Annotated in this window: 53 protein-coding genes, 1 tRNA gene and 1 pseudogene (1 of these 55 cut by a window edge); 45 read left to right on the top strand and 10 right to left on the bottom strand. The window is 73.6% G+C overall.

Going from position 1 to position 56,506, the window contains the following annotated elements; translation table 11 throughout:
• Positions 1-1,069, bottom strand: the 5' portion of a protein-coding gene (hrpA, locus tag ACFYE1_RS00275) for an ATP-dependent RNA helicase HrpA (RefSeq protein WP_387738722.1). The gene continues 2,990 nt to the left of window position 1, outside the view; the window shows 1,069 of its 4,059 coding nt (coding positions 1-1,069); it begins with the start codon at positions 1,067-1,069; the stop codon falls past the left edge of the window.
• 174 nt (positions 1,070-1,243) lie between these two features.
• Between hrpA and ACFYE1_RS00270 the strand changes: the two genes are divergently transcribed.
• The 5 genes from ACFYE1_RS00270 to ACFYE1_RS00250 all read left to right on the top strand — a co-directional run bounded on the left by ACFYE1_RS00270 (position 1,244) and on the right by ACFYE1_RS00250 (position 7,687).
• Entirely contained in the window at positions 1,244-2,248 is a 1,005-nt protein-coding gene (locus tag ACFYE1_RS00270; RefSeq protein WP_387738720.1) for an ABC transporter substrate-binding protein, read from the top strand.
• 154 nt (positions 2,249-2,402) lie between these two features.
• Positions 2,403-3,341 carry an ABC transporter permease gene (locus ACFYE1_RS00265; protein WP_387738718.1) on the top strand — a complete coding sequence of 313 codons (939 nt, stop codon included), beginning with the start codon at positions 2,403-2,405 and terminating at the stop codon, positions 3,339-3,341.
• 3 nt (positions 3,342-3,344) lie between these two features.
• Entirely contained in the window at positions 3,345-4,172 is an 828-nt protein-coding gene (locus tag ACFYE1_RS00260) for an ABC transporter ATP-binding protein (RefSeq protein WP_387738716.1), read from the top strand.
• A gap of 125 nt (positions 4,173-4,297) precedes the next feature.
• Positions 4,298-4,669 carry a hypothetical protein gene (locus tag ACFYE1_RS00255; RefSeq protein ID WP_387738714.1) on the top strand — a complete coding sequence of 124 codons (372 nt, stop codon included), beginning with the start codon at positions 4,298-4,300 and terminating at the stop codon, positions 4,667-4,669.
• A gap of 324 nt (positions 4,670-4,993) precedes the next feature.
• Entirely contained in the window at positions 4,994-7,687 is a 2,694-nt protein-coding gene (locus tag ACFYE1_RS00250) for a PEP/pyruvate-binding domain-containing protein (RefSeq protein ID WP_387738712.1), read from the top strand.
• A gap of 121 nt (positions 7,688-7,808) precedes the next feature.
• Here the strand turns inward: ACFYE1_RS00250 and ACFYE1_RS00245 are convergent.
• Positions 7,809-7,884 (bottom strand) — tRNA-Arg (locus ACFYE1_RS00245).
• A 106-nt stretch (positions 7,885-7,990) separates the two neighbouring features.
• On the opposite strand from ACFYE1_RS00245, the gene argS reads away from it, so the two are divergent.
• The 9 genes from argS to ACFYE1_RS00200 all read left to right on the top strand — a co-directional run bounded on the left by argS (position 7,991) and on the right by ACFYE1_RS00200 (position 20,385).
• Positions 7,991-9,661, top strand: coding sequence for an arginine--tRNA ligase (argS, locus tag ACFYE1_RS00240; protein WP_387738709.1), 1,671 nt, complete (start codon positions 7,991-7,993; stop codon positions 9,659-9,661).
• Positions 9,662-9,665: 4 nt separating this feature from the next.
• Positions 9,666-11,114 (top strand): diaminopimelate decarboxylase, encoded by a 1,449-nt coding sequence (gene lysA / locus ACFYE1_RS00235; protein WP_387738707.1) that lies wholly within the window; start codon positions 9,666-9,668, stop codon positions 11,112-11,114.
• Complete coding sequence (locus ACFYE1_RS00230; RefSeq protein WP_387738704.1) at positions 11,115-12,434, top strand: homoserine dehydrogenase; 1,320 nt, start codon at positions 11,115-11,117, stop codon at positions 12,432-12,434.
• Between the two features lie 119 nt (positions 12,435-12,553).
• Entirely contained in the window at positions 12,554-13,663 is a 1,110-nt protein-coding gene (thrC, locus tag ACFYE1_RS00225; RefSeq protein ID WP_387738702.1) for a threonine synthase, read from the top strand.
• A gap of 6 nt (positions 13,664-13,669) precedes the next feature.
• A complete protein-coding gene (gene thrB, locus ACFYE1_RS00220; RefSeq protein ID WP_387738700.1) occupies positions 13,670-14,620 on the top strand; it encodes a homoserine kinase in 951 nt (316 codons plus the stop codon).
• A 325-nt stretch (positions 14,621-14,945) separates the two neighbouring features.
• Positions 14,946-17,219 carry a transcription termination factor Rho gene (rho, locus tag ACFYE1_RS00215; protein WP_387738698.1) on the top strand — a complete coding sequence of 758 codons (2,274 nt, stop codon included), beginning with the start codon at positions 14,946-14,948 and terminating at the stop codon, positions 17,217-17,219.
• 127 nt (positions 17,220-17,346) lie between these two features.
• The gene (gene prfA, locus ACFYE1_RS00210; protein ID WP_387738696.1) at positions 17,347-18,429 is read left to right on the top strand and encodes a peptide chain release factor 1; all 1,083 of its coding nucleotides are present in this window, start codon (positions 17,347-17,349) and stop codon (positions 18,427-18,429) included.
• 13 nt (positions 18,430-18,442) lie between these two features.
• Positions 18,443-19,342: a peptide chain release factor N(5)-glutamine methyltransferase gene (prmC, locus tag ACFYE1_RS00205; RefSeq protein ID WP_387738694.1), complete on the top strand. Its 900-nt coding sequence runs from the start codon at positions 18,443-18,445 to the stop codon at positions 19,340-19,342.
• Complete coding sequence (locus ACFYE1_RS00200; RefSeq protein WP_387738692.1) at positions 19,339-20,385, top strand: L-threonylcarbamoyladenylate synthase; 1,047 nt, start codon at positions 19,339-19,341, stop codon at positions 20,383-20,385. The genes prmC and ACFYE1_RS00200 overlap by 4 nt, the downstream gene beginning before the upstream one ends.
• A gap of 31 nt (positions 20,386-20,416) precedes the next feature.
• On the opposite strand, the gene ACFYE1_RS00195 is transcribed toward ACFYE1_RS00200, so the two are convergent.
• The gene (locus ACFYE1_RS00195; RefSeq protein ID WP_387738690.1) at positions 20,417-21,388 is read right to left on the bottom strand and encodes an NAD-dependent epimerase/dehydratase family protein; all 972 of its coding nucleotides are present in this window, start codon (positions 21,386-21,388) and stop codon (positions 20,417-20,419) included.
• 233 nt (positions 21,389-21,621) lie between these two features.
• On the opposite strand from ACFYE1_RS00195, the gene ACFYE1_RS00190 reads away from it, so the two are divergent.
• The 15 genes from ACFYE1_RS00190 to murA all read left to right on the top strand — a co-directional run bounded on the left by ACFYE1_RS00190 (position 21,622) and on the right by murA (position 35,811).
• Complete coding sequence (locus tag ACFYE1_RS00190) at positions 21,622-22,539, top strand: glycosyl transferase (RefSeq protein WP_387738688.1); 918 nt, start codon at positions 21,622-21,624, stop codon at positions 22,537-22,539.
• A 4-nt stretch (positions 22,540-22,543) separates the two neighbouring features.
• Positions 22,544-23,383, top strand: a complete 840-nt coding sequence (locus ACFYE1_RS00185; RefSeq protein ID WP_387738686.1) for a glycosyltransferase — start codon at positions 22,544-22,546, stop codon at positions 23,381-23,383.
• Positions 23,384-23,451: 68 nt separating this feature from the next.
• Positions 23,452-25,380: a polysaccharide biosynthesis protein gene (locus ACFYE1_RS00180; RefSeq protein WP_387738684.1), complete on the top strand. Its 1,929-nt coding sequence runs from the start codon at positions 23,452-23,454 to the stop codon at positions 25,378-25,380.
• Complete coding sequence (locus ACFYE1_RS00175; protein ID WP_387738681.1) at positions 25,377-26,489, top strand: MraY family glycosyltransferase; 1,113 nt, start codon at positions 25,377-25,379, stop codon at positions 26,487-26,489. Before ACFYE1_RS00180 ends, ACFYE1_RS00175 begins: the two co-directional genes overlap by 4 nt.
• Positions 26,486-26,914: a hypothetical protein gene (locus ACFYE1_RS00170; RefSeq protein ID WP_387738678.1), complete on the top strand. Its 429-nt coding sequence runs from the start codon at positions 26,486-26,488 to the stop codon at positions 26,912-26,914. Before ACFYE1_RS00175 ends, ACFYE1_RS00170 begins: the two co-directional genes overlap by 4 nt.
• Positions 26,901-27,299: an AtpZ/AtpI family protein gene (locus ACFYE1_RS00165; protein ID WP_387738676.1), complete on the top strand. Its 399-nt coding sequence runs from the start codon at positions 26,901-26,903 to the stop codon at positions 27,297-27,299. The genes ACFYE1_RS00170 and ACFYE1_RS00165 overlap by 14 nt, the downstream gene beginning before the upstream one ends.
• A gap of 33 nt (positions 27,300-27,332) precedes the next feature.
• Entirely contained in the window at positions 27,333-28,127 is a 795-nt protein-coding gene (gene atpB / locus ACFYE1_RS00160; protein WP_309057384.1) for a F0F1 ATP synthase subunit A, read from the top strand.
• Between the two features lie 117 nt (positions 28,128-28,244).
• Positions 28,245-28,448: an ATP synthase F0 subunit C gene (atpE, locus tag ACFYE1_RS00155; protein ID WP_017833261.1), complete on the top strand. Its 204-nt coding sequence runs from the start codon at positions 28,245-28,247 to the stop codon at positions 28,446-28,448.
• Positions 28,449-28,495: 47 nt separating this feature from the next.
• A complete protein-coding gene (locus ACFYE1_RS00150) occupies positions 28,496-29,047 on the top strand; it encodes a F0F1 ATP synthase subunit B (protein ID WP_133410898.1) in 552 nt (183 codons plus the stop codon).
• Positions 29,047-29,859: a F0F1 ATP synthase subunit delta gene (locus ACFYE1_RS00145; protein WP_387738673.1), complete on the top strand. Its 813-nt coding sequence runs from the start codon at positions 29,047-29,049 to the stop codon at positions 29,857-29,859. The genes ACFYE1_RS00150 and ACFYE1_RS00145 overlap by 1 nt, the downstream gene beginning before the upstream one ends.
• A gap of 149 nt (positions 29,860-30,008) precedes the next feature.
• Positions 30,009-31,634, top strand: coding sequence for a F0F1 ATP synthase subunit alpha (gene atpA / locus ACFYE1_RS00140; RefSeq protein WP_387738671.1), 1,626 nt, complete (start codon positions 30,009-30,011; stop codon positions 31,632-31,634).
• A gap of 60 nt (positions 31,635-31,694) precedes the next feature.
• On the top strand, positions 31,695-32,606 hold the full coding sequence (locus tag ACFYE1_RS00135) for a F0F1 ATP synthase subunit gamma (protein WP_387738669.1): 912 nt from the start codon (positions 31,695-31,697) through the stop codon (positions 32,604-32,606).
• 55 nt (positions 32,607-32,661) lie between these two features.
• Positions 32,662-34,128: a F0F1 ATP synthase subunit beta gene (atpD, locus tag ACFYE1_RS00130; protein WP_387738667.1), complete on the top strand. Its 1,467-nt coding sequence runs from the start codon at positions 32,662-32,664 to the stop codon at positions 34,126-34,128.
• 2 nt (positions 34,129-34,130) lie between these two features.
• Positions 34,131-34,406 carry a F0F1 ATP synthase subunit epsilon gene (locus tag ACFYE1_RS00125; RefSeq protein WP_387738665.1) on the top strand — a complete coding sequence of 92 codons (276 nt, stop codon included), beginning with the start codon at positions 34,131-34,133 and terminating at the stop codon, positions 34,404-34,406.
• Positions 34,407-34,533: 127 nt separating this feature from the next.
• Entirely contained in the window at positions 34,534-35,811 is a 1,278-nt protein-coding gene (murA, locus tag ACFYE1_RS00120) for a UDP-N-acetylglucosamine 1-carboxyvinyltransferase (protein ID WP_387738662.1), read from the top strand.
• A gap of 75 nt (positions 35,812-35,886) precedes the next feature.
• Here the strand turns inward: murA and ACFYE1_RS00115 are convergent, their stop codons facing one another.
• Both ACFYE1_RS00115 and nucS read right to left on the bottom strand, forming a co-directional pair.
• A complete protein-coding gene (locus ACFYE1_RS00115; protein WP_017833253.1) occupies positions 35,887-36,090 on the bottom strand; it encodes a cold-shock protein in 204 nt (67 codons plus the stop codon).
• Positions 36,091-36,395: 305 nt separating this feature from the next.
• A complete protein-coding gene (gene nucS, locus ACFYE1_RS00110; protein ID WP_387738660.1) occupies positions 36,396-37,091 on the bottom strand; it encodes an endonuclease NucS in 696 nt (231 codons plus the stop codon).
• A gap of 74 nt (positions 37,092-37,165) precedes the next feature.
• Between nucS and ACFYE1_RS00105 the strand changes: the two genes are divergently transcribed.
• From ACFYE1_RS00105 to ACFYE1_RS00080, 6 genes are all read left to right on the top strand, one after another.
• The gene (locus ACFYE1_RS00105; protein ID WP_017833251.1) at positions 37,166-37,507 is read left to right on the top strand and encodes a hypothetical protein; all 342 of its coding nucleotides are present in this window, start codon (positions 37,166-37,168) and stop codon (positions 37,505-37,507) included.
• A gap of 302 nt (positions 37,508-37,809) precedes the next feature.
• Positions 37,810-38,769 carry a co-chaperone YbbN gene (locus ACFYE1_RS00100; RefSeq protein ID WP_387738658.1) on the top strand — a complete coding sequence of 320 codons (960 nt, stop codon included), beginning with the start codon at positions 37,810-37,812 and terminating at the stop codon, positions 38,767-38,769.
• Positions 38,770-38,942: 173 nt separating this feature from the next.
• Positions 38,943-39,803: an ABC transporter ATP-binding protein gene (locus ACFYE1_RS00095; protein ID WP_387738656.1), complete on the top strand. Its 861-nt coding sequence runs from the start codon at positions 38,943-38,945 to the stop codon at positions 39,801-39,803.
• Positions 39,785-41,440 carry a hypothetical protein gene (locus ACFYE1_RS00090; RefSeq protein WP_387738655.1) on the top strand — a complete coding sequence of 552 codons (1,656 nt, stop codon included), beginning with the start codon at positions 39,785-39,787 and terminating at the stop codon, positions 41,438-41,440. Before ACFYE1_RS00095 ends, ACFYE1_RS00090 begins: the two co-directional genes overlap by 19 nt.
• A gap of 64 nt (positions 41,441-41,504) precedes the next feature.
• The gene (locus ACFYE1_RS00085) at positions 41,505-41,840 is read left to right on the top strand and encodes a DUF3039 domain-containing protein (RefSeq protein WP_387738653.1); all 336 of its coding nucleotides are present in this window, start codon (positions 41,505-41,507) and stop codon (positions 41,838-41,840) included.
• Between the two features lie 121 nt (positions 41,841-41,961).
• Complete coding sequence (locus ACFYE1_RS00080) at positions 41,962-43,764, top strand: DEAD/DEAH box helicase (protein WP_387738651.1); 1,803 nt, start codon at positions 41,962-41,964, stop codon at positions 43,762-43,764.
• Between the two features lie 66 nt (positions 43,765-43,830).
• Here the strand turns inward: ACFYE1_RS00080 and ACFYE1_RS00075 are convergent, their stop codons facing one another.
• Complete coding sequence (locus ACFYE1_RS00075; protein ID WP_387738649.1) at positions 43,831-44,442, bottom strand: isochorismatase family protein; 612 nt, start codon at positions 44,440-44,442, stop codon at positions 43,831-43,833.
• A 70-nt stretch (positions 44,443-44,512) separates the two neighbouring features.
• A complete protein-coding gene (locus ACFYE1_RS00070; protein ID WP_387738647.1) occupies positions 44,513-45,862 on the bottom strand; it encodes a nicotinate phosphoribosyltransferase in 1,350 nt (449 codons plus the stop codon).
• 55 nt (positions 45,863-45,917) lie between these two features.
• Between ACFYE1_RS00070 and clpS the strand changes: the two genes are divergently transcribed.
• The 8 genes from clpS (at position 45,918) to ACFYE1_RS00030 (ending at position 51,789) form a co-directional block, all read left to right on the top strand.
• Positions 45,918-46,253 carry an ATP-dependent Clp protease adapter ClpS gene (gene clpS / locus ACFYE1_RS00065; protein ID WP_387738645.1) on the top strand — a complete coding sequence of 112 codons (336 nt, stop codon included), beginning with the start codon at positions 45,918-45,920 and terminating at the stop codon, positions 46,251-46,253.
• Positions 46,253-46,813: a DUF2017 domain-containing protein gene (locus ACFYE1_RS00060; RefSeq protein WP_387738642.1), complete on the top strand. Its 561-nt coding sequence runs from the start codon at positions 46,253-46,255 to the stop codon at positions 46,811-46,813. Before clpS ends, ACFYE1_RS00060 begins: the two co-directional genes overlap by 1 nt.
• A 115-nt stretch (positions 46,814-46,928) precedes the next feature.
• A complete protein-coding gene (gene murI / locus ACFYE1_RS00055; protein ID WP_387738640.1) occupies positions 46,929-47,864 on the top strand; it encodes a glutamate racemase in 936 nt (311 codons plus the stop codon).
• Between the two features lie 60 nt (positions 47,865-47,924).
• Positions 47,925-48,752 (top strand): MBL fold metallo-hydrolase, encoded by an 828-nt coding sequence (locus ACFYE1_RS00050; protein ID WP_387738638.1) that lies wholly within the window; start codon positions 47,925-47,927, stop codon positions 48,750-48,752.
• Between the two features lie 44 nt (positions 48,753-48,796).
• Positions 48,797-49,582 carry a ribonuclease PH gene (rph, locus tag ACFYE1_RS00045; protein ID WP_387738636.1) on the top strand — a complete coding sequence of 262 codons (786 nt, stop codon included), beginning with the start codon at positions 48,797-48,799 and terminating at the stop codon, positions 49,580-49,582.
• Positions 49,575-50,219, top strand: a complete 645-nt coding sequence (gene rdgB, locus ACFYE1_RS00040; protein ID WP_387738634.1) for an RdgB/HAM1 family non-canonical purine NTP pyrophosphatase — start codon at positions 49,575-49,577, stop codon at positions 50,217-50,219. The genes rph and rdgB overlap by 8 nt, the downstream gene beginning before the upstream one ends.
• Positions 50,220-50,246: 27 nt before the next feature.
• Entirely contained in the window at positions 50,247-51,119 is an 873-nt protein-coding gene (locus ACFYE1_RS00035) for a phosphotransferase family protein (RefSeq protein WP_387738632.1), read from the top strand.
• Between the two features lie 22 nt (positions 51,120-51,141).
• Positions 51,142-51,789 (top strand): 3'-5' exonuclease, encoded by a 648-nt coding sequence (locus ACFYE1_RS00030; protein WP_387738630.1) that lies wholly within the window; start codon positions 51,142-51,144, stop codon positions 51,787-51,789.
• On the opposite strand, the gene ACFYE1_RS00025 is transcribed toward ACFYE1_RS00030, so the two are convergent.
• Positions 51,758-52,894, bottom strand: coding sequence for an ADP-ribosylglycohydrolase family protein (locus tag ACFYE1_RS00025; protein WP_387738628.1), 1,137 nt, complete (start codon positions 52,892-52,894; stop codon positions 51,758-51,760). The two genes, ACFYE1_RS00030 and ACFYE1_RS00025, sit on opposite strands and share 32 nt — an antisense overlap.
• A 143-nt stretch (positions 52,895-53,037) precedes the next feature.
• Between ACFYE1_RS00025 and ACFYE1_RS00020 the strand changes: the two genes are divergently transcribed.
• Both ACFYE1_RS00020 and ACFYE1_RS00015 read left to right on the top strand, forming a co-directional pair.
• Positions 53,038-53,967 carry an aquaporin gene (locus ACFYE1_RS00020; protein ID WP_387738626.1) on the top strand — a complete coding sequence of 310 codons (930 nt, stop codon included), beginning with the start codon at positions 53,038-53,040 and terminating at the stop codon, positions 53,965-53,967.
• A gap of 293 nt (positions 53,968-54,260) precedes the next feature.
• Positions 54,261-55,568, top strand: a complete 1,308-nt coding sequence (locus ACFYE1_RS00015; protein WP_387738624.1) for a hypothetical protein — start codon at positions 54,261-54,263, stop codon at positions 55,566-55,568.
• Between the two features lie 51 nt (positions 55,569-55,619).
• On the opposite strand, the gene ACFYE1_RS00010 is transcribed toward ACFYE1_RS00015, so the two are convergent.
• Both ACFYE1_RS00010 and ACFYE1_RS00005 read right to left on the bottom strand, forming a co-directional pair.
• Complete coding sequence (locus ACFYE1_RS00010) at positions 55,620-56,360, bottom strand: MBL fold metallo-hydrolase (RefSeq protein WP_387738623.1); 741 nt, start codon at positions 56,358-56,360, stop codon at positions 55,620-55,622.
• Positions 56,357-56,506 (bottom strand): annotated as a pseudogene (locus tag ACFYE1_RS00005) (S-(hydroxymethyl)mycothiol dehydrogenase); the annotation flags it as partial. The pseudogene ACFYE1_RS00005 and the gene ACFYE1_RS00010, both read right to left, overlap by 4 nt.

The following is a 56,506-nucleotide window of genomic DNA, read 5'->3' as shown; positions in this document are numbered from 1 at the left end:
GCACCTTGGTGCGCGACGAGTACCGGGAGATGCGGGCCGTGCCGGGGTCGATCACGTACTTGATGCCCGGGACGGTCAGCGAGGTCTCGGCCACGTTGGTGGCCAGCACGATCCGGCGACGGCCCGACGGCGCGAACACCCGGTGCTGCTCCGCCATGGACAGCCGGCCGAACAAGGGCAGGATCTCGGCGTCGGCCAGGCCGCGGACCCGTTTCAGGGTGCCCTGCAGCGCCTCCTGGGCGTCGCGGATCTCCCGCTCGCCGGCGAAGAAGATCAGGATGTCCCCGGGCGGCTCGGCGGAGAGCTCCTCGACGGCGTCGCAGACCGCGTCGATCGGGTCCCGGTCCTCGTCCTCCAGGCCGTCCCCGACGTCGTCGGCGTCCTGGCCTCCGTCCCCGGAGCGGGGCTCGGACAGCGGGCGCCAGCGGACCTCCACGGGGTAGGTGCGGCCGGAGACCTCGATGACCGGCGCCGGCTCGGGCGCGGAGTCCCCGTCCGCGCCGGGCTCCTCCGGGGCCCCCGGCGCGAAGTGCCGGGCGAAGCGCTCGGGGTCGATCGTCGCGGAGGTGATGATCACCTTGAGGTCCGGGCGCCGGGGCAGGATCCGCCGCAGGTAGCCCAGCAGGAAGTCGATGTTCAGGGAGCGCTCGTGCGCCTCGTCGATGATGATCGTCGAGTACCGGCGCAGCAGCCGGTCGTGCTGGATCTCGGCGAGCAGGATGCCGTCCGTCATGAGCTTGATCCGGGAGTCGGCGCCCACCTCGGAGGTGAAGCGGACCTGGTAGCCGACGGTCCCGCCGATCTTCTCGCCCAGTTCGGAGGCGATGCGCTCGGCGACGGAGCGCGCCGCGATCCGGCGGGGCTGGGTGTGGCCGATGAGCCCCTGCTCGCCCAGGCCGAGCTCGAGGCACATCTTCGGGATCTGCGTGGTCTTGCCGGACCCGGTCTCGCCGGCGATCACGACCACCGGGTGCTCGGCGATCGTGCGCATGATGTCCTCCCGGCGCGCGGAGACCGGGAGGTTCTCGGGATAGAGGATGGTTCGGGGGCTGCTCAGGGATGCTGACATGACCTCCCGATCCTACCGGGGACACGGGCCGCGGAGCGCCCCGTCCCGGTGGACGATCGGACACCGTCGACACGCCGTCGGCGCCGTTCTGTCACCAGTTGTGAGCTGTCTCTCATTTCATGAACGACCGGAAGGTAATATCGCTGACACCACTCGTTCCCGGAAGGACCCACCATGAAGAGACTGTTCCCGATGACGGCGGCCCTCGCCTCCACCGCTCTGCTGCTCACGGCCTGCGGCGGCTCCGACACCGAGCCCGCCGGCGGTGGGGGCGGCGGCGAGGCCGTCGAGGAGGCCACCGTCGGGATCAGCCAGTTCGTGGAGCACCCCTCGCTCGACGCCGCCCGGGAGGGCTTCGTCGCGGCGCTCGAGGAGGGTGGCTACACGGAGGGGGAGAACCTCACCCTCGACGTCCAGAACGCCTCCGGCGACCAGGGCACCTCCACCAGCATCGCGTCCAACATGGCGTCCTCGGACGCCGACCTCGTGCTGGCCATCGCGACGCCGTCCGCCCAGGGCCTGGCCCAGTCGGTCACCGACCGTCCGGTGCTGTTCACGGCCGTCACCGACCCGGTCGAGGCCGGGCTGGTCGACTCCCTCGACAGCCCCGGCGGCAACGTCACCGGGACCACCGACATGAACCCGGTCGCCGAGCAGATCGCGCTGGTCAAGCAGCTCGACCCGGAGGCGGAGTCCGTGGGCATCATCTACAGCTCGGGCGAGACGAACTCGCAGGTCCAGGTGGACCTCGCGAAGGAGGCCGCCGCGGAGGAGGGGCTGGAGGTCGTCGAGAAGACGGTGACCAACACCTCCGAGGTGGCCCAGGCCGCCGAGTCCTTCGACACGGACGCCATCTACGTGCCCACCGACAACAAGGTGGTCTCCGGTCTCGAGGCCGTGATCGCCGCCGCCGAGTCCAAGCAGATCCCCCTGATCGCGGGCGAGGGCGACTCCGTGGAGCGCGGCGCCCTCATCACCCAGGGCCTGGACTACGAGCAGCTCGGCCGCCAGACCGGCGAGATGGCCGTGCGCATCCTCGCCGAGGGCGCGGACCCCTCGTCCATGCCCGTGGAGTCCCAGGAGGACACGCAGCTGATCATCAACCTGCAGGCCGCTCAGCGGATGGGCGTGGAGGTCCCCCAGGCGCTGCAGGACTCCGCCGACCAGGTCATCGAGTAGTCCCGGGCGGCCCGGCCGGCGCCGGCGCCCGGAGACCCCGGACGCCGGCCGGCCCGGCCCCCTGCCCACCGCGGCACCCCCTTCCGACAGGGCCGCGCCCGCCCGATCGGCGGCCGGCCCCCGTCTCCCACCAACCAGAACGGATCCAGCAGAAGTGATAGCCGGTATCGAACTCGGACTGCTCTACGCGGTCATGGCGCTGGGCGTCTACCTCACGTTCCGAGTCCTCGACTTCCCCGACCTGACGGTCGACCAGTCCTTCACCACGGGCGCCGCCACCACGGCGATGATCATCCTCGGCGGGGGCAGCCCCTGGCTCGCCACCGCCGCCGGCTTCGTGACCGGTGCTCTCGCCGGGCTCATCACGGGCCTGCTCCACACCAAGGCCCACATCAACGGCCTGCTCGCGGGCATCCTCACCATGACCGCGCTCTACTCCATCAACCTGCGCGTCATGGACGGGCGCGCGAACCTGTCGCTGCTGCGCGAGGACACGGTCTTCACCCCGCTCGCCGAGATGGGCGTGCAGGGAACGTGGATCGGCATCGCCCTCTTCCTCCTCGGCGTCGCCGTGGTCAAGGTCCTCCTCGACTGGTTCCTCTACACCGACGCCGGACTCGCCATGCAGGCCACCGGCGACAACCCGGAGATGATCCGCTCCTTCGGCGTGAACACGGACCACCAGAAGATGCTGGGCCTGTGCCTGTCCAACGGGCTCGTGGGCCTCGCCGGGTCCCTCGTGGCCCAGTACCAGGGCTTCGCCGACATCGGCATGGGCATCGGCCTCATCGTCGTCGGGCTCGCCTCCGTGATCCTCGGCCAGGGGCTCTTCGGCTCGCGCACGGTCGTGGTGGCGACCCTCGCCGTCGTCCTGGGCTCGGTCGTCTACCGCCTGGTCATCACCGTGGCGCTGCAGGCGGGGCTCAACCCGTCCGACATGAAGCTGATCTCCGCGGTGCTCGTCGTGGCCGCGCTCGTGGTGCCGCAGCTGCAGTTCTTCAGGCGCCGGCGGGAACGGCACCTGGCGAGCGAGGCGGCGCGTCTCGTCGACGACCTCACCGACACCCCCACGACCACGAAGGCAGGTGCCTGAGCCGTGCTCACCATCGACAACGTCCACAAGACGTTCTTCGCCGGGACCGTCAACGAGCGGCGCGCCCTCGCCGGCGTCTCGCTGACCCTGCGGGAGGGCGACTTCCTCACCGTCATCGGTTCCAACGGCGCCGGCAAGTCGACGATCCTCAACGCCATCTCCGGGACCCTGATCCCCGACACGGGCACGGTGCGGGTCGACGACACCGACGTCACCCGGCTGCCCGAGCACAAGCGCGCCCGGTACCTGTCCCGCGTGTTCCAGGACCCCATGAAGGGGTCGTCCCCCACCATGACGGTCGAGCAGAACATGGCGATCGCGTTCCAGCGGGGGAAGTCCCGGGGGCTCGTCCCGGGCCTCACGAACGCACGCCGCCGGCTCTTCCGCGACAAGCTGGCCAGCCTCGAGCTGGGCCTGGAGAACCGGCTGGGCGCCAAGGTGGGCCTGCTCTCCGGCGGCCAGCGCCAGGCCCTGTCCCTGCTCATGGCGACGTTCTCCGAGCCGCGCATCCTGCTCCTCGACGAGCACACGGCGGCGCTCGACCCGCAGCGCGCGGACCTCGTGTCCCGGCTCACCGCGGACATCGTGGCCGAGCAGAACCTCACCACGGTGATGGTCACGCACAACATGGACCAGGCCCTGCGCCTGGGTAACCGGCTCATCATGATGCACGAGGGCCGGATCCTCTTCGAGCTCGACGCCGCCCAGAAGCAGTCGATGACCGTGCCCGGCCTGCTCGAGCAGTTCCGCCGGCTGCAGCCGGGAGCGGGGCAGGACGCGTTCGACGACGCTACGCTGTTCGAGAGCGTCAAGACCGAGGACGGTTCCTGACCGGCCGGCACCGGCCGACGGTCCACGACCGGCACGGACGACGGGGCGGGCCGGACACGGACCGCCCCGTCGCGCGTCGCCGGGCGGTCCGCCCGGCCCCGCCCAGCAACCAGGAGAGCAGTGCCGTGAGCCAGACCCCCGACCCGCACCACGCCCGCCGACGCACCGGGGGATGGTTGCTGGCCGTGGGCGTGGTGGCACTGTTCATCTCCACGTTCACCGTGCCCGAGGCCATCCACCACCTCGCGCGCGTCTCGGCGGACGAGGGGACGGGCCTGAGCGGGCGCGCGGTGGTGGTCACCGTGGTGGGCGCCGTGACCCTGCTCGGCGGAGGGGCCCTGGCGATCGCCGGGTTCAACTGGCGCCGCTCGGCGTGGGAGGGCCCCAGCCCGGAGGACCGGCTGCTCGACGAGCAGTTCGGCGACGGACCCGTGCGCCCCTACGACCCGGACGAGTTCCGCGGTCCGGGGCACCGGGACCCCGGCGACCGGGGCTGACGAGCCCGCGGCCGAGGCGCCGCCCTGCCCGCCCTCGTCGCGGTCGCCAACGGGGCCCTGCTGACCATGATCAGCGCCAGCCGCCTCACCGACGGCATGACCGCGCAGGGAACCTTTCCCGCGGTGCTCGGCCGGGTCCTCCCGCGCCGCGGCGGGAAACCCGTCCGGTTCCGGCCGGTGGGGGCGCACGGACCAGGGAGCCCGCGGAGCACCGCTGAGCGACTCGGCGCCCGGTCCCGCTGCACTGGGCGGGGATTGAGGCGGGCTCGGCCCGCTCCTACACTCGGGACACCAGAGACGGCCGTTCCAGCCCCGGAGACGATCATGGACAGCGCGCAGCCGCACCCGGGCCTCCTCGGAGGACCCGTCGTCGACCTCGCCGAGCTGGGGCGCGTCCCGCTCGACGCCGCCCTCGACCCCGCCGGCGGCAAGGCCGCGCGGCTGGGGGCGATGCTGGCCGCCGGGCTGCCCGTGCCGCCGGGCTTCTGCGTCACGACCCGCGCCTACCGCCGGGCGGCCGCGGACGCCGGTCTCGACCGGCTCCTGGCGACACCCGGCACTCCGCCCTCCCGGCTGCGCGCCGCGCTCGAGGCCGTCCCGGTGCCCGCGGACGTCGCCGACGCCGTCCGCGCCGCATACGCGGACCTGGGCCGGGCCCACCCCGTCGCCGTGCGGTCCTCCGCCACGGCGGAGGACTCCCCCGAGGCCAGCTCCGCCGGGCAGCAGGACACCTACCTCAACGTGGTCGGCGAGGAGGCCGTGCTGGACGCGGTCCGCCGCTGCTGGGCCTCCCTGTGGACGGACCGGGCCGTGGCCTACCGGCAGGACCACGGCGTGGAGGAGAGCGCCCTGGGCCTGGCGGTCGTGGTCCAGTCGATGGTGGCGGCGGAGGTCTCGGGGGTGCTGTTCACCGCGGACCCCCTCACCGGCCGCCGGGGGCGCAGCGTCGTCGACGCGGCGCCCGGACTGGGGGAGGCCCTCGTCGGCGGCGCCCTCGACCCCGACCGCTTCGTGCTGGAGACCGCCACCGGCCGTGTCCTCGAGCGGGTGCCCGGGGGCAAGCGCACCGAGGTCCGTCCGGCCCCCGGCGGCGGGACGGAGCGGGTGCGGCGCGCGAGCCGCGCAGACCGACTGTGCCTCACGGACGAGCAGGTGCGCACCCTCGCCGCCCTCGGGGCCCGCGCGGAGCAGCTCTTCGGGACGCCGCAGGACCTGGAGTGGGCGATCGGGACCGACGGCCGGGTCCTCCTGGTCCAGTCGCGGCCCGTCACCACCCTCTATCCCCTGCCCCCGGCCGCCGGCACCGGCGACCGCGTCTACCTGTGCGTCAGCCTGCTGCAGGGGCTGACCCGCCCGCTGACGCCCATGGGGATCGCCGTCTTCCAAGCGATCGCGGACGGCTGGCTGCCGCAGGACGCAGGCCCCGACGTCCTGGCCGCCCGCTACGTGCAGGCGGGGATGCGCCTGTTCGTGGACGCCACCCCGCTGCTGCGCAGCGAGACAGGGCGCTGGTTCGCCGTGCGCATGGCGCACGTGGCCGACACCCGCTCGGAGGCCGTGCTCCGGAGCCTCATGGCGGACGCCCGCTTCGCTGTCCCCCCGTCCCGGCGACGGTCGTCCCCCGCCCAGCTCCTCCGCGGGCTGCCCCAGCTGGGCGCGACCCCGCACGTCCTCGCGGCCCTGTTCCGGCCGGAGGCCGCCGTCCGCCGTGGCGAGCGCGCGGAGCAGGAGCTGCGCGCGCTCCTCGTCGTCGACGAGACCGCTCCCGCCGCCCACCGGCTCGACCTCGTCGAACGGGTGCTGAGGCGGGAAGTGGTCCCCTTCCTGATGCGGCAGCTTCCCGCCCCCGCGGCCGGGTACGTCTGGCTCGGTCTGGCCCGGTGGCTGCTCCGTCCCGTGGCGGAGCCCGGCGAGCTGGCCGGCGTGCTGCGCGGGCTGCCGCACAACGTGACCACCGAGATGGACCTGCGGCTGTGGCGCGCCGCGGTCGCCGTGCGCGCGGACCCCGGGTCCGCGCGGGCCCTGCGCGAGGACGACCCGCGGGACCTCGCCGCGCGCTACGCCGAGGGGTCCATCCCCACGGCCCTCCAGGAGGTCCTGCGGGACGTCCTGGCCGAGTACGGGCACCGCGCCGTGGCCGAGATCGACATCGGCGTCCCCCGCTGGTCGGAGGACCCCGCCCACGTCCTCAACGTCCTGGCCAACTACCTGAGGTCGGACGACCCGGAGCGGGCCCCCGACCTGCAGTTCGCCCGCGCGGCCGAGGGGGCCGAAGCCCTGGCCGCCGACCTCTCCTCCCGCGCCCGGGCCCACGGCGCGCTGCGCGGCGCGCTGGCCGCCCGTGCCCTGCGCCGGGTGCGCAGGACCGCCGGCCTGCGCGAGCAGCCCAAGTTCACCCTGATCGTCGTGCTGACCGCGCTCCGGCACCAGCTCGTGCTCGTGGGGCAGGAGCTCGCCGCGGCCGGGCGGATCGGCACGCCCTCCGACGTCTTCTTCCTGGACCTCGCCGAGGTCCGTGCGGGTCTGGAGGGCGCGGACCTCCACGAACCGGTGGCCGCACGGCGGCGCGAGTACGAGCGGGAGCTGCACCGGCGCCGCGTCCCGCGGGTCCTGCTCTCCGACGGCACCGACGCCGAGGCGGCCATGGCCGCCGGGTCGGAGGCCGACCGGGCCCTGCCCCCCGGGACCCTGCACGGCGCCCCGGCCTCGGCCGGCACGGCCACGGGCACGGCCCGCGTCGTCCTGGACCCGGCGGCCGCACACCTGGAACCCGGCGAGGTGCTCGTGGCCCCGTCCACGGACCCGGGCTGGACCCCGCTGTTCCTGACGGCGGCGGCCCTCGTCATGGAGATGGGCGGGCCGATCTCCCACGGAGCGGTCGTGGCCCGCGAGTACGGGATCCCCGCCGTCGTCGGCGTCCCTGAGGCCACTCTGCGGATCGCCACCGGGGACGTCGTCACCGTCGACGGTGCCGCCGGGACCGTCGTGGTGCACCCCGGCGGGTCCGCGGCGGCCTGATCCCGGGTGCTCCGGTCGCGGAGGCCGCCGTGGCGGGCACCGGGGTCCCGGGGCGCCCCGCACCGGGGGTGCCGGCACGCCGAAGGCCCCGGACCGAACGGTCCGGGGCCTTCGTCCCGAGTGGTGCCCGCGGTAGGATTCGAACCTACGGCCTTCTGCTCCGGAGGCAGACGCTCTATCCCCTGAGCTACGCGGGCCTTCCACCGCCTCAGCGATGGACCTCGACGATACTAGCAGGTTTCCCGGAGTGGTCGTCGAGCGCCCCGGCACGGGCGCTCCACAGCGCCCGGTTACACTGGTCCGGTGACTCCAGAACAACTTTCTATCGCCGTATCCGCATGCCTGCAGGACGCCGTGGCCCGGGGCGACCTCGCCCTCGCCGACGGCGCCCGGCTGCCGGAGGTGCGGATCGAGCGACCGAAGAACCGGGAGCACGGGGACTGGGCGACCAACGTCGCCATGCAGCTCGCCCGGAAGGTGGGGCGCGCCCCGCGCGACGTCGCCGCCGTGGTCAGGGACCGCCTGCAGGGGACCGCGGGCGTGGCCGCCGTCGACGTGGCCGGCCCCGGGTTCCTCAACATCACCCTGGACGCCGCCGCCGCCGGGGAGATCGCCCGCACCGTCGTGGAGCAGGGCGAGGCCTTCGGCAGGACGCGGTCGCTGGCCGGGACGTCCGTCAACCTGGAGTTCGTCTCCGCGAACCCGACCGGACCGGTCCACCTGGGCGGCACCCGCTGGGCCGCGGTCGGCGACTCCCTCGCCCGCGTGCTGGAGGCGCAGGGCGCCGACGTGGTGCGCGAGTACTACTTCAACGACGCCGGCGGCCAGATCGACCGCTTCGCCCGTTCCCTGCTGGCCCGCGCCCAGGGCGAGCCCGCCCCCGAGGACGGCTACGGCGGGGAGTACATCACCGACATCGCCACTCGGGTCGTGGCCGAGAACCCCGGCGTCCTCGAGTCCGGGGACCCCCAGGAGGCGTTCCGCGCGGCGGGCGTCGAGCTGATGTTCGCCGAGATCAAGTCCTCGCTGCACGACTTCGGCGTGGACTTCGACGTGTACTTCCACGAGCAGTCCCTGTTCGACAACGGCGCCGTGGACGAGCTCCTCGAGCAGCTCAAGACCTCCGGCGCCCTCTACTTCGCGGACGGCGCCTGGTGGTTGCGCTCGAGCGCCTACGGCGACGACAAGGACCGGGTGGTCATCAAGTCGGACGGCCAGGCCGCCTACATCGCCGGGGACATCGCCTACTTCAAGGACAAGCGGGACCGCGGGGCGGACCTGTGCATCTACATGCTCGGCGCCGACCACCACGGCTACGTGGCCCGGCTCAAGGCCGCCGCCGCGGCCCTGGGCGACAGCCCGGACCGGGTCGAGGTGCTCATCGGCCAGATGGTCAACCTCGTCCAGGACGGCGGTCCCGTGCGGATGTCCAAGCGCGCCGGCAACGTGGTGACCATGGAGGACCTCGTCGAGGCCGTCGGCGTCGACGCCGCCCGGTACTCGCTGACCCGCTTCTCCGTGGACTCCAACATCGACATCGACCTGAGCCTGCTGACCCGGCGATCCAACGAGAACCCGGTCTTCTACGTCCAGTACGCCCACGCCCGCACGTGCGCGGTGGGGCGCAACGCCGAGGCGGCCGGCGTCGCCCGCACGGACGAGCAGGGGAAGGCCGTGTTCGACGCGTCGCTGCTCGACCACCCGATGGAGGGGGAGCTGCTGGCCGCCCTCGGCCAGTACCCCTCGGTGCTCGCCCAGGCCGCCGAGTTCCGCGAGCCGCACCGGGTCGCGCGCCACCTCGAGGTGCTCGCCGGGACCTACCACCGCTGGTACGACGTCTGCCGTGTGGCCCCGCAGGGCGAGGACGACGTCACCGACCTGCACCGCACCCGACTGTGGCTCAACGACGCCGCACGCCAGGTCCTCGCCAACGGCCTGGGCGTGCTCGGCGTGTCGGCCCCCGAGAGGATGTGACCGCATGACCGCCGACCCGACGACCCGCACCGGGGGCTCGCCCCTGGCACCGCAGTGGCTCAGCGTGCCCCAGGACCTCGACGCGCTCGACCCCGCCATCTGGCCCGAGGCGTTCCGCCGCGACGCCGAGGGCGTGCTGACCGTGGCGGGGATCCCCGCGACGGAACTCGCCGAGCGCTACGGCACTCCCTCCTACGTCTACTCCGAGGACACCTTCCGGGCGCGCGCCCGGGAGTTCCGCGCCGCCTTCACCGAGGCGTTCGCGCGGATCGGGGCGGAGGTCTCCGTCTACTACGCCGGGAAGTCCTTCCTGACCACCGAGGTGGTCCGCTGGATCCGCGAGGAGGGGCTCAACGTCGACACCTCCTCGGGCGGGGAGCTGGCCGTCGCCCTGCGCGGCGGCATGGAGCCCGCCCGGATCGCGCTGCACGGCAACAACAAGTCGGCCGCCGAGATCACCCGCGCCCTCGACAACGGGCTCGGCCGGATCGTGGTGGACTCCCTGGCCGAGATCGAGCTCGTCGCGCACCTGGCGCGCACCCTGGGCGTCGTGGCGCCGGTGATGCTCCGGGTGACCCCGGGGGTGCACGCGTCCACGCACGAGTTCATCGCTACCGCGCACGAGGACCAGAAGTTCGGGCTGTCCCTCGCCCGGCCCGGGGGCGGCGGGGACAGCCCCGCCATGCAGGCGGTCGCCGCGTGCGTGGTGGACCCCGACCTCGACCTGCGCGGCCTGCACTGCCACATCGGCTCCCAGATCTTCGACGCCGACGGCTTCGGGGAGGCGGCCGAGCGGGTGCTCGCCTTCATGGCGCAGGCGGACGAGCGCTTCGGACTGACCCTCCCGGAGCTGGACCTCGGCGGCGGCTACGGCATCGCCTACACCGAGGCGGACACCCCGCGCCCGGCGCGCGAGATCGCCGAGTCCCTCGCGGACCGGGTGGCCGCCACGGCGCGGTCCCTGCACATGGCGGTCCCGCACCTGTCCATCGAGCCCGGGCGGGCCGTCTGCGGGCCGGCCGCGTGCACCCTCTACACCGTGGGCACCCTGAAGACCGTCACGGCGGAGTCCGGCGCGCAGCGCCGGTACGTCTCCGTGGACGGAGGGATGAGCGACAACGCCCGTCCCGTGCTCTACGGCGCGGACTACACCGCCGTGCTCGCCAACCGCCGTGCCGAGGGCGCGCCCGTGCTCTCCCGGGTGGTGGGCAAGCACTGCGAGTCCGGGGACATCGTGGTGCGGGACGTCTACCTGCCCGAGGATCTCGCCCCCGGGGACGTCCTGGCCGTGCCCGCCACCGGTGCCTACTGCTGGGCCCTGTCCAGCAACTACAACTGGATCGCCCGTCCGCCGGTCGTCGCCGTGCGCGCCGCCGGGGACCGGCCGGAGGCCCGGCTCATCGTGCGGGGCGAGACCGAAGAAGACCTGTTCGCCCGCGACCTGGGAGCCTGATTGACCGCGACCTCTGAGACCACCCGCCCGCCCTCGACCGTGAAGGTCGCCCTGCTCGGTGCCGGCAACGTCGGCGCCGAGGTGGCCCGGACCCTCCTCGACCACGGCCCCGAGTTCGCCGCCCGCGTGGGCGCGCCCGTGGAGCTCGTCGGCATCGCCGTGCGGGACCTCGCCGCCCGGCGGACCGTCGAGCTGCCCGAGTCGCTGCTCACCACCGACGCCGAGGCCCTCGTCGACGCCGCGGACGTCGTCATCGAGCTGACCGGTGGCATCGAGCCGGCCCGCAGTCGCATCCTGCGGGCCCTGCACGGCGGCAAGCCGGTGGTCTCGGGCAACAAGGCCCTCATCGCCCGGCACGGCCGCCAGCTCCAGGACGCGGCCGACGCCGCCGGTGTGCCGCTGGCCTACGAGGCCGCCGTGGCCGGGGCGATCCCCATCGTGCGCCCCATGCAGGACTCCCTCGCGGGGGACCGGGTGGACCGCGTGCTGGGCATCATGAACGGCACCACGAACTACATCCTCGACCAGATGGACACCACGGGCGCGCAGTTCGACGACGCGCTCGCCGAGGCGCAGCAGCTCGGCTACGCCGAGGCGGACCCCACCGCCGACGTGGAGGGCCACGACGCCGCGGCGAAGGCCGCCATCCTCGCGTCCCTGGCCTTCCACTCGACCTTCACCATCGACGACGTGTACTGCCGCGGCATCACCGGCGTCACCGCCGCCGACGTCGCCGCCGCCCGCGAGGCCGGCTACGTGATCAAGCTCTTGGCGGTGTGCGAGCGCTGCTCGGGCGGCGTGAACCTGCGGGTCACCCCGACCATGATCCGGCGGGAGCACCCGCTGGCGGGCGTGCACGGGGCCTACAACGCCGTGTTCGTCGAGGCCGCGAACGCCGGGTCCCTCATGTTCTACGGCGCGGGTGCCGGCGGCGCCGCCACCGCCTCGGCGGTGCTGGGCGACTTCGTCTCGGCGGCGCGCCGGCTCGTGCTCGGCGGCCCGGCCCAGGGCGCGGACCCCCACGCCCAGCTGGCCGCGGCGCCGATGGACGAGGTCCGCACGAGCTTCTCGATCACCCTGACGGTCCAGGACCGGCTCGGCGTCCTGGCGCGGATCGCCCAGGTCTTCGCCGACCACGGCGTGTCGATCTTCACGATGCAGCAGACGGACCACCCGCACGGCGACCCGCAGCTGTCGGAGATCCGGCTCGTGACCCACCGGGGCGCGAACAAGGACCTCGTGGCCACGGTGGACGCCCTGCGCGAGCTGCCCTTCGTCGAGGACGTCACCGGCGTGATCCGCGTGGAGCACGCCGACTGAGACCCCCGGCGGTGCCGCCCGCGGACCGGGCGCCACCGCCCCCGGAGGCGGCACCGCCCCACGCACCCGCACCGCACGAGCACCCCCCACCATCGAGTCCACAGGAAGAGATCCAGCACATGGCACACGTCTGGCAGGGCGTCATCAACGAGTACCGGGACCGTCTGCCGGTCTCCGGCTCCACCGAGGTCATCACGATGGGAGAGGGGGGTACGCCGCTGATCCGGGCGCGCGCCCTGTCGGAGCTCACCGGCAACACCGTCTGGCTGAAGTTCGAGGGCATGAACCCGACCGGCTCCTTCAAGGACCGGGGCATGACCATGGCCATCACGAAGGCCAAGGAGGAGGGCGCCGAGGCCGTCGTGTGCGCCTCGACCGGCAACACCTCCGCCTCCGCCGCGGCCTACGCCAAGCAGGCCGGGCTCACGTGCGCGGTGCTGGTTCCCGAGGGCCGGATCGCCATGGGCAAGCTCTCGCAGGCCGTCGCGCACGGCGCGGACATCATCCAGGTGGACGGCAACTTCGACAACTGCCTCGAGGTGGCCCGCAAGCTCTCCGAGTCCTACCCCGTGTTCCTCGTGAACTCCGTGAACCCGTACCGGATCGAGGGCCAGAAGACGGGGGCGTTCGAGGTGGTCGACACCCTCGGCGATGCCCCGGACCTGCACATCCTGCCGGTCGGCAACGCCGGCAACATCACCGCGTACTGGAAGGGCTACCGGGAGTACGCCCGGCCGTACGGCTCCCGGGCCGCGGGGGAGCTGCCCGCCGTCTCGACGAAGCTGCCCGTGATGTGGGGCTTCCAGGCCGAGGGGGCGGCGCCGCTGGTCCTCGGCCATCCCGTCACGGAGCCCGAGACGATCGCGACCGCCATCCGGATCGGCAACCCCGCGTCCTGGGACTCGGCGATCGCCGCCCGCGACGAGTCCGGCGGGCTCATCGGCTCCGTCTCGGACGACGAGATCCTGTCCGCCCACCGGTGGCTCTCGGCCCAGGAGGGCGTGTTCGTCGAGCCGGGGTCCGCCGCGGGCGTGGCGGGCCTGCTCCAGAAGCACGCCGCGGGGGAGGCCCCCACGGGGCAGACGGTGGTCATCACCGTGACCGGCCACGGCCTCAAGGACCCGCAGTGGGCGATCAAGGCCGCCGAGCGGGAGGACCCCGCGCTGGTCGAGCCCCAGCGCGTGCCCTTCGACGTGGTCGCCGTCGCCGCCGCGCTGGGCCTGGAGTAGTCCCGGATGTTCGAGATCGGCCAGCGGGTGGCGGTGAGCGTCCCCGGCTCCACCGGCAACGTGGGCCCGGGCTACGACAGCCTGGGCCTGGCGCTCGGCCACTACGACGACCTCGCCGTGACCGTGACCGGCGGCGGCCTGGCGTTCGAGCTGCACGGGGAGGGCTCCGCGTCGGTGCCCCGGTCCGCGGAGCACCTGGTGGTCCGCGCCATGCGGGCCGCCTTCCGGGCCGCGGGCGTCGAGGAGCTGCCGGGACTGCGGCTCGAGGCGACCAACCGGATCCCGCACGGACGCGGCATGGGCTCGAGCGCCTCGGCCGTGGTGGCCGGCGTGCTCGCGGCGAACGCACTGCTGCCCGCGGAGCGGGTCCTCGACGACCGGCGCCTGCTCCAGGTCGCCGCCGCCATGGAGGGCCACCCGGACAACGTGGCCCCGTCCCTCTACGGTGGTCTCGTGATCTCCTGGACCGACGCCGACGGCTACCGCAGCGCCCCCGTGGTCGTCCACGAGGACGTCGTGCCGGTGGTCGCGATCCCCGACTTCGAGGTCCCCACCCGTCTCGCCCGGTCCCTGCTGCCCGCGACCGTCCCGCACCACGACGCCGCGGTCAACGCCGGACGGACGGCCCTGCTCGTCGAGGCGCTGACGCGGCGCCCCGGGCTGCTGCTGCCCGCCACCGAGGACCGGCTGCACCAGCCGTACCGGGCCTCCGCCATGCCCCCGAGCGCCCGGCTGATGACCGCGCTGCGGGAGCGCGGGCTGCCGGCCATGATCTCCGGGGCCGGCCCGACCGTCCTGGTCCTCGCCGCGGACCGGCACCAGGCGGAGCAGACGGAGCAGGTCCTCGCGGAGCTCGTCGCACGCGGGACCGATTCCGTCGCCTGGCGTGTCCTCCGTCTGCGGGTCGACGGTCAGGGTGCTAAGCTGGAGAGGCACCCGCAGCAGATCCAGGGGTAGGAGACCGCGCCCCGCGCGGTGAGGACAGCGGGCATCATGAGGGGCAGCGCCCCGGTCGGATGCCCCGGGGTCCTCGACTCCACGGCCTCAGATCCTCCGGTGATCCCCCGCCGGCACCGGCTCCTTCGATGCCGTCGGCGCACCGGCCCGCACAGACACGGACCGGAGCACACCATGATCTCCGGGTGACACCTTGTTCGCCCAGGCTGCCGCGCCCTGAAGTGCGCCCCGCCGCAGGCGGCCCGCGATCGCGGCCCGCCGGGAACCATCCACGGTCCTGGACTCTGAGATCCATGGGCCCCCCACCGAGGGAGAAGGACACTTCGTGACCGAGACCACCGACCTTTCCACGGGTACGGAAGAGACCACCACCAGCGATCCCCGGAACGCGGGCCTGTCCGCGCTCAAGCTGGCCCAGCTCCAGGCGCTCGCCTCCCAGCTGGGGATCACCGGCGCCCGGCGGATGCGCAAGAGCCTCCTGGTCGACGCGATCGCCGCGCACCAGCGCGGCGGGGCCGTCGCCGACCGGGACCGGGCCGTCGAGGAGAAGATCGCGCAGACGGTCGAGAAGACCGCCGACAGCCGCGCCGACCAGGGTGCCGCCCCGGCGGCCGCGACGACCGGCGAGGACTCCGCCGCGCAGGGCGCCGACGGCGGCCAGCCGCAGCGGCGCTCGCGCGCCCGGCGCGCCACGAGCACGGGTGTGGTGTCCGCCGCCGAGCAGCAGGGCACCGCGCCGCAGACCACCGATCAGCAGGGCGCAGCGCAGGGACCCCCCCAGCAGCAGCCGGCCACGTCCTCGGAGCAGGCCGCTCCCGCGGAGGACTCCTCCGGCGCCGAGGCCGAGGGCGGCCGCAACCGCAACCGGAGCCGCCGCAACCGCAACCGCGACGACAACGGCCAGAGCCCCGCGGGCCAGGACAACGGCGGTCAGGACTCCGGGCAGAGGACCGACGAGTCGCGTTCCTCGGCCGAGGGCCGCGACGACGACCAGTCGAAGCAGGACCGGAGCCGCAACCAGAACCGCGGCCAGGACAAGGGCGGCCAGGACAAGGGCGGCCAGGACAAGGGCGCCCAGGACAAGGGCGCCCAGGACAAGGGCGCCCAGGACAAGGGCGCCCAGGACAAGGGCGACGGCCGCAACAACCGGCGGGACAACCGTTCCGAGGGCGGGAAGTCCCAGGACGGCAAGGGCCAGGACAACCGTCAGGACAAGGGCGGCCAGGACAACCGGGGCCAGGACAACCGTCAGGACAAGGGCGGCCAGGACGGCGACGGCGGCAGCCGCCGCAGCCGCCGCAACCGGAACCGCAACGACCGCGACCGGGACCGCAACGACCGGGACCGGGACCGCAACGACCGGGCCGAGCGCAACGAGCGCCGCAACCGCCGCGGGCGCAGCACGGGCCCCGAGGTCGACGACACGGAGTTCACCGAGGACGACGTCCTGCTGCCCGTCGCAGGCATCCTGGACGTCCTCGACAACTACGCGTTCGTGCGGACCTCCGGCTACCTTCCCGGCCCGAACGACGTCTACGTCAGCCTCGCCCAGGTCAAGAAGCACAACCTCCGCAAGGGCGACGCCGTGGTCGGCGCCATCCGCGCTCCCCGCGACGGCGAGCAGCAGAACAGCACGCGGCAGAAGTTCAACGCGCTGGTCCAGCTCAGCACGGTCAACGGCAAGAAGACCGAGGAGAACAAGGACCGCGTGGACTTCGGGAAGCTGATCCCGCTGTACCCGCAGGAGCGGCTGCGCCTCGAGACGGAGCCCAAGAAGATCGGGCCCCGCGTCGTCGACCTCGTCGCCCCCATCGGCAAGGGCCAGCGCGGCCTGATCGTCTCGCCGCCGAAGGCCGGCAAGACGCTGATGCTGCAGGCGATCGCCAACGCGATCACCACCAACAACCCCGAGGTCCACCTCATGATGGTGCTCGTCGACGAGCGCCCCGAGGAGGTCACGGACATGCAGCGCACGGTCAAGGGCGAGGTGATCGCCTCGACCTTCGACCGCCCGGCGGACGACCACACCACGGTCGCCGAGCTGGCCATCGAGCGGGCCAAGCGGCTCGTGGAGATGGGCATGGACGTGGTGGTCCTCCTGGACTCCATGACCCGCCTGGGCCGTGCCTACAACCTCTCGGCCCCCGCCTCCGGACGCATCCTCTCCGGCGGCGTGGACTCCGCGGCGCTGTACCCGCCGAAGAAGTTCTTCGGCGCGGCCCGCAACATCGAGAACGGCGGCTCGCTCACGATTCTCGCCACCGCCCTCGTGGAGACCGGGTCCAAGATGGACGAGGTCATCTTCGAGGAGTTCAAGGGCACCGGCAACATGGAGCTGCGCCTGTCCCGCTCGCTCGCGGACAAGCGGATCTACCCGGCCGTGGACGTCAACTCCTCGGGCACCCGCCGCGAGGAGAACCTCCTCTCCCCGGACGAGATCAAGATCATGTGGAAGCTGCGCCGCGTCCTCTCCGGGCTCGACCAGCAGCAGGCTCTCGAGCTGCTCACGAACAAGCTGCGGGACACCCAGTCCAACACCGAGTTCCTGCTCCAGGTGCAGAAGACCACGCTGTCGGCCCGCGCCGAGAGCGACCGCTAGCACGCCCGCAGCCGCCGCGGCCCGGTCCGGACCCCCGGACCGGGCCGCGGCGGCGTCGTCGTGCCGGGGCGCCGCCCGCGCGCGACCCGACCACCGTCGTCACCGCCGCCCGATGAAGGAGCGTCCCATGCCGGACCCGATCCAGTCCCTGCTCGACGAGCACGCCGAGCTGCAGCGCCGGCTCGCCGATCCCGCCGTGCACGCGGAGCAGGGCAAGGCCCGCCGCCTGGGGCGCCGCTACGCCGAGCTCAACGGCATCGTCGAGGCCCACCACCGGGTGCACCGCCTCGAGGAGGACCTCGGCGCGGCCCGTGAGCTCGCCGCCGAGGAGCCGGAGTTCGCCGAGGAGATCCCGGCTCTCGAGGAGCAGCTCGCGGCGGCCCGCGAGAAGCTGCGCCGGCTGCTCGTCCCGCGCGACCCCGACGACGGGCGCAATGTGATCCTGGAGGTCAAGGCGGGGGAGGGCGGCGACGAGTCCGCCCTCTTCGCCGGGGACCTGCTGCGCATGTACCTGAAGTACGCGGAGGCCCGCGGCTGGAAGACCGAGTTCATCTCGACCAACGACTCCGACCTGGGCGGCTACAAGGACGTGCAGGTCGCGATCAAGTCGAACGCCACGGACCCCGCCGAGGGCGTGTGGGCGCGACTGAAGTACGAGGGTGGGGTGCACCGCGTGCAGCGCGTGCCGGTCACGGAGTCGCAGGGCCGGATCCACACCTCCGCCGCGGCCGTGCTCGTCTTCCCGGAGGTCGACGAGCCCGAAGAGGTCGAGATCAGCCAGAACGACCTGAAGATCGATGTCTACCGCTCCTCGGGGCCCGGCGGCCAGTCCGTGAACACCACCGACTCCGCGGTCCGCATCACCCACCTGCCCACGGGCATCGTGGTGGCCATGCAGAACGAGAAGTCGCAGCTGCAGAACCGCGAGGCCGCGATGCGGGTGCTGCGGGCCCGCATCCTGGCCCACCAGCAGGAGCAGATCGACGCGGACAACGCCGCGCAGCGCCGCTCCCAGGTCCGGACCATGGACCGGTCCGAGCGGATCCGCACCTACAATTTCCCCGAGAACCGGATCAACGACCACCGCACCGGGTACAAGGCGTACAACCTCGACCACGTCATGGCGGGGGACCTCGAACCGGTCGTGCGCTCGGCCGTCGAGATGGACGAGCAGGCCCAGCTCGAGGCCATCGGCCGGCAGGACGGCTGAGCGGGGTCCCGGGATGACGAGGTCGCTGGGCCAGGCGGTGCGCTGGGCGGAGCAGGTGCTCGCCGAGGCGGGGATCGACTCCGCGCGCACCGACGCGCTGCTGCTCGCGGGACACCTCACGGGGCTGTCCCGGGGGGAGGTCGAGGCGCGGGCCATCATCGGCGGGGACGAGCCCGAGGGCTACGCGGAGCTGGTGGCCGAGCGCGCCGGCCGGATCCCGCTGCAGCACCTCACGGGAGTCGCGCACTTCCGCTACCTGACGCTGGCCGTCGGGCCCGGCGTGTTCGTGCCCCGGCCCGAGACGGAGACCGTGGTGCAGGCGGTGGTCGACGAGCTGCGCGAGCAGCTGGCCGCGGGCGTGCACCGGCCGCACGTGGTGGACCTGGGCACCGGCTCCGGGGCGATCGCCGCCTCGGTGGCCCACGAGGTGCCGCAGGCGCGCGTGCACGCCGTGGAGCTGTCCGGGACCGCCCACGCGTGGGCGGCCGAGAACCTGCGCGGGACGCGCGCGGAGCTCGTCCGGGGCGATCTGCGCACGGCGTTCCCGGAGCTCGAGGGACGCTGCGACGTGGTGGTCTCCAATCCGCCGTACATCCCCGTGGACGCGGTCCCGCGCGAGCCGGAGGCCCGGGAGCACGACCCGGACCTCGCCCTGTACGGGGGCGGGGACGACGGGCTGGACGTCCCGCGGGCCGCCCTGGCCTCGGCCGTGCGGCTCCTGCGTCCCGGGGGGTTCTTCGTCATGGAGCACGCCGAGGTGCAGGCCATCGCCGTGGCGCACGCGTTCCGGGCGGCGGGGCTCGAGGACGTCGTGGGCCACCAGGACCTGACGGGCCGGGCCCGGGCCACGGCCGGCCGGACGCCCCCCGGCGGCCCCGCACGCACGACCGGAATGGGAGAATGGACGCCGTGAACCACACCGTCTACGACTGCAGCAGCATCGCCCAGCGCACCGCCGGGCTCAAGCACGCCGCGCGCGCCCTGGCGGCCGACGCGTGCGTGGTCCTGCCCACCGACACGGTCTACGGGATCGGGGCCAACGCGTTCTCGGCCCGGGGTGTCGCGACCCTGCTCGCGGCCAAGGGGCGGTCGCGCGCGATGCCCCCGCCCGTGCTCATCGCCCACGCCGGGGTGCTCGACGGCCTGGCGGACGAGGTCTCCGACGACGCCCGCGCGCTCGCCCACGCCTTCTGGCCCGGCGGGCTGACCCTCATCTTCCACTCCCACCCGTCGCTGGGCTGGGACCTGGGGGAGACCCAGGGGACCGTGGCCCTGCGGGTCCCCGACGACGAGCTCGCCCAGGCGCTGCTCATCGAGAGCGGTCCGCTGGCCGTGTCCTCGGCCAACCGCACCGGCCACCCGGCCGCGCCGACGGCGCAGGCCGCGGCGGACATGCTCGGGGACTCCGTGGAGCTCTACCTGGACGGCGGCCCGCGGCCCGTCGACGGCCCCGCGGACCGGGACCCGGTGTCCTCCACGATCGTGGACTGCACGGGGGAGATCCCGGTGCTGGTGCGCCACGGCACCGTGAGCCTCGCCCGGCTGCGGGCCGTCGTGCCCTCGGTGGTGCCGGCGGACGGCGACGAGGAGCTCGACAGCACCGCCGCGCCGGACACCGGTGCTTCGGGCCCGGCCTCCGAGCGCCCCGCGGCCGCGGGCTCGCACGCGGTGAGCGAGCCCGATCCGGAGGCGGGGGTGCCGCCCGCCGCGGAGCCGTCCGTCCCGGAGGCCCCGGGAGTCGCCACGCCGGCGGACCAGCAGCCCCCGGCGCCCGGCCCGGCGCGGGCCGCGGCCGCCCAGGGCCTGGCCGCCGCGCTCGTGGCGCGCTCCTCGGCGGGCACCCGGCCGGTCGTGGACCAGGACCGCACACGCGTCCAGCGGCCGGCCGCTCCGGGCGAGCCGCGGCCCCTGCCGGTCGACGAGGCCGCCCGGCTGGTGGCCCGCGGCGGCGGCTGAGCGCGTTTCCGCAGGAGCGCCCCGGAGGGGCTCAGCCCCGTCCGGCGGCCAGGTGGGCCTGGCGCAGCACCTCGCTGATCCGCGGCTCGGGGACCGCGCCGTGGTCCTCGGCCCAGCCGCGCACCTGGCGCTGGCCGAACCACGTGACCTCGAGCCGGCGGAGGACGCCGTGCCAGCGGTTCCCGGCCAGGGCCGAGACCGCGAACCCGGCGTCCACCACGAGCCGGCACAGCAGCACGGGAAGGTGGCGCGGCTCCCGCCGGCCCGCGTCCCGCAGGATGGAGCCGGTGGTGGCCCCCTCCCACGGCTGGAGCACGACCGGGGGCAGCGCCTCCCGGTGGCGCCCCACCCTGGAGATGAACTCGGTGAGGGCGTGCACGGAGGTCACCGGTGTGTGCGCGCTGCCGTCGCCGGCCACCGAGCTCAGCGGCGAGGACGCGAAGCGGGCCAGCCGCGCCGTGGTGCGCCGGCCGGAGCCCTGCACCGACGTCGCGCGCAGCACCGTGATCACGGGGGCCCCGTCCTCGGCTGCCCAGTCGCGGCGCAGCTTCAGGAGGGCGCTCTCGCCGAGGGCCTTGGAGAAGGAGTAGGGGGAGAAGGGACGGACCGTGGGCGTCTCGTCGAGGACGTCGACGTCGCCCTGGACGGCCGCGGAGCTGACGTGCACGATCCGGCGCACGCTCGTGCGGCGCGCCGCGAGGGCCACGAGCACCGGCAGCAGCGCGTTCGCCCCCACGAGGGACTCCTCGTGCGTCTGGTCCGGGGCCGCCAGGCCCGCCGCGTTGACGACTACATGGGCACCGGCGAAGGACTCGGCGAGGTAGTCGATGACGGACTCGAGCCGGCCGGCTTGCTGGAGCAGGTGGTGGACCGTGCTCGCCCCGGACGCCAGCCGTGGTGCGGAGACCGGGACCACCGTCTGGCCGTCCGCCTGCAGCCGGGCCACGGTCGCGGATCCCACGAATCCCGTCGCTCCCAGGACTGCCCACGTCGTCGATGTCACGGTGCTTCCTCTCTGCCGGTCGCTGCCGGTCGCCGTCGTCCGGGTCCCGATCCCTGCGATCATCGTACAGACCGGGCCACCGCCGGGACGGGGCGACGCGGCCCGCCGGCCCGGCCGTCCGGCGGCCGCTTGCTAGACTCGGGACGTCCCGGTGCCCGCCCTCGGTCCGCGCCGCACCGCGCCGGACCCCGCACCCGTCACCGCACCGCCCGTCATCGTCCTGGAGGAGCCGCATGCCGTCCGACCCCACGCCCACCCCCACGGTGGCGGTGGCCTGCGTGACCCAGGACCGGCACGAGGACGTCCTCGCGCTCGTCGCCGCCCTGCGGGAGCAGACGGTGCCCGTCGCCTCCCTGTGCCTCGTCGACGCCGGACGCGAGGCGCTGCCGCGGGAGGTGCTGGAGGAGGCGATCGGTGGCTGGTTCGCGCTCGAGCTCGTGCGGTCCCTCGCCAATCTGGGCGGTGCCGGCGGGTTCTCCCTCGCGATCCTGACGGCGCTCGCCACCGGCGCGGACCGGGTGTGGCTCATGGACGACGACGCCCACCCGGAGGGCCCGGACTGCCTCGAGATCCTCCTGCACGAGGCCGCGCAGCGGGAGCTGTCGGTCGTCTCCCCGCTCGTCGTGGCGCCCCAGGACCACGGCGCGCTGGCCTTCTCCTACCGTCTCGAGGGGCGGATGACGCACTCCCGGGCGGACCTGGAGCGGATCGGCTTCCTGCCCGGCTACGCCACCTTCTTCAACGGCGCCCTCATGGCCGAGCACGTCTTCTTCACGGTCGGGCTACCGGACCTCAAGCTCTTCCTGCGCGGCGACGAGGTCGACTTCCTCGTGCGGCTGCGCCGCTCCGGGCTGCCCTTCGGCACCACGACCCGCACCGCCGTGGCGCACCCGCCGGGCTGGGACGAGGAGCACGTCGTGGTCCCCGGTCGGCTCAAGGTGGTGGTGCCCGGGACCGCGTTCAAGCGCGAGCACTTCTTCCGCAACCGGGGCTGGACCACGTGGCGGTACAAGCGGGTCGTCCAGCTCGGGGCCGACCTCGTCGGCTACCCCCTCTACTACCTGCGCCGGGGGGACGTGCGCGGTCTCGCCTCCTGGGCGAGCCGCTACGCCGGCGGGATGCGCGGCCGCGGCTTCGGCGGACCGCGGTGACGCCGTGAGCCCGTCCCCCGGCCTCGAGTTCTCCGTGCTCATGCCCGTCTACCGGGCCGACACCGCGGAGCGGGTGCGCCGTGCGGCCGAGTCGGCCACCGTCGAGCAGCAGCGCCGGCCCGCCGAGCTCGTCGTCGTGCGCGACGGCCCCGTCCCCGCACTGCTCGAGGCGGAGCTGGACCGCCTCGTGCGCGAGCTCCCCGTGCCCGTGGTGCGGGTCGACCTCGAGCGCAACGAGGGGCTCACCGCGGCGCTCAACGCCGGCCTCGACCGGTGCCGGCACGACGTGGTGGCCCGCGCCGACGCCGACGACGTCTCCTACCCCCGTCGCTTCGCGGTGCAGCTGCCCGTGATCGAGGACGGGGCCGACCTGGTGGGCTCGTCGATGCACGAGATCGGCGACGACGAGCGGACCCCGCTCGCCCTGCGCCGGGCCCCGGTGGGGGAGCGGGACATCCTCTCCGTCTCGCGGCGCCGCAACCCCGTGAGCCATCCGACCGTGGTGCTCCGGCGCTCGGCCGTGCAGGCGGCCGGCGGCTACGTGCACGTGCCCCTGGCCGAGGACTACTGGCTGTGGGTGCGGATGCTGCGCGCGGGCGCCGACGTGCGCAACGTGGCCGAGCCGCTGGTCGGCTACCGGGTCTCCGCGGGCTCCTACGAGCGGCGTGGGGGGTGGCGCGTGCTCCGCGCGGAGCTCGCCCTCCAGGCCCGGTTGCGCGGGATCGGCCACGTCGGGTTCCTACAATGGGTGCGCAACGTGGTGGTGCGCGGCGGCTACCGGTTCGTCCCCACCCGGCTCCGGGAGCTCGCCTACCGGGCCATGGTCGGCGCACCCCGCCGCTGACCGTCCCGCACCGGACCTCCTCCCGCCCGGCCCCCGACTCCGGCCCCGACCACGAAAGGAACGACGCGATGAGTGGTGAGCCCGAGCGCCCCGCCGGCACGGCGGTGCCCCCCGGGAGCGCCGGCACGGCGTTCCCGCCCCGCACCGCCCCGCAGGACAGGCCCGTGGCGTGGCTGTGGATCCAGATGCTGCTGGACTCCGTCGCCTGGGTCGTGGCCCTCGTGCTCGCTCTGGTGCTGCGCTACGAGATGGACCTCCCGTCCATCAGCGCGCCCGGGCTGCTGCTGGTGTCGGTGGTGGCCGTGGCCGCCCAGCTCGTCGTCGGCTTCTCCTTCGCCCTGTACAAGGGGCGGTACTCCTTCGGCAGCTTCGACGAGGCCAAGCTCCTGGTGGTGGTCACCCTCATCGTCACGGCCGTGGTGCAGGTCCTGCTCCTGGTGGTGGGCACGAGCATCGGCATCCCGCGCTCCACCGCCCTCATCGCGTTCCCCTTCGCGTGCCTGTTCATGGCCGCCTTCCGCTACCTCAAGCGGATGTACCAGGAGGCCTCCGCCCGCCCGGGCGCCTCCGCCCAGCACGTGGTGGTCTACGGCGCCGGCTACCTCGGGACCTTCCTCATCCAGCGCATGATGCAGGACCCGCACTCGGAGTTCCTGCCCGTGGCCCTGCTCGACGACGACCCCGCCAAGAAGCACCTGCGGATCTCCTCCGTGCCCGTGCTCGGCACCCTGCACGACATCCGGGACGTCATGGCCCGCACCCGCGCCTCCGTGCTCATCGTGGCGATGTCCAGCCCGGACCCCCGCATCATGCACCGGGTCGCGGACGCCGTGGCCGGCACCGGGATCCGGGTCATGACCATGCCACCGCTCGGCGAGGTGCTCGCCGCCAAGCACCAGGCCGCGGACTTCCGGGACATCAGCATGGAGGACCTCATCGGCCGCCGCCCCGTCGACATCGACGTCGAGGGAATCGCCGGCTACGTCAAGGGCCGCCGCGTCCTGGTGACCGGCGCAGGCGGCTCCATCGGCTCCGAGCTGTGCCGCCAGCTCGTCGGCTTCGAGCCCGCGGAGCTGATCATGGTGGACCGCGACGAGTCCGCCCTGCAGGGCACCCAGATCTCCATCACGGGTCGCGGCCTGCTCGACGGCCGCGACACCGTCCTCGCCGACATCCGCGACCCCGAGTCCGTCGCGACGATCTTCCGGGACCGCCGGCCCCAGGTGGTCTTCCACGCGGCCGCCCTCAAGCACGTGTCCCTGCTCGAGCAGTACCCGGACGAGGCGTGGAAGACCAACGTCATCGGCACCCTCAACGTGCTGCAGGCCGCGGAGGAGGCGGAGGTCGAGGTCTTCGTCAACATCTCGACCGACAAGGCCGCCAACCCCACCACGGCGCTGGGACACTCCAAGCGTGTCGCGGAGAAGCTCACCGCCTGGATGGCGGACCGCACCGGGAGCCGGTACGTCTCGGTGCGCTTCGGCAACGTCTTCGGCTCCCGCGGCTCGATGCTCCCCCTGTTCACCGAGCAGATCCGCCAAGGGGGTCCGATCACGGTGACGCACGCCGAGGCCACCCGCTACTTCATGACCATCCCCGAGGCCTGCCAGCTCGTGATCCAGGCGGGGGCGATCGCCCGCGGCGGCGAAGTGCTGATCCTGGACATGGGCGAGCCCGTGCGGATCATGGACATCGCCGAGCGGCTGCGCGTGATGAGCGGGCGCGAGGACATCGAGATCGAGGTCACCGGGCTGCGCCCGGGGGAGAAGCTGCACGAGGACCTCATCGGCCTCGGCGAGAAGGACGAACGGCCCTTCCACCCGAAGATCTCCCACGCCCGGGCCGACCGCCTCGACCCCGCCCAGCTGGACCGGCACACCTGGAAGGTGCGCGGCGGCATGGTCTACACCGGCACGATCCCCGTCGTGCGACCGTCCACGCAGCCGCCGCCCACGTCGGTCCAGCGTCCGCGCAGCTCCTCGGGGCGGGCGTCGTGAGCGCGGCCCCGGCCGTGCTGCTCCCCGCCGGGCTGGACCTCACCGACCCGGGCGCCGCCCCCGACCCGGAGGAGCTGCGCCGGCTCGGGGAGCTCGTGCTCACCGTCGGTGTCCCGGCCCTCGTGCTGAGTCTCCTGCTGCCGCTGGCCGTCAAGCCGCTGCTCGCCCGGTGGGGCGTGCTCGACGTCCCCAACGAGCGCTCCTCCCACCACCGCACGGTCGTGCGGGGCATGGGCCTGGCCGTGGCCGTCGCCGTGCTCCTCGCCTACGGCTCCGCCCTGCTCACCGGCGCGATCGAAGTCGACCGCTCCGTCGCGCTCGTGGTCCTGGCCGTCACGGGGCTCTTCGCCGCCCTCGGCTGGGCCGAGGACTACCGGGGCGTGTCCGTGCCGGCGCGCCTGGCTGGCCAGCTGGGAATCGGGCTGGCCGCCACGGCCGTCCTGGTCGCGGTGCTCGGCACCTCCGCGTGGTGGCTGCCCGTGGGCACCCTCGCGATCGCCGCCTACGTGAACATGGCCAACTTCATGGACGGGATCAACGGCATCTCGGGGCTGCACGGGCTCGCCGCGGGGCTGCTGTACGCCTGGGCCGGCGCGTCCAACGACCTGCCGTGGATGGTCGCCGCCGGCCTGGCCGTGGCGGGCGGCTTCGCGGGGTTCCTGCCCTGGAACCTCGGCCGCGGCACCGTGTTCCTCGGCGACGTCGGCTCCTACCTGCTGGGCGGGTCGCTGGCCGGCATCGCGGTCGCGGCCTTCCTCTCGGGCGTCTACGTCGAGTACCTCCTGCCCCCGCTCGCCGTCTACGTGGCCGACACCTCCGTGACCCTGCTCCGCCGCGTCCGTGCGGGGGAGGCCTGGTACCGGCCGCACCGCCAGCACGTCTACCAGCGGCTCACCGACGCGGGTCTGTCCCACACAGGCTCCGCGCTCGTCGTCACGACCGCGACCGTCCTGGTCAGCGTCGCCTCGGTCGTGGGTCTGCGCACCGGTCCCGCCGCCACGGCCCTGGCCGGCGCGTTCGTCCTCGCGGTGCTCGCGCTCTACCTCGTGCTGCCCGCACTGCTCGGGCGGCGGGTGGCCGCCCGCGCTCGGGCGGGGACCCGCCCGTGAGCGCGGCCGCGCTCAGCGTCCTGCTCGGCGCGGGGCTGGTCGCCGCGAGCCATCTGGTCACCGTGCTCGTGGCGCGGGCCACCGCCGGTGCGGACGGGCCGGTCGCCGCCCCGGCGCTCGCCATGACGTACGTGCTGAAGGTGCTCCTGCTCGGCTGGGTCCTGCTCACCGTGCCGGCGCCGCCCTGGCTCTCGCCGGGCTGGGTCGGGGTGGGCGTGCTGACCGTGCTCGTCGTCTCGCTGGCACTCGCGGCCCGGGCCGGCGCCCGCGGCACCCGCGCCGCCCTGGGGCCGGTGCTGGAGGCCCGGCGGGAGACGGAGGCCCGGCGCCCGGGCGGCCCCGGCGCGGCCGGCAGCACCGACGACCGGGAGCAGGACGACAGGCGACAGGACGACAGGAGACAGGACGACCATGAGCACGGATGACCGCGACGACGCGGCCCGCCCCGACGGGACGCCCCTGCCGGGCGCACCGGAGGACGGCCCCGAAGCCCGGCGGAACGGGCCCCCGGAGGCCTCCAGACTGCGCACCGCGGGGGAGCTCGTGGAGGGCGGCGGGCTCTCCGGAGGGCTGACGACACTCCTCTACGTGGTGATCGGGATGGGGTTCTGGAGTTTGGTAGGGTGGGGGGCGGATCGCGTGCTGGGAACCCGGTGGATCGTGGTCCTGGGAGCGTGCATCGGCGCCGCGTCCGGGATCTACGTCGTGTACCTCCACATGCAGGAGGGGCTCCGTCGCAACCCGTCCTCCGACGGTGCAGATCCTCACAACACGCACCAGTCCGGCCCGGACTCGGCGCCCCGACCGTGACCACCGGCCAGAGCACTGCAGAAAGGACCCGCATTGAACGCCGCCCTCATCAGGCTCCCCGCCACCGGAGGATTCACCGCCCCGACCGTCGACGAGATGCACCTGCCCTACTTCTTCGAGGTGGGCTCCTTCGGTTTCGGCAAGCAGATGGTGCTGGTCCTCCTGTCGGTCGTCCTGATCGCCGGCTTCTTCATGTGGGCCATCCGCCGCAACGCGCTCGTCCCGTCGAAGTCCCAGTACCTCGCCGAGAGCGGCTACGGGTTCGTGCGCAACCACCTCGGCCGGGACATCATCGGTGAGAAGGAGTTCCGCCCCTACGTCCCACTGCTGTTCACGTTCTTCTTCTTCATCCTGGTCAACAACCTCTTCGGCTCCATCCCGGTGCTGCAGCTGCCGACCCTCTCCCACGCCGGCTCCGCCTATGCGCTCGCCGGGATCGCCTACGTGACGTGGGTCTTCATGGGCATCAAGCGCCACGGCCTCGGCGGCTTCATGAGCAAGATGACCATGCCGCCGGACGTGCCGAAGGCCCTGTACGTCTTCCTCATCCCGATCGAGTTCCTCTCGAACCTGATCATCCGCCCGGTCACGCACGCCCTGCGTGTGTTCGCCACGATGTTCGCCGGTCACCTCGCCCTGATGGTCGCGGCCTCGATGACGGCCTACCTCATCACCAACGGCGGCCTCCTGAGCATCGTCTCCGTGGGGTCCACGGTGCTCGGCGTGTTCATCTACTTCCTGGAGATCCTGATCCAGGTCCTCCAGGCCTACATCTTCACCCTCCTCTTCGCCGTCTACGTCCAGGGTGCCCTGCAAGAGGGCCACTGACACCGGTGCAGAACCGGTCCGGCCCCGGCCGGACCCCCGCAGTCCACCCCCGAAATGTTCAGAGCCGACACGGCTACGACGCCCGGCCCCCGGGCACCTAGAAAGGAAATACTCCTCATGACTGGTTCGCTCAGCGCTATTGGTTACGGTCTGGCTGCCATCGGCGGCGGCATCGGCGTGGGTCTGATCTTCGCCGCGTACATGCAGTCCGTCGCCCGCCAGCCGGAGTCGCAGCGCGTGCTCCAGCCGATGCTGTTCTTCGGTTTCGCCGTGGTCGAGGCGCTCGCGATTCTGGGCTTCGTGCTCGCGTTCATCGCCTGAGTGGCGCATCCCGTACAAGTCCTTCCTAGAGAACAGGAATCGCGCACATGACACTCTTGCTGGCAGCCGAGGAAGGGGCGAACCCCCTCGTCCCCAACCTGTGGGAAGTGGCGATCACCCTCATCGGGTTCCTGATCCTGCTCTTCCTCGTCGTCAAGTTCGTCGTGCCGGCGTTCGAGCGGGTCTACCGCGAGCGCACCGAGGCCATCGAGGGTGGCCTGGCCAAGGCCAAGGCCGCGCAGGCCGAGGCCGCCGCCGCCCGCGACGAGTACAACCAGCAGCTCGAGAGCGCGCGCCTGGAAGCTCAGAAGATCCGCGAGGAGGCCCGGCTCGAGGGCGAGAAGATCCTTGCGGACTTCAAGGACCGGGCGAACGCCGAGTCGGCGCGGATCACCGAGAACGCCCACCGCACCATCGAGGCGGAGCGCTCGGCGGCCGTGGTCTCCCTGCGCAACGAGGTGGGCGCCCTGGCGACCACGCTCGCGGCGAAGATCGTGGGCGAGTCCCTCGACGACGATGCCCGGTCCAACCGGGTGGTCGACCGCTTCCTCGCCGACCTCGAGCAGGAGCAGGAACGGAATGCAGGTGCGGCGCGGTAATGACTGACGCAGCGAACGAATTCACTCAGCAGAACGCTCGTGAGGCCGAGCGCAGGGCCGGCTCCGCCAGCCCTGCGCTCGCCCGTGAGCTGTTCGCCGTGCTCGCCATCCTCGACGAGAACGGCGCCCTGCGCCGTGCGCTGGCCGACCCCTCCTACGAGGGGTCCCAGCGCGAGCAGGTCGTGCGCCGGATCCTCGCCGACAAGGTCTCCCCGGACGCCGTGGAGATCGTCGCGAATCTCGCAGGCCGACGCTGGAGCGACGACCGCGAGTTCACCGACGCCCTCGAGCACACCGGGGTGGCCCTCACCGCGGCGTCCGCCGAGAACCGCGGCGGACTCGGGGGCCTCGAGCAGGTTGTGGACCAGCTGATCGCGTTCAAGGGGGTGCTCGACGGCTCGCACGAGCTGCAGCGTGCCCTCAGCGACCAGCGCGCCGACGTCGATGCCAAGACGAGGCTGGCGCACCGGCTGACCCCGGGCGCCTCCGACGAGGCCCTGCTGCTCGTGGAGCAGGCCGTGCTCTCGCCGCGCGGCGCCCTGGTCGGCCGCCTCGTCGAGCGCTTCGCGGAGGAGGTGGCGGCCCGCCGCCAGCGGTGGATCGCGCACGTGACCACGTCGCGGCCGCTGACCGAGGTGCAGCGCGAGCGGCTGCAGCAGCAGCTGAACACGCTGTACGGCAAGGACCTCAAGCTCACCGTGGACGTCGAACCGGCGCTGATCGGCGGGCTCAAGGTGCAGGTCGGCGAAGAGGTCATCGACGGTTCCGTCGCGGCCCGGCTCGACGCGCTGCGCCAGCGGATCGGGGCCTGACCCCGGGGTCGGCACGAGGCCGTCGTGGGCGGGTGCCCCGCCGGCCGGACGGCAGCAGCCGGTGGACCAGCGCAGCGTTCCGCCACAGATTTGGACTCACGGTCACCGCTGACGGCAGTGATCACGAACTAGGAGAGCAGGGACAGGACATGTCCGAAGTCACCATCAATGCCGACGACGTCCGTAGCGCGCTGAGCGAATTCGCCGCGTCCTACGAGCCCGGCACCGCAGAACGGACCGAGGTCGGCCGCGTCAGCAGCGCCTCCGACGGCATCGCCCGCGTCGAGGGCCTCCCCTCGGTCATGGCCAACGAGCTGCTGCGCTTCGAGAACGGGGTCCTCGGGCTCGCGCAGAACCTCGACACCCGCGACATCGGCGTCGTGATCCTCGGCGACTTCCGCGGCATCGAGGAGGGCCAGGAGGTCCAGCGCACCGGGGAGGTCCTCTCCGTGCCGGTGGGCGACGCGTTCCTCGGCCGCGTGGTCGACCCGCTGGGCATGCCCATCGACGACCTCGGCCCCATCGAGGCCGAGGGCCGCCGCGCCCTCGAGACGCAGGCTCCCGGCGTGACCATGCGCAAGTCGGTCCACGAGCCCCTGCAGACCGGCATCAAGGCCATCGACGCCATGATCCCGATCGGGCGCGGCCAGCGCCAGCTGCTCATCGGCGACCGTCAGACCGGCAAGACCGCGATCGCCGTCGACGCCATCCTCAACCAGCGCGCGAACTGGGAGTCCGGGGACGTCGACCGGCAGGTGCGCTGCATCTACGTGGCCGTCGGGCAGAAGGCCTCGACCATCGCGGGCGTGCGCCAGACCCTCGAGGACAACGGGGCCCTGGAGTACACGACCATCGTCGCGGCTCCCGCCTCCGAGGCCGCGGGCATCAAGTACCTCGCCCCGTACGCCGGCTCGGCCATCGGCCAGCACTGGATGTACGGCGGCAAACACGTGCTGATCGTCTTCGACGACCTGTCCAAGCAGGCGGAGGCGTACCGCGCGGTCTCGTTGCTGCTGCGCCGCCCGCCGGGGCGCGAGGCCTACCCGGGCGACGTCTTCTACCTGCACTCCCGTCTCCTCGAGCGCTGCGCCAAGCTCTCGGACGAGCTGGGCGCCGGGTCGATGACCGGGCTGCCGATGATCGAGACGAAGGCCAACGACGTCTCGGCGTTCATCCCCACCAACGTCATCTCCATCACCGACGGCCAGATCTTCCTGCAGTCGGATCTGTTCAACGCGAACCAGCGCCCGGCCGTGGACGTGGGCATCTCGGTGTCCCGCGTGGGCGGCGCCGCGCAGGTCAAGGCCATGAAGAAGGTCTCCGGCACGCTGAAGCTCGAGCTGGCCTCGTACCGCTCGATGCAGGCGTTCGCGATGTTCGCCTCGGACCTCGACCCGGCCTCGCGCCAGCAGCTGACCCGTGGCGCGCGCCTGATGGAGCTGCTGAAGCAGAAGCAGTACACCCCGTACCCCGTCGAGGACCAGGTCGTCTCGATCTGGGCCGGCACCAACGGCCACCTCGACGAGGTCGAGGTCGCCGACGTGCTGGACTTCGAGCAGGCGCTGCTGGACCACGTCCGCCGGACGACCAACGTGATGGACTCCATCGTGGGGACCGGCAAGCTCGAGGACGACGCGGTCGCCGCGCTCGAGACGGCCGTGGCCGAGGTCAAGCGGGACTTCCGGGGCACCAAGCACGGCATCGAGCCGGGCCACGAGGAGCACGAGCCCCTCGACGCGTCTGCGGTCGACCAGGAACGGATCGTCAAGAAGTAGCCGGTCGGTCCGGTGTGCCGCCGCGGCGGTGCACCGGACACGGTGACGAAAGGAAGTCACATGGGAGCGCAGATTCGGGTCTACCGGAACAAGATCGCGTCGACCAAGTCCATGAAGAAGATCTTCAAGGCCATGGAGATGATCGCGACCTCGCGCATCAACAAGTCCCGACAGGGTCTGCAGGCGGCGCGTCCCTACGCGAACGCGCTGACCCGGGCGGTCTCGCAGGTCGCCACCCAGCACAACGTCTCCCATGCCCTGACCACGCGGGCCGACGAGGTGCGTCGGTCGGCCGTGGTGATCATGACCTCCGACCGCGGTCTGGCCGGGTCCTACTCGTCCAACGTGCTCAAGGAGGCCGAGGGCCTGCTCGAGCTGCTGCACGGGGAGGGCAAGGAGACGAAGGTGTACCTCATCGGCCGCAAGGGCCAGGCGTACTTCGACTTCCGCAGCCGCCCGTACGAGCGGAACTGGACCGGGGACACGGACAATGCCCGTCCGGACCGGGCGCGGGAGCTGCGCAAGGTGCTGATCGAGGACCTGGAGACCCCCTACGAGAACGGCGGCGTGGACGAGATCCACCTCGTCTACACGTCGTTCCGGTCGATGGTGGTCCAGGAGCCCCGGGTGCTGCGGCTGCTGCCGCTGGAGGTCGTGGACGCCAACGCGCTGACCGACGAGGTGGCCCGGGAGTTCGACGAACTGGAGGCGCCGGACAGCACCTTCGAGTTCGAGCCGAACCCCGAGGAGTTCCTCGACGCCGTCCTGCCGCGCTACATCGACGCCCGCCTGTTCGCGAGCCTGGCCCACGCCGCCACGAGCGAGCTCGCGGCCCGGCAGAGGGCGATGAAGGCGGCCGGTGACAACGCGGACGAGCTCATCAAGAAGTACACGCGCCTGATGAACAACGCCCGCCAGGCCGAGATCACCACTGAGCTCACCGAGATCGTGAGCGGCGCCGAGGCCCTGTGACGGGCCGTTCCGGCGATCCAGCAACTATCCACCACGAACAAGTGAAGTGAGAGATATGACTGCCACCATCAGCGAACAGGCCGGGCAGCCGGTCTCGGGCGGCGCCACGGGCCGCATCGCCCGGGTCATCGGGCCGGTCGTCGACGTCGAGTTCCCCGAGCACGCGGTGCCCGGGATCTACAACGCCCTGACCGCCCAGTACGAACTCAACGGCCAGACGCGGACGATCACGTTCGAGACGGCCCAGCACCTGGGCGACAACATGGTCCGCGCCATCGCCCTCCAGCAGACCGACGGCCTGGTGCGCGGCACCGAGGTCAAGGACTCCGGCGGGCCGATCTCCGTGCCCGTGGGCGACGTGGTCAAGGGCCACATCTTCAACGTGCTCGGTGACGCCCTCGACGTCGAGACCTCCTCCCTGGAGATCACCGAGCGCTGGCCGATCCACCGCAAGGCGCCGTCCTTCGCGGAGCTCGAGGGCTCCACGGAGATGATGGAGACCGGCATCAAGTCGATCGACCTGCTGACCCCCTACATCAAGGGCGGCAAGATCGGCCTGTTCGGCGGCGCCGGCGTGGGGAAGACCGTGCTCATCCAGGAGATGATCACGCGTGTGGCCCGCAACTTCGGCGGCACCTCGGTGTTCGCCGGTGTGGGCGAGCGCACCCGTGAGGGCAACGACCTCTGGGTCGAGATGGAGGAGGCGGGCGTCCTCAAGGACACCGCCCTCGTGTTCGGCCAGATGGACGAGCCGCCGGGAACGCGTCTGCGCGTGGCCCTGACCGGGCTCACGATGGCGGAGTACTTCCGCGACGTGCAGAACCAGGACGTCCTGCTCTTCGTCGACAACATCTTCCGCTTCACCCAGGCGGGCTCCGAGGTGTCGACCCTGCTGGGCCGCATCCCCTCCGCCGTGGGCTACCAGCCGACGCTGGCCGACGAGATGGGCGTGCTCCAGGAGCGCATCACCTCGACCCGCGGACACTCGATCACCTCGATGCAGGCGATCTACGTGCCCGCCGACGACTACACCGACCCGGCCCCGGCCACGACGTTCGCCCACCTGGACGCGACCACGGAGCTCTCCCGTGACATCGCGTCCCGCGGTCTGTACCCGGCGATCGACCCGCTGACCTCGACCTCGCGCATCCTCGACCCGCAGATCGTGGGCCAGGAGCACTACGACGTCGCCATCCGCGTCCGGTCGATCCTGCAGGAGAACAAGGAGCTGCAGGACATCATCGCGATCCTCGGCGTCGAAGAGCTCTCCGAGGAGCAGAAGGTCGTCGTCTCGCGCGCCCGTCGCATCGAGCAGTTCCTCTCCCAGAACACCTACACCGCCAAGCAGTTCACGGGAGTCGAGGGCTCCACGGTCCCGCTGGCGGAGACCATCGAGGCGTTCGGGAAGATCACCGAGGGCGAGTTCGACCACGTCCCGGAGCAGGCGTTCTACAACGTCGGCGGTCTGGACGACGTCATGCAGAAGTGGGACGAGATCAAGTCCCGGACCGGCGGCAAGTAGTCATGGCAGAGATGATCGTCGAAATCGTCTCCCTCGAGAGCGCGGTGTGGACCGGCACGGCCCGGATGGTGCGGGTCCGCACGTCCGAGGGCGACATCGGTATCCTGCCCGGCCACGAGGCCGTGGCCGGCATCCTCAAGCCGGGCGACTTCGCGGTGGACCCCGTGGACGGCTCCCGGGTCGAGGGCACCATCGACTCCGGCTTCGTGTTCGTCGACAACGACCGGGTGACGATCGTGGCGGACACCGTCCAGCTGCCCGGCGCAGCCGCCGCCTGACCCCGTCCGTCCGCGCGGGACCCGTCCCGCGCGCCCAGCACGGCCGCGGCCTCCGCACCACCGGTGCGGAGGCCGCGGCCGTACCCGCTGGCCTCAGAAGCCCCGGTGAGACCGCCCAGGAGAGTGGATGGAAGAGAAGATCGTCGTGCACGGACCCACCGCGGTCAACGGCACCCTGCGGGTCTCCGGCGCGAAGAACAGCGTGCTGAAGCTGATGGCGGCGGCCCTGCTGGCCGAGGGCGAGTCCACCATCATGAACGTCCCCGAGATCCACGACGTCACGATCATGGCGGAGCTGCTGCGCCGTCTCGGCTGCGCCGTGACCTACGAGCGCGCGGAGAAGACCGTCCGGATCGACGTCCCGGCGGTGCTGCACCACCAGGCGGACTACGACCTGGTGCGGGCGATGCGCGCGTCGATCTCCGTGCTCGGTCCGCTGGTCGCCCGGTGCCACGTGGCCGAGGTCGCCCTGCCTGGCGGGGACGCCATCGGCTCCCGCGGCCTGGACATGCACCGCGCGGGTCTCGAGGCCATGGGCGCGGTGCTGCAGATCGAGCGCGGCTACCTCGTGGCGTCCGTGCCCCGGAGCCTGCGCGGGACGCACTTCCGGCTGGACTACCCCTCGGTGGGCGCCACCGAGAACCTCATGATGGCGGGCACGCTGGCCGAGGGCACGACCGTCATCGACAACGCGGCCCGCGAGCCGGAGATCGTGGACATCGGGCGGATGCTGCAGGCGATGGGCGCCCGGATCGAGGGACTCGGCACGAGCACCGTCACGGTCGTCGGGGTGACGTCCCTGCGCCCGGTCGAGCACCGGACGGTCCCCGACCGGATCGTGGCCGGCACCTGGGCGTTCGCCGCGGCCATCACCGGGGGGACGGTGGAGATCGAGGGCGCGGAGCCGGGCCACCTGACCGTGGTGCTGGACAAGCTGCGCTCCGCGGGCTGCCGCGTGGACACGGACGGGGGCCGCCTCGTGGTCGCCGGGCCGCGGCGTCCGCGCGCGATCAACGTGTCCACGCTGCCGTACCCGGGGTTCCCCACCGACCTGCAGCCGTTCGTGGTGGCCCTCAACGCGGTGGCCGAGGGCTCGGGCATGGTCACCGAGAACGTCTTCGAGGCCCGATGGGGGTTCACGGCCGAGCTCGAGCGGCTGGGTGCGAGCGTGCGCCTCGACGGCCACCACGCCCTGGTGGCGGGGATGCCCGTGCTCTCCGGGGCACCGGTGGAGGCCATGGACATCCGGGCGGGCGCGGCGCTCGTGATCGCGGGCATGGCCGCCGTCGGCACCACCGACGTCAGCGGTGTCCAGCACGTGGACCGCGGCTACGAGCATTTCGCGGAGCAGCTCGGGGCGGCCGGGGCCGCGGTCGAACGGCACGTGGTGGGCACGGCGTACTGAGGTCGCCGGCACGACGGAGCCCCGCACCCGGGACGGGTGCGGGGCTCCGTGCTCAGCCGGTGCGCGGGAAGCGGATCAGATGAGCGTGACGCCGGTGGCCTGCGGGCCCTTCTGGCCCTGGCCGATCTCGAACTCGACGCGCTGGTTCTCCTCGAGGGTGCGGAAGCCGCCCGACTGGATCTCCGAGTAGTGGACGAACACGTCCGAGTCGGAGTCGTCGGGGGTGATGAAGCCGAAGCCCTTTTCGGCGTTGAACCACTTGACGGTGCCCTGGGCCATGAAGATCTCTCCTTGCGAGATGGTGCGAAATGTGTGCACAGGTCGTGCACGGAAGGGCGGTACCACGAGATGAGCCGAAGGCCGAGGTCTCCGTTCCCGAGGGAGGGAGACAAGGGCCAGGGTCGAACGTCACGCTCGCTTACCCGTTCTGCGAGCATGCAAAACATGGAACGAAGAACAAGTTCAGCTTCACACACTCCCCGGGGGCGGTCAACGTTGTTCGCCTGCTGATCATCGCGTGTTGCGGGCCGCCCGCCGACCGCGTGACCGCGCCCGGCCGGGAACGCGGAAGCCCGGCGGCGGTCTCAGAAGAGGCGCGAGTCGCTGTCGTCGAGCCCGCGCATCTCGTCGTAGTCGAGGGTGAGGCACGCGATGCCCCGGTCCTCGGCGAGCACCCGGGCCTGGGGCCTGATGAGCTGGGCGGCGTACACCCCGCGCACGGGGGCCAGGAGAGGGTCACGGTTGAGCAGCTCGAGGTACCGGGTGAGCTGCTCGACGCCGTCGATGTCGCCGCGGCGCTTCAGCTCGACCGCCACGGTGGCGCCGGCGGCGTCGCGGGCCAGGATGTCGACGGGCCCGATCGCTGTGGGGTACTCGCGCCGGACGAGGGTGTGCCCCGAACCCAGGCGGTGGATCTGCTCGGCGAGCAGGCGCTGGAGGTCCGACTCGACGCCGTCCTTCACCAGCCCGGGGTCGGTGCCGAGCTCGTGGGAGACGTCCTCGTGAATCTCGAACACCTGGATGACCAGGCGGTCGTCGCTCTTGGCGGCCTGGACGGTCCAGGTCTGCAGGACGCCCTCGGCCGCGAGCTCCGCCTCGGGCTCCCCGACGTGCAGGCGGGCGGGCGGGCTCATCCAGTTCAGGGGCTTGTAGCTGCCGCCGTCCGAGTGGACGAGCACGGACCCGTCCGCCTTCACGAGCAGAAGACGCCGGGCGGCGGGCAGGTGGGCGCGCAGACGCCCTTCGTAGTCGACGGAGCAATCGGCAATGACGAGACGCACGCGGCCCAGCCTAACGCTCCGCGGGAGCCGGCCCGGCCCGGTGGGCGGTGGCGCCTGTGTGAGACGATGGCGCCGTGCCCCGCTCCAACCACTCCTCGCGACGCCGCCACGGCGGCCCCGGCAGCGGCCCGCGCGCGAGCAAGTGGCAGCGCGGCGCGGCGCAGGAGCCGTGGTCAGTCGAGCGGGTCCTGGAACCGGCGCCCACGGTGGAGCGCTCGGCGGACGGGGACTGGCTGGTCCGCCACGTCCGGCCGGCCAACGCGGTCAAGACCTACACCTGCCCGGGATGCGGCCGGTCGATCCCGCCGGGGATCGCGCACCTCGTCGTCTGGCAGCAGGACTCCCTGCTGGGCGCGCGCAGCGCATTCGAGGACCGCCGCCACTGGCACGAGCGCTGCTGGCGCACGCGCCGCTGAACCGGGCCGGGGGCGCCGGCGCCCTCGAGGCGCTGGGGCACGAGCTTCGGCCCCCGCTCTCCTTGACACGGCACCGCACTGCGTCCGCCGTCACGCCGGGAGCGGACACGGGGACGCGCCGGTGGCCGAGCCGCTCCCGGCGGTCGATAATCGTGGAAGACCCGCGGCGCCGTCCTGCTGTCCAGGCAACCCGGCGCCCCGGACCGCCGATCCGCACCGGTGACGCCGACCACCGAACCAGCCCCGACGCCGGCGGCCGAGCGGACGGCCGAGCCTGTCGTCGAGCCCTGAGGAGACGCCCCGTGAACGAGTTCCAGCACCAGCAGCCCCGCCGCCCCGCCGAGACCGCCCCACCGCCGGAGGCCGCGCTCCCATCGTCGGTGCGAGGAGCGGTCGACCTGGGCGCCGCGGCCGCCGCCGGGGCCGGCGCTCCGCCCACCGGGGAGTACCGGCCGGGCGGGTACCGCCGGGAGGTGACGGGGGCGGACTTCCAGGAGGTCGCCCAGCTCTCCACCCAAGTCCCCGTGGTCTTCGCCCTGTGGGCCGGCTTCAGCCAGCAGTCCGTGGCGTTCACCGACACCCTGGAGCAGGTCGTCGACGGCTACGGGGGACGGCTCCTGCTGGCCTCCGTGGACGCCGAGGCGGCCCCCGAGATCGCCCAGATGTTCCAGGCGCAGTCCGTGCCCACTGTGGTCGCGCTGCTCGGCGGGCGGCCCGTCCCGCTGTTCAACTCCACGGTCCCTCCCGAGCAGGTGACCCAGCTCCTCGACGAGCTGCTGGCGCTCGCCGAGCAGAACGGGATCGCGGGGACCGTGGAGCCCGCGCGCGCCGACGACGAGCCGGAGCCGCTGCCCCCGCTGCACCAGGAGGCCGTGGACGCCCTCGAGGTCGGGGACGTCGACGCCGCCGAGGCCGCGTACCGGAAGGCGATCGCCGAGAACCCCGGGGACCGGGAGGCGAAGCTCGCCCTCACCCAGGTGCACCTGCTCCAGCGCGTGCTGCCGCTGGACGCCGGGACGGTCCGTGCCGAGGCCGCCGCCGCTCCGGACGACGTGGCGGCCCAGCTGGCCGTCGCCGATCTCGACGTCTCGGGCGGCCACGTGGAGGACGCCTTCCGGCGGCTGCTGGACCTGGTGCGGCGCACCGCCGGGGAGGACCGGGACGCCGTCCGGCTGCGCCTGCTCGAGCTCTTCGACGTGGTGGGCGCCGAGGACCCGCGCGTGGTCACGGCCCGGGGCGCCCTGATGCGCGCCCTGTTCTGAGCCCTCACCCCTGACGGGACCGCCGCCCGCCGGGACCGGCCGGCGCGCGGCCCCGTCCGCGCGCCCCGAACGGGCCCTCCACCGCACGGCGGAGCGCGCGCCCGGGGGCCGGGTGGCCGTGCTCCGCCGCGCGCCGGAGGCGTGCCGGGTCCCCGCCTGCCTACGCTGGTGGCATGAGCCACCAGCACGTCCCGCAGTCCGCCCCGGAGCGGTCCGGCGCGCCCGCGCCGGACACGTTCGCGGTGCCCCCGCCCGGCGGGTCGCCGGCGCTGAGCGTGCGCCGGCTCGTCCGGGTCTTCGGCCGCCCGGGCACCCCCGAGGCCAAGGTCGCCGTGGATCGCGTCGACCTGGACGTCCCCCGCGGCTCCTTCTTCGGACTCGTGGGGCGCAACGGTGCCGGCAAGACGACGATGCTGTCCATGGCGACCGGCCTCCTCCGCCCGACGGCGGGCAGCGTCCGCGTGGCCGGGGTCGACGTCTGGGCCGAGCCCCGGCGGGCCAAGCAGCTCATGGGCGTGCTGCCGGACGGGCTGCACCTGTTCGACCGGCTCACCGGACGTCAGCTCGTCACCTACTCCGGCCTGCTGCGCGGCATGGACCGCGAGGTCGTGGCCGAGCGCACCGAGGACCTGCTCCGGGCCATGGACCTGGTGGCCGACGCCGGGACGCAGGTCCAGGACTACTCCGCCGGCATGACCAAGAAGATCGCGCTGGCCGGCGCCCTCATCCACGCCCCGAGCCTGCTGGTCCTCGACGAGCCGTTCGAGTCGGTCGATCCGGTCTCGGCCGCGAACATCCGCGAGATCCTGCACGGGTTCGTGGCCGCCGGCGGCACCGTGGTCGTCTCCAGCCACGTCATGGACCTCGTGCAGCGGATGTGCGACCACGTCGCCGTCATGGACCGTGGCCGGGTGCTGGCCGCCGGGACGGTCGACGACGTCCGGGCCGGGGCCACGCTGGAGGACCGGTTCGTCGAGCTGGTCGGCGGCCGCCGGGAGACGGGGGAGGGGCTGCCGTGGTTGCGCCCGGAGTGAGCCCGGAGCTCGCGCCGGCCCCGGAGGGCCTCGCCCCCGCACGGGCGGGCACCGCCGCCCTGGCCGGTCGCCTCGTGGGTCTGAAGGCCAGGATCCTGGTCAACACCCTCACCCGCAGCACCTGGGTGCTCGTGGGCACCGTGCTCGGCGCCGCCTACTTCGTGTTCCTGCTCGGCCTGGCCGTGGTCGCGCTGTTCCTGCTCGGCCGCCAGGACCTGTCCCTGGTGGGCACCGTGCTCGTGCTGGCCGGAACGGCGGCCACGCTGGCCTGGTGGCTGCTTCCTGTCCTCGCGGCGCGTGCCGACGCCACCCTGGACCCGGCCCGCCTCGCCCTCCTGCCCCTCTCCGTGGGCCAGGTCCAGTGGGGCCAGGCCCTCGGCGCGCTCGTCGGCGCGCCGGGTGCGCTGACCGCCGTCGCGCTCCTCGCCACGGTGAGCTCCTGGCGCTCGTCCGCGGCCGCGCTGGTCGCGGCCCTCCTGTGCGTGCCGCTCGCGCTGGCCCTCGTGATCACCGGATCCCGCTGCGTGACGGCCCTCGCCGTCGGTCTCGGCCGCCGCCGACGGCTCACGGAGCTGGTCTCGCTGGCCGCGCTCGTGGTCCTGGTGCTGCTGGGCCCCATCGTCACCGGTCTGCTCAGCGGGCTGGAGCGGCTGTGGGACCGGCTGCCGCAGTACGCCGGCGTGCTGGCGTGGACGCCGGTCGGGGCGGTGTGGGCCGTCCCGGCGGACGTGGCCGCGGGTCGGTGGGGTGCCGCCGCCGCCCGGCTGGCCGTCACGGTCCTGACGGTCCTCGTCCTCGTCCTCGTCTGGCGCGTCGCGCAGGAGCGGGCCCTGACCACCACCGCCGGCGGGAGGACCGCGGCCCCGCGCGAGGGGGCCGCCGGCGCAGGGCTGTTCGACCGCGCGCCCCGGCGTCCGTGGGCGGCCGTCGCGGCCCGGTGCCTGGTCTACTGGGTCAGGGACCCCCGGTACGCGGCCGGCCTGCTCGTCATCCCCGCCCTCGCGGTGCTCATCTGGTTCACCCGGGACCCGGGGGGAGGCAGCGTCTTCCTCTACGGCCTGGGCCCGATGATCGCGGCGCTGCTCGCGTACCAGATCTCGGGCGACGTGTCCTACGACAACACCGCCCTGCACCTGCACGTCCTGTCCGGCGTGCGGGGCGTCCACGACCGCGCGGGCCGGGTGCTCGCGCTGCTCGTGATCGCCGTGCCGCTCACGGCGCTCGGACTGCTGCTGCCGTTCGCGGTCGAGGGCCGGTGGCACCTGCTGCCCGGGCTCGCGGGGACCGCGCTGCTGGCACTGCTGGGCGGGGCGGGCCTGTCCTCGGTGATGTCCGCCCGGTACACCTATCCGGTGGCTCCGCCGGGAGCGTCGCCGCTGAAGACGCCGCAGGGCTTCACCGTGCTCAACGTCCTGGTGCAGTTCGTGGCGCTGGGGCTGATCGTCGTCCTCGTGCTGCCGGCCGCGGCGCTTCTCCTCGTGCAGCTCTTCACCGGTGACCCCGTGTGGGGCTGGTCGGCGCTGGCCGTGGGGGCAGTGCTCGGCCCGCTGCTGTGCTGGGGCGGGATCGTCCTCGGCGGGCGCTGGTACGACCGGCGGTCCCCCGAGCTGCTCCAGGAGGTCGCCCAGTTCCGCTGAGCCGGGCCGGCCGGGCGGTGCCCGGCGCACGCGGACTCGGCGGGGACGGGGTAAAGTGGCGGCCATGCATGTCTCAGCGGCGACCACCGGCACCCCGACGAACGGCCTGGACGACAGCCCCTACGGCACCGATCCGGCGCAGCCGGCCGGGGGCACGTCCACGATCGAGCGCGAGGAGACCAGGGAGCTCCAGGAGCCGGGCGACCACGAGCGCTTCGCGCACTACGTGCGCAAGGAGAAGATCATGGAGTCCGCCCTCTCCGGCGAGCCCGTGATCGCCCTGTGCGGCAAGGTCTGGGTCCCCGGCCGCGACCCGCAGCGGTTCCCGGTGTGCCCCACCTGCAAGGAGATCTACGACGGCCTGCGCCCGCCGAACGACCAGGGCGGCGACCAGGGCTGAGCACCGCCCCCCGAGCAAGCGCCCGCCGCCGGCGGGCGCTTTTGCGTGGCCCGCCGCCCCGCCCCCGCCATCCGCCGCGACCACGAGGCCGCGGGACCACGAGCGAAAGGACGTCGCCAGAGTGTCCCAGGACGACCAGCTCTCCTTGTTCGGCGCCGCCGCCGCCGACCTCCCCCCGGCCTATCCCGACCGCGCCGCGTGGGGCACCGCCCCGAAGCTGCGCGCCTGGCAGGCGGAGGCGCTGCAGCGCTACTTCGAGACCCAGCCCCGGGACTACATGGCCGTCGCGACCCCCGGTGCCGGCAAGACGACCTTCGCGCTGCGGGTGGCCAAGGAGCTCTTCGACCGCGGGACCGTCAACCGGATCACGGTGGTGACGCCGACGGACCACCTCAAGCGGCAGTGGGCGGACGCCGCGGCCCGCGTGGGGCTGGCGATCGACCCGAACTTCAAGAACGCGGACGGCTCCCACGGCTGGGACTACCTGGGTGCGGCGGTGACCTACTCCCAGGTGGCGATGAAGCCGCTCCTGCACCGGGCCCGCACCGAGGCGGGACGGACCCTGGTGATCATGGACGAGATCCACCACGCCGGGGACTCCCTGACGTGGGGCGACGGGTTGCAGGAGGCCTTCGACCCCGCCGCCCGCCGGCTCGCGCTGACCGGCACCCCCTTCCGCTCGGACACCGCGCCGATCCCGTTCGTGCGCTACCTGGAGGACGGGGACGGCATCCGCCGTTCGAGCGCCGACTACACCTACGGCTACGGCGACGCGCTCAAGGACCACGTGGTCCGGCCGGTGATCTTCCTCGCCTACTCCGGGCAGATGCGCTGGCGGACCAGCGCGGGGGAGGAGATGGCCGCCGAGCTCGGCGAGGGCTTCACGAAGGACATCACCGCCCACGCCTGGCGCACGGCGCTCGACCCGAACGGCCAGTGGATCCCGTCGGTGCTCCAGGCGGCGGACCAGCGTCTCACCGAGGTGCGGCGCACGGTGCCGGACGCCGGGGCGATGGTCATCGCGACCGACCACCAGGATGCCAAGGCCTACGCCGCACAGCTGCGCCGGATCACCGGGGAGAGCCCCACCGTGGTCCTCTCCGACGACAAGGGCGCCTCGGACCGGATCGACGAGTTCTCCGCGGGGGACAGCCGGTGGCTCGTGGCCGTGCGCATGGTCTCGGAGGGGGTCGACGTGCCCCGGCTCGCCGTGGGCGTCTACGCGACGTCCACGTCCACGCCGCTGTTCTTCGCCCAGGCGGTCGGCCGCTTCGTGCGCGCCCGCAGGCGCGGGGAGACGGCCTCCGTCTTCCTGCCGTCCGTGCCCGCGCTGATGCAGCTCGCCAACGAGATGGAGGCCGAGCGGGACCACGCCCTCGACAGGCCCGCCACGGAGGAGACCGGCCTGCCCGCGGACCCCCTCGAGGAGGGCTGGGACGACGACCTGCTCGAGGAGGCCAACCGTGAGGAGAAGGCGTCCGCGGCCCTGGCCCAGGGCCGGTTCGAGGCGATCGGCTCGGACGCGTCCTTCCACGGGGTCCTCTTCGACGGCGGGGCCTTCGGCGGCGGCGTGGCGGTCGGCTCGGAGGAGGAGGCGGACTTCCTCGGCATCCCGGGCCTGCTCGAGGCCGACCAGGTCTCGGCGCTGCTGCGGGAGCGGCAGTCCCAGCACGCCCGCCGGCGCCCGGGCTCGGCCCGGACCGCCGAGCAGCCGGCGGTGCCCGACCACCGGCGGCTGAAGGAGCTGCGCGCCACCCTGTCCAAGAACGTCTCGGCCTGGGCGTCCCGCACCGGCACCCCGCACGGCGTGGTCCACAACGAGCTGCGCCGCGTGTGCGGGGGACCCGCGGTGGCGCAGGCCAACGAGGCCCAGCTGCAGGCCCGCGTGACGAAGCTCCAGGACTGGTTCGTCGGGCGCAAGTGAGCCGCGCCCGGCCACGGCCCGCCCGGCACCGGGCGGTTCGACGCCGGGCGCGACGGCGGGCGCCGGTCAGGACCGGACGACCTCGACCCCCGCCTCGGCCATCTCCTGCAGGGCGCGCTCCGTGCTCTCCTCGGCGACGCCCGCGGTGAGGTCCACCAGCACCCGGGTGTCGTAGCCGGCCTCGACCGCGTCCAGGGCGGTCGCCCGCACGCAGTGGTCGGTCGCGAGGCCCACGATGTCCACGGCTTCGATCTCGTGCTCCCGCAGCCAGTCGTCGAGGCTCACGTCCGGCTCGTCGTCGACGTCCTCGTCGTCGCCCATCGGCACGTCCGCGTCCGGGGCCAGCAGCCCCTCGAACCCGGAGTAGGCGGCGTCGTGCTCGCCCTTGCGGAACCACGCCTGGATCCAGTCCGTGTCCAGATCCGGGTGGACGTGGGCCCCGCGGGACTCGGCGACGCAGTGCACGGGCCAGGACGCCACGTAGTCCGGCTCATCGGAGAAGTGCGCCCCGGGGTCGATGTGCCAGTCCTGGGTGGCCGCGACGGCCGCGTACTCCCCGTGGTGGTCCTCGAGGTGCTCCGACACGGCGGCGGCCACCGCCGCGCCTCCGGCGACGGCCAGCGAGCCCCCCTCGCAGAAGTCGTTCTGCACGTCGACGACGATCAGTGCGGTCCTCATGGTGTTCCTCCCTCTGTTCGGTGGGTCTCGCTCGGTGGGTCTCGTCCGGCGCCGTCCGCCCGGAAGCTGCTCAGGCCGGGGCCTCGGGCCCCAGCACGGTCGGGATGACGGGGTCGCCCTCGCTGAGCCGCCGGGCCGAGCGGGGCAGCTCCGCCACGGACGCCGCGTGCCGCTCCCGGGCCCGCCGGACCCCGGCGGAGCCGGTCCAGCCGTCCAGCAGCTCGCCGTCGCTGACGAAGTCCTCCAGCAGCGGCCGGTCGTCGCCGTCGTCGTCGGGCAGCTCGCCGATCCCGACCATCTCGTGGGTCGCGGTGCCCGTCTCGTCCCGGCGCCGCAGGGCGTGCTTGCGCCCGCCCACGGACACCTTGCCCTTGGCGGCCTTCGCCACGGGCCGCAGCTCGCCGGAGGAGTCCTCGCGGGCCACCAGCTTGTAGACCATCGACGACGTCGGCGCGCCGGAGCCGGTGACCACGCGGGTGCCGACGCCGAACGCGTCGACGGGCGCGGCGTTGAGGGCCGCGATCGCGTACTCGTCCAGGTCCGAGGTGACGGTGATGCGGGTGCCGGGGTTGCCGAGCTCGTCGAGGAGCTCACGGACCCAGGCGGCCTGGGTCACGAGGTCGCCCGAGTCCAGGCGCACGCCGCCCAGCTCGGGACCGGCGAGCTCCACGGCCTTGCGGACCGCGGTCTCGACGTCGTAGGTGTCGACGAGCAGGGTGGTGTCCCGGCCCATGGACTGGAGCTGGGCGCGGAAGGCGTCCTCCTCCGAGTCGTGCAGGAGCGTGAAGGAGTGGGCCGCCGTCCCGACCGTCCGGATCCCGTAGCGGTGCCCGGCCTCCAGGTTCGACGTCGAGTCGAAGCCGCCGATGACCGCCGCCCGCGCGGCTGCCACGGCGGCCTCCTCGTGGGCGCGCCGGGAGCCCATCTCGATGCACGGGCGCCCCGCCGCGGCGCCCACCATGCGCGAGGCGGCCGAGGCCACGGCGCTGTCGTAGTTGAGCACCGACAGGAAGTACGTCTCGAGCACGCACGCCTCCGCGAAGGTGGCCTCCACCACGAGCAGCGGCGAGGAGGGGAAGTAGGCCTCGCCCTCGGCGTAGCCGGAGATCGACCCGGTGAACCGGAAGCCGGCCAGGTAGTCCAGGGTGTACCGGTTCACCACGCCGGTGTCGGCGAGGAAGCGCAGCTGCTCGTCACCGAAGCAGAAGCTCCCCAGTCCCTCGAGGAGGCGCCCGGTGCCCGCAACCACGCCGTAGCGCCGCCCGGCCGGCAGCCGCCGGGCGAAGACCTCGAACACGCTGCGCCGGTGCGCGGTGCCCGCGTGCAGGGCCGCCTGCAGCATGGTCAGCTCGTAGTGGTCGGTCATCAGGGACGTGGGCGCCGGGGCCCACCGGTGGCTGCGCTGGTTCACGGGCACCACTCTAGCGACGCCGCCGGTGCGCCCGGCGTCCGGCACTCGCTACGATGGACGGACCATGCACTGCACCGTTCCCGCCGCCCGCCCCGCGGCCACCGCCACTCCGGAGACCGGCACCCGGCCCACCGGCGCGCCGTCCGTGACTGCGGAGACCGAGACCCCGTGGAACGTGGTCGTGTGGGACGACCCCGTCAATCTGATGAGCTACGTCACGTACGTGTTCCGGTCCTACTTCGGCTATCCGGAGGAGAAGGCCCGCTCGCTGATGCTGGAGGTCCACCACCACGGGCGCACCGTGGTGGCCAGCGGGTCCCTGGAGGAGGCCGAGACCCACACCGTGGCGATGCACGGCTTCGGGCTGTGGGCCACCTTCGAGCAGGCGGGGGGTCGCTGATGGCCCAGGGCTTCCGGTCCACCCGCCGAGGCATCACGGCCCGCTTCGAGGAGCCCGAGAAGGAGCTCCTGCAGAAGCTGTTCGCGGACGTGGCCCAGGCGCTCGCCCCGGAGCAGCCCGCCTCGGAGGACGCGTTCGAGCGGATGCTGGGCGTGTCCGGGGACGCCACCGTCCCGGACGACTCCGCGCTGCGGCGCCTGCTGCCCGACGGCAGCCGGGACCCCGAGCGCGCCGCCGAGTTCCGCCGGTACACGGAGCGGGGGCTGCGGGAGACCAAGCGGGGCGTGCTGCAGCAGGCGGCCCTGGCGCTGGAGGCCCAGCCCGTGCGGCTGGACCCCGAGCAGGCACAGGCCTTCGGCCAGGCCCTCAACGACGTCCGGCTGGTGCTGGCGGACCGCCTGGGGATCCGGAGCGAGGCCGACGCCGAGCGCGTGGGACGCTACGACGACTGGTCCGCGATCGAGGACGTCGAGACGTACATGTCGCTGCTGTACAACTTCGTCTCGTGGCTGCAGGAGACCCTCATGGAGGCCCTCCTGCACGACCTGCCCCGGGACTGACCGGCCACGACACGCCGGACGGCTCCTGCACCGGCGAGGAGTGACGGGCATCACAGCGGAACGGCCGTGGCGCGGTTTGGGGCGGCGGCACGCCCGGGACTACGCTCTTGACGATATGCAGGATGACGATGCCTTCGAGGCCGGCGGCCGGACCGCACGGCGCCCCAACCCCGGATCACCCATCGGCGTGTTCGACTCGGGGGTGGGCGGGCTCACCGTGGCCCGCGCCATCATCGACCAGCTGCCCCACGAGGAGATCGTCTACGTCGGCGACACCGCGCACGGGCCCTACGGGCCGCTGCCGATCGCCGAGGTCCGGTCGCACGCCCTGCGCATCATGGACGAGCTCGTGGACTCGGGCGTCAAGCTGCTGGTGATCGCCTGCAACACGGCGTCCGCCGCGGTGCTGCGCGACGCCAGGGAGCGCTACACGCGGGTCTACGGGATCCCCGTGGTGGAGGTCATCCAGCCGGCGGTGCGCCGAGCGGTGGCCTCGACCCGCAACGGCCGGATCGGAGTCATCGGCACGGAGGCGACGGTCGGCTCCCGCGCCTACGACGACACGTTCGCCGCCGCCCCCCACCTGCGGATCGACTCGGTGGCCTGCCCCGCGTTCGTCGACTACGTGGAGGCGGGCGTCACCACGGGACCCGGTCTGCTGGCCACGGCCCAGGCCTACCTCGACCCGCTGCGCGAGGCCGACGTGGACACCCTCGTGCTGGGCTGCACCCACTACCCGCTGCTCACCGGCGTGATCTCCTACGTCATGGGCGACACCGTCACGCTGGTGTCCAGCGCGGAGGAGACCGCCAAGGACGTCTACCGTGCACTGGTCGGGCACGGGCTCGAGCGGGACCCGAGCCTGCCCGCCCGCCACGAGTTCCTCGCCACCGGGGACGCCGCGTCCTTCGAGGTCCTCGCCCGGCGGTTCCTGGGGCCGGAGGTCGCCCGCGTCCGGCACACCAGCTCCGTGGCCGAGCAGTTCCCCACGGGATCGCTCGCACGGATCACCCCGGAGATGATCGGGGGAGCCGGACCCTCCGCGCCCTGAGCAGCACCGCGGCCGGTGCGGCCGCCGTCCCACCGGTTCTCCCTGGAAGGCACACGCTCCATGAAACTCACCATCGTCGGATGCACCGGCTCCTTCGCGGGGCCGGACAGCCCTGCCTCCTGCTACCTCCTCAGCGGCGAGGACGCCGAGGGGCGGACCTGGCGCATCCTGCTGGACATGGGCAACGGCGCCCTCGGCGTGCTGCAGCGCCACATGGACCTGCACGACATCGACGCCGTGCTCGTCAGCCACCTGCACCCCGACCACTGCATCGACCTGGCCGGGCTGCACGTGGCGATCAAGTGGGACCCGCGGGGCTGGGGGCGCGCCCCGATCCCGCTGTGGGCGCCCACCGGTCTCCACGAGTACCTCAGCAGCACCCACGGACTCCCTCCGGAGCCCGGCATGCACGGGGAGTTCGACTTCCACACCTGGGCCGCCGAGGTGACCGTGCGGGTGGGGCCCTTCGCGATCACGCCCTTCTGCGTGGAGCACCCCACCCCCGAGCCGTACGCCCTGCGGATCGACTACGACGGGGTCCTGGGCCCCAGCACCCTGGCCTACTCCGGGGACACCGACGCGTGCGAGGGCCTCGTGCGCGCCGCCCGGGACGCCGACGTCTTCCTGTGCGAGGCCGCCTACCACGAGGGCCGGGACGACGCGCTGCGCGGCATCCACCTCACCGGCCGGCGCGCCGCGGAGGCCGCCCGGGACGCCGGGGCGCGCAAGCTGCTGCTGACGCACCTGCCGGTGAGGAACTCCCCGACGCGGGCCGTCGAGGAGGCGCAGGAGGTCTTCGACGGGCCCATCGGGGTCGCCCAGCCCGCCCACACCTACCCGATCCTCCGCCGGGGCAGCGGCCGTCCCGCGGCCGCCGTCGGACCGTGAACCCCGCCGCCGGGCCCGCGGCGCCGCGGGGTAAGGTGGAGCACATGGATTTCCCCGTCGACCAGACCGCACCAGCGCCCTCGACCCCGGGGGTGACCCGGTCCGACGGTCGTTCGCCCGGCGAGCTGCGGCCCATCACGATCACCCGCGGCTGGTCCCAGCAGGCGGAGGGCTCCGCCCTCATCGAGTTCGGGAGCACCCGGGTGCTGTGCACCGCGTCCGTGACGGAGGGCGTCCCGCGCTGGCTCAAGGGGGAGGGCCGCGGCTGGGTGACCGCCGAGTACGCGATGCTCCCGCGCGCCACGTCCACCCGGTCCGCGCGCGAGTCCGTGAAGGGCAAGATCGGCGGGCGCACCCACGAGATCTCCCGCCTCATCGGCCGCTCCCTGCGCTCGGTCATCGACCTGGCCGCCTTGGGCGAGAACACCGTGGTCCTCGACTGTGACGTCCTCCAGGCCGACGGCGGCACCCGCACCGCGGCCATCACCGGCGCCTACGTGGCCCTCGCCGAGGCCATCGGCTGGGCCCGGGCGGAGGGGTTCATCGCCCGCCGCGCCCAGCCGCTCACCGACACGGTGGCCGCCGTGTCCGTGGGCATCATCGACGGCGTGCCGATGCTCGACCTCCCGTACGTCGAGGACGTCCGGGCCGAGACCGACATGAACGTGGTGGTCACTGGGTCCGGCGACTTCGTAGAGGTGCAGGGCACCGCCGAGGGCGCCCCCTTCGACCGCGCTGAGCTCGACGCCCTGCTCGACCTGGCCCTGGCCGGCTGCGCCCAGCTCACCCAGGTCCAGGTCGAGACCCTGCGCGAGGCCGACGATGGGTGAGCTCGACGGCCCACGGGTGGTGCTCGCCACGCACAACCGGGGCAAGCTCGCCGAGCTGCGGGACCTGCTCGCCGCCGCGCTGCCCGGGGCCGACGTCGAGCGGCTCGTCGTGGACGCCGCCGCGGCGGGCGCCCCCGACGTGGTCGAGGACGGCACCACCTTCGGGGCCAACGCCCTGCTCAAGGCCCGCTCCGCCGCCGCCGCGACCGGGCTGATCGCCGTGGCGGACGACTCCGGCCTGGCCGTCGACGTGCTGGGCGGCGCCCCCGGGATCTTCTCGGCGCGCTGGTCCGGCCGGCACGGCGACGACACCGCGAACCTGCGGCTGCTACTCGCCCAGCTCTCCGACGTCCCCGACGCCCACCGCGCCGCGCAGTTCGTCTGCGCCGCCGCGCTCGTCACCCCGGACGGCCTCGAGCACGTGGAGACCGGGACCCTGCGCGGCACCCTGCTGCGCGAGCCCGTGGGGGACGGCGGCTTCGGCTACGACCCCGTCCTGCGCCCCGACGGGCTCGACCGGTCCTGCGCCGAGCTCACGCGCAGGGAGAAGAACTCCATCAGCCACCGCGGGCGCGCGCTGCGGGCCCTGCTCCCGCACCTGCTGGCCGCCCTCGACCCCCCCGCCGTCCCCGACTGACCCACGTCCGAACCGAGGAAGTTGACCATGCCCTGGTCGCAGCTCCACCACCTGCCGTTCGCCGGCGCCGTCGAGTCCGTGCTGCGCGAGGCCGGCATGCGCGCCGACCCCAGCCAGTGGGAGGTGCACGCCGGCGGGTCCGCCCACGTGGTGGTGAACGTGGGCCACGTGATCTCCGTGCGGATCGCCAAGAACGCCACGGTCTGCGAGCACGTCCAGCGCCGCACGGAGGTGCTGCGCAGGCTGCCCCGCTTCTCGTTCGCCACCCCGCGGCCGCTCACCGGCGTGGTGGTCTCCCACGGCTACACCGGGGTGGGCCTGACGTGGCTGCCCGGCCATCCGCACCCACCCGGGCACGGCGACCCGGCCGTGCTGCACCGGGTCCTGACGGAGCTCGCCGAGGTCGACACCTCGGGCTTCGCACGGTACCTCGACCGTCCCGGTCAGCACTGGGGCGGCCACCGGCGGCGGCACGTGCTCCTCGACGAGGTCATCCCGCGGCTGCTGCCCCGCAACCAGGAGGCCGCGCGGCGGGCCGTCGCCGAGCTCGCGGCGCTGCCCACCGTGGTGCCGACCCTGGTGCACGGGGACCTCATGGGGCACAACATGCTGTGGGACGGGGACGGGGACGAGCTCACGGGCATCATCGACTGGGACCACGCCTGCCTGTCCGACCCCGCGCACGACGCCGCGTCCCTCGGGCTGTGGTACGGCTGGGAGACCCTGCGCGCCGCCGTCTCGGAGACCGTCTACGAGCGTGCCCGGCTGCACGCGCGCACGTTCCCGCTCCAGGCGATCGCGTACGCGCTGCACCACGACCTCGACACCGCCCAGGTCAACCAGTCCATCGCCCGGGCCGACGACTGGATCGAGACCAACCTGCGCGGCGTCTCCGCCTGAGCGGGCGCAGTAGGCTGTTCCGGTGCCGTTTCCTGCTTCCCCCGACACGACCACCGCCCGTCCCGCCACGGACACGTCGTCCCTCTCCTTCACCGCCATCGACTTCGAGACCGCCAACCGCTTCATCGGCTCACCGTGCGCCGTGGGCCTCGTGCGGGTCCGCGGCGGCAGGGTGGTGGAGGAGCGCTCCGCGTACATGCGCCCTCCGCACACCCGCGCCGACTTCGACCCCGGCAACACGCGCATCCACGGGATCACGGAGCGCACGGTCGCGGGCCACCCCGGCTTCGCCGAGCTGTGGCCGCGGATCGAGGACTGGATCCTGGCGGAGGATCCCGACGAGCTCGTGGTCGCGCACAACGCGGCCTTCGACATGGGCGTGATCCGCGCCGCGTGCGCGGAGACGGACCTGCGGCACGCCCCGCTGGCGTACGCGTGCAGCCTGGCGCTGGCCCGGCGTGGCTACGACCTGCCGTCCTACGCGCTGCCCCGGGCGGCCGAGGCCGCCGCGGTGCCGCTGCGGCGCCACCACGACGCCCTCGAGGACGCCCGGGCGTGCGCGGGGATCGTGGTGGACCTGGTCCACCGGGCCGGTGCCGGCACCGTGCGGGAGCTGCTCGCCGGCGCCGGCCTGAGCGTCAGGCGGCTGGCGCGGCCCCCACTTCCCTGAGCCAGCACTCGGCCGTCTCCGACACCGCGTCCCCGGCGTCCAGCCGGGCGCACCACTCCGGCGGCAGCGCGGACGTCCCGAGGGCCGCGCCCGTGACGGCGCCGGCGATCGCCCCCGTCGCGGCAGGGGCGCCGTCGTGGCCGGTGGCCAGCTCCACGGCGCGACGGAACACGGCCTGCGGGTCCGGGGCCCCGGGGGCCTCGGCCTCCGCGCGCAGAGCCGCGCCCAGCCCGCCCGCCAAGGTCTCCGGGGCCGCCCCGCCCACGCCGAGCAGCCTCGGGAGCGCCTCGGGGTCGAGGTCCTCCCGCCGGGCGGCGCGCACGGCGTCGTCGAGCCGGGCGAGGGTCTCGGCCACCGGCCGCGTGAGGTTCCCCGCGGTCTCGCGGGCGGCGGCCACGGCCTCGGCGACCGGCCGGGGCACGCCCTCCCGGCGGGCCTGCACGGCGGCGTGGACCACGAAGCCGTGGACGGCCGCCGCGGTCTGCGCCTCGGGGTGCCCGTGGGTCAGCGCGGCGCCGTTGATGGCCAGCGGGGCGAGCGTGCGCCAGCCGACGTGGGGGAGAAGACCGAACGGGGCCGAGCGCAGCACGGCTCCGGCGCCGTGGGTGTCCGGCAGCAGCGGGCGCTCGACCTCTCCCATCCGGCCGGACCGGAGGGCCTCGAGCACCGTCGCGTCGGGGTCCCGCACGGCGTGCAGGACCTCGAGCTCGTCGATCCGGCGGGGCAGGGGCCGCGGCGCCTCGGCCGGGTGGTGCTCGCCCTGGGTGTGCAGCCAGCGCAGGTAGGCCAGCCACAGGCATGCGGTCTCGTCGGCGGCGTGGCCCTGGTTCGCCCACTCGACGACCTCCTGCAGGGCGTCCAGGGTGTAGAGCGCCAGCTGGGTGCCGGCGGAGATCTGCAGCACCGCGGCGGGGCCTCCGGTGCCCCGAGGACCGGCGGGAGCGTCCGCGCCGGTCGCCCGGGGAAGGGGGTGCTGGTCGCAGAGCCCGCCCGCGCCCAGTGCGTCGCCGAGGGCGCCGCCCAGCAGGGCGGCCCGCACGGAGTCGGCGTACTCGGGCCAGGCGGGGTCGAGACCGGAGTCGGGGGAGAGCAGGGGTGCGGGCATGCGGTCAGTGTAGTCGGCGGCCGACACGGCCCGGGACGGGTTCAACGGCCCTTCAGGAGACTGTGGTTGCATGGCACGGGCGTCCGGCGCCCCCGCCGGCACGGCAACCCCCGCCGCGCCGCCCCCGACCCTGAGGAGAGCTCATGAGCCACCACCTTCCCGATACCACCGCGCGCCCCGGCGCCGACGGCGCCGCCCCCGCCGGCACGGCCACCGACCCAGATGCGCCCACCGACCCCGGCACGGAGGGCCTCGCGGCGCCCGTGCCCGTCGCCGCGCGCAAGGACAGCGTGCCCGCCGGCACGGCGGACGCCGCGTCCGCGCCGGCCCAGTGGGCCGCCGAGTTCGCCGGCACGGCGCTGCTGGTCTTCGCCGGGCTGGGCACGGGCATGTTCGCCACCGAGGTCATCGACTCCGCGCTCGGCTTCGGCCTCGGCCTGGTGGCCGCGATGGTCGCCTTCGGGCACGTCTCCGGGGGGCACTTCAACCCTGCGGTGACGCTCGCCGCGGTCGTGGCCGGGCGCACCCCCGCGAAGGCCGCGATCGGCTGCGTGGTGGCCCAGGTGCTCGGCGCCCTGGCCGCCGCGGGCGTGCTGTGGTCGGTGCTCGTCACCCTGCTCGACTCCTCGACCACGGCGCAGGTCCTCGGCGCGGTCTCCAACGGCTTCGGCGAGAACTCCACCTCGCAGGCCGGGTGGACCACCGTGCTGCTCGTCGAGTTCGTGGCGACCGCCCTGTTCGCCCTCGTGGTCCTGGGCTCCACCGCGCCGCGGGCCAACGCGGTGCTCGCCCCCGTGGCCATCGGTGCGGCCCTCGCCTTCCTGCTCACGATCACCGCGCCGTTCGACGGCGGATCGCTGAACCCGGCCCGCTCAACGGGCGCCGCCGTGGTCGCCGGCGCCGGCCACCTGGGCCAGCTGTGGCTGTTCTGGGTCGCCCCGCTGCTCGGCGGTCTCGTCGCCGGACTGGTCCACCGTTCGGCCGCCCTGTCCCGGCCGCGCCGGGGCACCGATGCGCTCCCCGCGACCGGGACGGCCCCGGCCGGGTCCGCCCCGCAGGTCCAGGAGCGGTGAGCCGGCGGCCCGGCCGTGTCCGGCGGGGCCGCTGGGTGCACCGCCTGCGACTCCTCCACACCTCCGACCGGCACCTCGGCCGTTCCGTCCCCGGCCACGGCACCGTCGAGGTGCTCGGACGTGCTGTCCGGGGAGCCGGGCTCCTCCCGCCCGCCCGGGGGACGGGGTCCCCCGGGCCGGCCCGGATCCTCGGACCCCGCTGCGGCGGGGGTCGACGCTTTCCGTCATCGTCCGTGCGGCAGAGCTAGGCTGGTCCGAGCCCGGCCGCCGCCGGGAGGAAGCGGAGGTACCTCGTGAGCAGCGCGCGCGCCGCCGAGCCCCTCGGGGGCTTCAGCGCGGCCGCCCGCTCGCCCCTGGCCGACTCCCGGGAGCTCGCCGCCGTCAGCGGCGCCCTGTACCCCGTGCTGACCCTGCTCGTGCGGCTGCCCCAGACCATGCTCCCGCTCGGCGTGCTGACCACGGTGGCGCTGATCTCCGGGTCCCCGGCCCTGGGCACCTTCTGCGCCGCCGCCGTGACGTTCGGCTCGGCCCTGTGCGGCCTCGCCATGGGCGCGGCCGCCTCGTGGCGCCGGCGCCAGATCGGCCTGGTGCTGCTGACCCTCGTCCATCCGCTCGTGGTGTGGCTGCTCGTGCGCCGGCTCCCGGACCTCGCCGCCGACAGCGAGGCCGCCCCGGCCCAGCTGGTGCTCCCGTGCCTGCTCGCCGGGCTCGTGCTGCCGCAGATGGGCGTGGCGTGCCGGCTGCGCTGGTGGTCCCTGCTGCGCCGAGACTCCCGGGAGGACCTCTTCGACACCGCACTGCGCCACGAGAGCGTCATGGACGCGCTGGGGACCGTCCTGGCGGCCGCGGTCACCGGTCTCGTGGCCGTGACCCTCGGGCCGGTCGCCGTGCTGGTGCTCGCGGCCACCCTCACGCTCGTGGGCACTACCGTGTTCCTGCTGCACTGCTCCGCCCGTCTGCCGCCGGGACTCATCCACTTCCTGCCGCCCGTTGTCGCCGCACCGACCCGGGCCGCCCGCCGGCGCCGCCGCCGGGCGCGTCAGCTCCGGTTGCTCCCCGTGGTGGGGATGGGCGCCCTGGGCGCCCTCCTGGGGTCGACCCTCGGTGCGGTCGTCGTCTTCGCGACCGCCGTGGACGCGGTGATCTCGGTCAGCTGGCTGTACGCCGTCTCCGGTCTCACCTCGGCCCTGGCCGCGGTGGCCGCGTCCGCCCGGACCGAGGAGCTCCGGCTGTGGAACCGCTGGGTGGCGGCAGCCGCCGGGGCCGTGCTCGCCGCGATGCTCCTGACGATCCCCGACGACTCCGCGGGGATGGTGGTCGTGCTCGCGCTGGCCGGGCTGACCACCGGCCCGTGCCTGGTGGCGGTCTACGAGATCGCGCGGCTCGTGGCCCCGAGCTCCCGGGTCACCGCCCTGACCACGGTGATGACCGCCGTGATGAGCGTGGGGCTGACCGGGGGGCTGGCCCTGTCCGGGTGGTGGGGGGAGTCCTGGGGGTACCGGAGCGCGGCCCTGGTGCCGGTGCTCTCCGCGGCCGCCCTGCTGGCCACGGCCCTGGCCTTCGTGCACCGCTGGCGGCGCATCGACCCCGGCGCCCTCTGAGCCCCGCCGGGCCCGGAGGCCCGGCGGGTGGAGGTGGTGCGGACGGAGGGGTCAGTGGCCGCGGTCGATCCACTCCTGCAGGTGGGGGGCCTCGGCCCCGATGGTGGTGGTGTCCCCGTGGCCGGTGAGCACCTCCGTGGTCTCGGGCAGGGTGAGCAGCCGGTCGCGGATGGAGTCGACGATCGTGGGGAAGTCGGAGTAGGACCGGCCGGTGGCTCCGGGGCCGCCCTGGAAGAGGGTGTCCCCGGAGAACAGCACCCCGCCCTCGCCCAGGTCCGGGGCGAAGAAGCACACCGAGCCCGGGGAGTGGCCCGGGGTGTGCAGCACGGTCAGGGTCGTCCCGGCCACGGCGAACTGCTCCCCGTCGGCGATGGCGGTGTCGAAGGGCGTCTTGGGATAGACCTGCTCCCACAGCACCGTGTCCTCCGGGTGCAGGTGGATCGTCCCACCCACCTGCCCGGCCACCTCCTTGACGGAGCGGATGTGGTCGTCGTGGGCGTGGGTGAGCAGGATCGCGGTCACCGTGCGCCCGGCGACGGCCTCCACCACGGCCCGAGGGTCGTGGGCCGGGTCGATCACGACGCACTCGTCATCGTCGCCCACGATCCACACGTTGTTATCGACCTCCCAGGTGCCTCCGTCCAGGGAGAACGTCCCGGAGGTGACCAGCCGGTCGATGCGGGCCCCGCCGGCCCGGTCGGCGCCCCGCACGGGGACGGCGCCGTGGTCGGCGGGGTGGGCGCGCTCCCGGTCGGGCAGGGCCTCGCCGTCGTTGCCGTCGACGGCGCTCATCGGTCGAGCTCCACGACGGAGCGCAGCACCTTGCCGGCGGTCATCCGCTCGAACGCGGGCTCGACGTCCTCGATCCCGATCCGTTCGGTGACGAACCCGTCCAGGTCCAGCCTGCCGAGCCGGTACTGGTCCACGAGCATCGGGAA

Source organism: Kocuria nitroreducens (assembly GCF_042879195.1).
GTDB lineage: Bacteria > Actinomycetota > Actinomycetes > Actinomycetales > Micrococcaceae > Kocuria > Kocuria nitroreducens.
This window is presented reverse-complemented; position numbering and strand designations above follow the sequence as displayed.

What these genes read in the sequence shown, in the direction of transcription:
- prfA (WP_387738696.1), top strand. Translation starts at nt 17,347, where the DNA reads ATGCCGGACCCGATCCAGTCCCTGCTCGACGAGCACGCCGAGCTGCAG.
- atpD (WP_387738667.1), top strand. Translation starts at nt 32,662, where the DNA reads ATGACTGCCACCATCAGCGAACAGGCCGGGCAGCCGGTCTCGGGCGGC.
- ACFYE1_RS00150 (WP_133410898.1), top strand. Translation starts at nt 28,496, where the DNA reads ATGACACTCTTGCTGGCAGCCGAGGAAGGGGCGAACCCCCTCGTCCCC.
- ACFYE1_RS00145 (WP_387738673.1), top strand. Translation starts at nt 29,047, where the DNA reads ATGACTGACGCAGCGAACGAATTCACTCAGCAGAACGCTCGTGAGGCC.
- ACFYE1_RS00095 (WP_387738656.1), top strand. Translation starts at nt 38,943, where the DNA reads ATGAGCCACCAGCACGTCCCGCAGTCCGCCCCGGAGCGGTCCGGCGCG.
- rdgB (WP_387738634.1), top strand. Translation starts at nt 49,575, where the DNA reads ATGGGTGAGCTCGACGGCCCACGGGTGGTGCTCGCCACGCACAACCGG.
- ACFYE1_RS00025 (WP_387738628.1), bottom strand. Translation starts at nt 52,894, where the DNA reads ATGCCCGCACCCCTGCTCTCCCCCGACTCCGGTCTCGACCCCGCCTGG.
- ACFYE1_RS00085 (WP_387738653.1), top strand. Translation starts at nt 41,505, where the DNA reads ATGCATGTCTCAGCGGCGACCACCGGCACCCCGACGAACGGCCTGGAC.
- ACFYE1_RS00125 (WP_387738665.1), top strand. Translation starts at nt 34,131, where the DNA reads ATGGCAGAGATGATCGTCGAAATCGTCTCCCTCGAGAGCGCGGTGTGG.
- clpS (WP_387738645.1), top strand. Translation starts at nt 45,918, where the DNA reads ATGCACTGCACCGTTCCCGCCGCCCGCCCCGCGGCCACCGCCACTCCG.
- ACFYE1_RS00165 (WP_387738676.1), top strand. Translation starts at nt 26,901, where the DNA reads ATGAGCACGGATGACCGCGACGACGCGGCCCGCCCCGACGGGACGCCC.
- ACFYE1_RS00010 (WP_387738623.1), bottom strand. Translation starts at nt 56,360, where the DNA reads ATGAGCGCCGTCGACGGCAACGACGGCGAGGCCCTGCCCGACCGGGAG.
- ACFYE1_RS00075 (WP_387738649.1), bottom strand. Translation starts at nt 44,442, where the DNA reads ATGAGGACCGCACTGATCGTCGTCGACGTGCAGAACGACTTCTGCGAG.
- thrC (WP_387738702.1), top strand. Translation starts at nt 12,554, where the DNA reads ATGGCACACGTCTGGCAGGGCGTCATCAACGAGTACCGGGACCGTCTG.
- ACFYE1_RS00115 (WP_017833253.1), bottom strand. Translation starts at nt 36,090, where the DNA reads ATGGCCCAGGGCACCGTCAAGTGGTTCAACGCCGAAAAGGGCTTCGGC.
- ACFYE1_RS00035 (WP_387738632.1), top strand. Translation starts at nt 50,247, where the DNA reads ATGCCCTGGTCGCAGCTCCACCACCTGCCGTTCGCCGGCGCCGTCGAG.
- murA (WP_387738662.1), top strand. Translation starts at nt 34,534, where the DNA reads ATGGAAGAGAAGATCGTCGTGCACGGACCCACCGCGGTCAACGGCACC.
- ACFYE1_RS00135 (WP_387738669.1), top strand. Translation starts at nt 31,695, where the DNA reads ATGGGAGCGCAGATTCGGGTCTACCGGAACAAGATCGCGTCGACCAAG.
- ACFYE1_RS00020 (WP_387738626.1), top strand. Translation starts at nt 53,038, where the DNA reads ATGAGCCACCACCTTCCCGATACCACCGCGCGCCCCGGCGCCGACGGC.
- murI (WP_387738640.1), top strand. Translation starts at nt 46,929, where the DNA reads ATGCAGGATGACGATGCCTTCGAGGCCGGCGGCCGGACCGCACGGCGC.
- prmC (WP_387738694.1), top strand. Translation starts at nt 18,443, where the DNA reads ATGACGAGGTCGCTGGGCCAGGCGGTGCGCTGGGCGGAGCAGGTGCTC.
- atpE (WP_017833261.1), top strand. Translation starts at nt 28,245, where the DNA reads ATGACTGGTTCGCTCAGCGCTATTGGTTACGGTCTGGCTGCCATCGGC.
- thrB (WP_387738700.1), top strand. Translation starts at nt 13,670, where the DNA reads ATGTTCGAGATCGGCCAGCGGGTGGCGGTGAGCGTCCCCGGCTCCACC.
- lysA (WP_387738707.1), top strand. Translation starts at nt 9,666, where the DNA reads ATGACCGCCGACCCGACGACCCGCACCGGGGGCTCGCCCCTGGCACCG.
- ACFYE1_RS00060 (WP_387738642.1), top strand. Translation starts at nt 46,253, where the DNA reads ATGGCCCAGGGCTTCCGGTCCACCCGCCGAGGCATCACGGCCCGCTTC.
- ACFYE1_RS00270 (WP_387738720.1), top strand. Translation starts at nt 1,244, where the DNA reads ATGAAGAGACTGTTCCCGATGACGGCGGCCCTCGCCTCCACCGCTCTG.
- rph (WP_387738636.1), top strand. Translation starts at nt 48,797, where the DNA reads ATGGATTTCCCCGTCGACCAGACCGCACCAGCGCCCTCGACCCCGGGG.
- ACFYE1_RS00180 (WP_387738684.1), top strand. Translation starts at nt 23,452, where the DNA reads ATGAGTGGTGAGCCCGAGCGCCCCGCCGGCACGGCGGTGCCCCCCGGG.
- ACFYE1_RS00190 (WP_387738688.1), top strand. Translation starts at nt 21,622, where the DNA reads ATGCCGTCCGACCCCACGCCCACCCCCACGGTGGCGGTGGCCTGCGTG.
- atpA (WP_387738671.1), top strand. Translation starts at nt 30,009, where the DNA reads ATGTCCGAAGTCACCATCAATGCCGACGACGTCCGTAGCGCGCTGAGC.
- ACFYE1_RS00050 (WP_387738638.1), top strand. Translation starts at nt 47,925, where the DNA reads ATGAAACTCACCATCGTCGGATGCACCGGCTCCTTCGCGGGGCCGGAC.
- ACFYE1_RS00250 (WP_387738712.1), top strand. Translation starts at nt 4,994, where the DNA reads ATGGACAGCGCGCAGCCGCACCCGGGCCTCCTCGGAGGACCCGTCGTC.